Origin of the sequence: Butyrivibrio sp. M55 (assembly GCF_900116865.1) — a bacterium.
Classification (GTDB): domain Bacteria; phylum Bacillota; class Clostridia; order Lachnospirales; family Lachnospiraceae; genus Butyrivibrio.
This window is the reverse complement of sequence record NZ_FPCD01000002.1, coordinates 1-57,671: the sequence shown is the minus strand read 5'-3', so window position 1 is coordinate 57,671 and position 57,671 is coordinate 1. Positions and strand designations below refer to the sequence as shown.

The window sequence follows — 57,671 nt, the reverse complement described above, 5'->3', positions numbered from 1 at the left end:
AGGAATAGCACCACCGACAACTTCGCTATCAAACTGGTAAAGGTTATCTCCGTTGGCATCCATGGGCTCGAAACGAACTTTACAGTGTCCGTACTGACCACGTCCACCGGACTGCTTAGCATACTTAGACTCGATATCAACAGCCTTTGTAAGAGCCTCTCTGTAAGCAACCTGAGGTGCACCAACGTTAGCCTCAACTTTGTACTCACGAAGAAGTCTGTCTACGATGATATCAAGATGAAGCTCACCCATTCCGGCAATAATTGTCTGACCTGTCTCAGAGTTTGTATGAGCTCTGAATGTAGGATCTTCTTCAGCAAGCTTCTGAAGAGCCTCATCAAGCTTCTGCTGACCGGCCTTAGTCTTAGGCTCGATAGCAAGCTCGATAACGGGATCAGGGAATTCCATAGACTCAAGGATAACAGGATTCTTCTCATCGCAAAGTGTATCACCTGTTACAGTGTTCTTAAGACCAACTGCTGCAGCGATATCACCTGAGAATACCTTATCAAGGTCAGATCTCTTGTTAGCGTGCATCTGAAGAATACGTCCAAGACGTTCCTTATTATCTTTTGAGCTGTTAAGTACGTATGAACCTGAGTTTGCAGTACCACGATATACACGGAAGAATGCAAGCTTTCCTACGAAAGGATCGCTGACAATCTTGAATGCAAGAGCTGCAAACGGGCCATCGTCTGTTGACTCAATCTCAACTTCATTGCCATCCATGTCTGTACCCTTACAAGCAGGGATATCAACAGGTGAAGGCATGAATTCGATAACTGCGTCAATAAGTTTCTGAATACCTCTGTTTCTGTGTGCTGATCCGCAGCATACAGGGAAAGCCTTACATTCGCAAGTTGCCTTACGAAGTGCAGCCTTAAGAGCTTCCTTAGAAGGCTCGTTACCCTCAAGGTATTCCATCATAAGATCCTCATCAAGATCACAGATCTTCTCAACGAGTTCGCTGTGATAAAGCTCAGCATCATCCTTAAGGTCTGCAGGAATCTCACCGATTGTGATATCCTCACCCTTATCATCATTGTAGATGTATGCCTGCATCTCGAAAAGGTCGATAACACCCTGGAACTGATCCTCAGCTCCGATAGGGATTTCGATCATAATAGCATTTTTCTTAAGTCTGTTACGAATCTGCTCTACAGCTCCGTAATAGTCTGCTCCGATGATATCCATCTTGTTGATGAATGCCATACGTGGAACATTAAATCCATCAGCCTGACGCCAAACATTTTCAGACTGAGGCTCAACGCCTTCCTTAGCACTGAATACGCCTACAGCGCCATCAAGTACTCTAAGTGAACGCTCAACCTCAACGGTAAAGTCTACGTGACCGGGAGTATCAATGATATTGATACGATGCTCAAGAGCACCGGGCTTAGTCTTTCCGTTTTCCTGAAGTGTCCAGTGGCATGTTGTAGCTGCGGATGTGATAGTGATACCTCTCTCCTGCTCCTGTTCCATCCAGTCCATGGTAGCAGTACCTTCATAGGTCTCACCAATCTTATAATTTACACCGGTATAGTAAAGAATACGCTCTGTAAGTGTAGTCTTACCTGCGTCGATATGCGCCATGATACCGATGTTCCTGGTTCTCTCCAATGGGTATTGTCTATCAGCCAAAGGTTCTTCCTCCTAAAAAATCTGAAATCTCACCAGATTAGAATCTGTAATGTGAGAATGCCTTGTTTGCTTCTGCCATCTTGTGCATGTCTTCTTTTCTCTTTACAGCTGCACCAGTGTTATTGTATGCATCCATAATCTCTGAAGCGAGTCTGTCAACCATAGTCTTCTCGCCTCTTGCACGTGAAAATGTGACAAGCCAACGAAGTGCAAGCGCCTGACGTCTATCGGGTCTAACCTCGATAGGAACCTGGTAAGTAGCACCACCAATACGTCTAGCCTTAACCTCGAGTGCGGGCATGATGTTATTCATTGCTCCCTCGAAAATTTCAAGAGCGGGCTTTCCACCCTTCTCTTCTACCTGTGCAAATGCACCATATACGATCTTCTGAGCAACACCCTTTTTACCATCAAGCATTACCTGATTAACAAGCTTAGTAACAACCTTGTTATCGTATAAAGGATCTGCTAATACGTCACGTTTTACAATATGTCCTTTACGCGGCACGGTTCTTCCCTCCTTTAGAATCGCTAGTGAAGAAATATCTTCACTGCTTACTATAAATCATCGGTACTCACTAATTTAGTGTACGTGCGGTTTTCTAACTTTAGAACAATAATACTGCCCGTAATACAGGCGTGTTACTACTATATCTATACAGAATAGAATCCCAACACTTAAAAAATTAGATCAATTAATAAATTACTTGGCAGCCTTAGGTCTCTTAGCGCCATACTTAGAACGAGCCTGTTTTCTGTCGGCTACGCCTGCAGTATCAAGAGTACCTCTGATGATGTGATACCTTGTACCAGGCAGATCCTTAACTCTTCCACCACGGATGAGAACTACGCTATGCTCCTGAAGGTTGTGACCTTCTCCGGGAATGTAGCTTGTTACCTCGATACCGTTAGAAAGACGTACTCTGGCGATTTTTCTCAGAGCAGAGTTAGGCTTCTTAGGGGTTGCTGTCTTAACTGCTGTGCAAACACCACGCTTCTGAGGAGAAGCTGTTGCAGTTGCTTTCTTATGAAGAGAGTTAAAACCCTTCTGCAACGCAGGTGCTGTAGACTTCTTAACAGATGTCTGACGACCCTTTCTAACTAACTGGTTAAATGTTGGCATTCCTTTCACCTCCTGTTTTGATGTAAAACATATATGCACACAACAAAGGGGTAAAAAATCACCCCTTTGAAAGTACACGCAATTATAAAGTATAAGTATAAATCAAAATAATGTCAACTTTTTTATTATTCGTCTTCAGATACAGAAACTTCCTCGTCGAAATCATCATCATTGACAATTACTTCGTCATCTAAATCTCTCTTCTTTTTCTTAAGAATGAGCTTCTCAGCATCTGCAAAGTTTGCGTCGGTATTAAGAGGAGTATTTCTGTATCTCTTCATACCTGTACCTGCAGGGATCAACTTACCGATAATAACGTTCTCTTTAAGTCCGATAAGTGGATCAACCTTTCCTTTGATAGCAGCATCTGTAAGAACCTTGGTTGTTTCCTGGAAGGAAGCAGCTGACAAGAATGAGTTTGTTGCAAGAGCTGCCTTAGTAATACCAAGTATTACCTGCTTGCCCTCTGCAGGTCTCTTTCCTTCAGATATAAGTGCTTCATTGCTGTCCTCAAAGTCAAGCACATCTACAAGTGTTCCGGGAAGGAAATCTGTATCTCCGCTCTCGTCGATTCTTACCTTCTTGAGCATCTGACGAACGATAACCTCGATATGCTTATCGCAGATATCAACACCCTGTAAGCGGTAAACTCTCTGAACTTCTCTTAAGAGGTAATCCTGTACTGCACGGATTCCCTTGATCTTAAGAAGATCGTGAGGGTTAACTGAACCTTCTGTAAGTTCATCACCGGCTTCAATTGTTGTTCCGTCCTGAACCTTGATACGTGATCCGTAAGGGATGAGGTAAGCTTTTGACTCGCCGGTCTCATCATTTGTTACGATAACTTCACGCTTCTTCTTTGTATCTCTGATCTCAGCTCTTCCGTCAAGTTCTGAGATGATTGCAAGTCCCTTAGGCTTTCTTGCCTCGAACAACTCCTCTACACGGGGAAGACCCTGTGTGATATCGCCACCGGCAACACCACCTGTATGGAATGTTCTCATGGTAAGCTGTGTACCGGGCTCACCGATTGACTGAGCAGCTATGATACCAACTGCCTCACCGACCTGTACTGCCTCACCTGTTGCCATGTTAGCACCGTAGCACTTAGCACAGATTCCGTTGTGTGAACGGCAAGTAAGGATTGTACGAATCTTAACTGCCTCAACAGGCTGTCCCTTAGCATTAACGCCTACTGAAAGGATCTTAGCGGCACGGGAAGGAGTAATCATATGATTCTTCTTAACGATTACGTTTCCGTCCTTGTCCTTGATAGTCTCACATGAATATCTTCCTGTGATTCTGTCCTTCAAAGGCTCAATTGTTTCCTTACCATCCATGAATGCCTTAACTGTCATTCCGGGGATAACATCCTTATCGGCACAGCAGTCAATGTCACGAATAATAAGTTCCTGTGATACGTCAACCATTCGACGTGTAAGGTATCCTGAATCGGCTGTTCTAAGAGCTGTATCTGACAGACCCTTACGAGCACCGTGAGCTGACATAAAGTATTCCAAAACGTCAAGACCTTCACGGAAGTTTGACTTGATAGGAAGCTCGATGGTACGACCTGTTGTATCAGCCATAAGTCCACGCATACCTGCGAGCTGCTTGATCTGCTGGTTACTACCACGGGCACCAGAGTCAGCCATCATGTAAATGTTGTTGTACTTATCAAGACCTGCAAGAAGCACATCTGTAAGTTCCTTATCGGTCTCCATCCAAGTATCAACAACTGCACGATAACGCTCTTCGTCAGTGATGAGACCACGACGATAGTTTGCTGCGATCTTATCAACTGTAGCCTGTGCTTCATCAAGCATCTGCTGCTTCTGCGGAGGCACTGTCATATCAGCGATTGAAACGGTCATAGCTGCTCTTGTTGAGTAGTGATAACCTGTAGCCTTGATATTATCAAGAACCTCTGCTGTTGCGAATGTTCCGTGTGTATTGATCATAGCGGTAACAATCTGCTTAAGCTGCTTCTTACCAACCATGAAGTCTACTTCAAGCTTAAATGCATTCTCAGGATTGCTTCTGTCTACAAATCCAAGATCCTGAGGAATGATCTCATTGAAGAGGAATCTTCCGAGAGTTGACTCTACGATTCCGCTCTCAACTGTTCCGTCAGGCTTATTTCTCTCCATCCTGATCTTAATTCTGGTCTGCAATGTGCAGTATCCGTTCTCATAAGCAAGGATAGCTTCGTCTACGCTCTTAAAGAACTTGCCTTCACCCATAGCACCGGGTCTTTCCTGTGTAAGATAGTAGATACCAAGTACCATATCCTGTGTAGGAACGTTTACAGGGCCACCATCTGAAGGCTTAAGCAAGTTATTAGGTGAGAGCATAAGGAATCTACACTCAGCCTGTGCCTCTACTGAAAGAGGAAGGTGTACAGCCATCTGGTCACCGTCGAAGTCGGCGTTGAAAGGTGTACATACAAGGGGATGAAGCTTAATAGCCTTACCTTCTACAAGGATAGGCTCGAAAGCCTGAATACCAAGTCTGTGAAGTGTGGGAGCACGGTTAAGCATAACAGGGTGCTCTTTGATAACATCCTCAAGTACATCCCATACCTGCTCATCAAGTCTCTCAACAAGCTTCTTGGCATTCTTTATGTTCTGTGAAATTCCTCTGGAAACAAGTTCCTTCATAACGAAAGGCTTGAAAAGCTCGATAGCCATTTCCTTAGGAAGTCCACACTGGTAAATCTTAAGTTCGGGTCCTACTACGATAACAGAACGTCCTGAATAGTCAACACGCTTACCGAGGAGGTTCTGACGGAATCTTCCGGACTTACCCTTAAGCATATCTGAAAGTGACTTAAGTGCTCTGTTTCCGGGGCCTGTAACAGGTCTTCCTCTTCTTCCGTTATCGATGAGGGCATCAACAGCTTCCTGAAGCATTCTCTTCTCGTTGCGAACGATGATATCAGGTGCACCGAGATCAAGAAGTCTCTTAAGTCTGTTGTTTCTGTTAATAATTCTTCTGTAAAGATCGTTAAGATCTGATGTAGCAAAACGTCCACCGTCAAGCTGTACCATAGGACGAAGATCCGGAGGAATTACAGGAATGCAATCCATGATCATCCATGCAGGAAGGTTTCCTGACTCTCTGAAGGCTTCTACAACCTCGAGACGCTTGATGATTCTTGTTCTCTTCTGTCCGCTGGAAGTATCAAGACCTTCCTTAAGCTCCTGATACTCTTTTTCAAGATCGATATCAAGGAGAAGCTCTTTTATAGCCTCGGCACCCATTCCTGCACGGAACTTAGGGCCCCACTCCTCTCTCGCATCCTGATATTCTTTCTCTGAAAGTACCTGCTTGTACTCAAGTGTTGTCTCACCGGGATCAAGCACTATGTAAGAAGCAAAGTACAATACCTTCTCAAGTACACGGGGTGAAAGATCAAGGATAAGTCCCATTCTGCTGGGGATACCCTTGAAGTACCAGATATGTGATACAGGAGCTGCAAGCTCGATGTATCCCATTCTTTCACGACGTACACTGCTCTTTGTGATCTCTACGCCACAACGGTCGCAGACAACACCCTTATATCTAATCTTCTTGTACTTACCGCAGTGACATTCCCAGTCCTTGGTAGGTCCAAAAATTCTTTCACAGAACAGACCGTCTCTTTCAGGCTTTAATGTTCTGTAGTTAATTGTTTCAGGCTTGGTAACTTCTCCGCTCTTGGGATCGTTATCAATTCTATGTGCCCAGCTTCTGATCTTCTCAGGAGAAGCAAGACCGATCTTGATTGAGTCGAAAGTCATCGGCTGATAGGTCTGCTGCTGGGTTGTTCTTCCACTTGAAGCCTCATTTATTGCTTTATTCATTGTTGAATCAGACATTCGTAACCTCTTTTCTTTGCTTTGTTAGTTACTGCAAATCACTCGTCATCAGATGCATCGCCAAAATCATCAAAACTGTCATCTGAATCAAAGTTTCCGGAATCCTCAACTTCCGATACAAGTTCACCACTTTCATCGAAACGCTGCTGTGTATATCCGTTTGCCTCAAATGATTCCTGTCCATAGTCACGACCTGCGTTATCGCCTTCGATCTCTGTGCGATAATCAGAATCTGTATAATCAACGCTCTCTTTGATTTCAACTTCTGTGTTGTCTTCGCGAAGAACTTTGATGTCAAGTCCGAGTGACTGAAGCTCCTTCAAGAGAACCTTGAATGACTCAGGTACTCCTGGTTCAGGAATATTGTCACCCTTGATAATAGCTTCATATGTCTTAACACGTCCTACAACATCATCAGACTTAACTGTAAGAATCTCCTGCAATGTGTATGCAGCACCGTATGCTTCCAGCGCCCAAACTTCCATCTCACCGAAACGCTGTCCACCGAACTGAGCTTTACCACCCAGAGGCTGCTGTGTAACAAGTGAGTAAGGACCTGTTGAACGAGCATGGATCTTATCGTCAACCAGGTGATGGAGCTTAAGGTAATGCATGTGTCCGATTGTTGTCGGGCTGTCGAACTTCTGACCTGTTCTACCGTCACGAAGCTGAACTTTTCCGTCCGATCTGATCGGAACACCCTTCCAAAGCTCTCTGTGATCTCTGTTCTCATATAAGTAATCCATGATCTCAGGAACAACAATATCTTTGTACTTAGCTTCAAAGTCTTCCCATGAGCTGTTAACGTAATCGTTAGCCATCTCAAGAGTATTCTGAATATCTATCTCGTTAGCACCGTCGAAAATAGGTGTTGCGATGTTAAATCCAAGTGCCTTAGCAGCAAGTGAAAGGTGAATCTCGAGGACCTGTCCGATATTCATACGGGAAGGAACGCCGAGAGGGTTAAGCACGATGTCAAGAGGTCTGCCGTTAGGAAGATAAGGCATATCCTCGATAGGAAGTACGCGGGAAACGACACCCTTGTTACCGTGACGTCCGGCCATCTTATCACCTACGGAAATCTTTCTCTTTTGTGCTATATAGATACGAACTGCCTGGTTAACACCGGGTGAAAGCTCGTCTCCGTTCTCTCTTGTAAATACCTTCGCATCAACGATGATTCCGTACTCACCGTGAGGAACCTTAAGAGATGTATCTCTTACTTCTCTTGCCTTCTCACCAAAGATTGCTCTAAGGAGTCTCTCTTCAGCTGTAAGCTCTGTTTCTCCCTTAGGAGTAACCTTACCTACAAGAATATCACCTGCACGGACCTCAGCACCGATACGGATAATTCCGCGATCATCAAGATCCTTAAGTGCGTCATCACCGACACCGGGAACGTCTCTTGTGATCTCTTCAGGTCCGAGCTTGGTCTCACGAGCTTCTGCTTCATATTCTTCGATATGTACAGATGTGAATACATCGTCACGTACAAGTCTCTCTGAAAGAAGTACAGCATCCTCGTAGTTATAACCTTCCCAAGTCATGAAACCGATAAGAGGGTTCTTACCGAGTCCGAGTTCTCCCTGTGAAGTTGAAGGACCATCGGCAATAACCTGTCCTGCTTCAACATGGTCGCCCTTAAATACGATAGGTCTCTGGTTGTAGCAGTTACTCTGGTTAGATCTCTGGAACTTAATAAGATGGAATTCTTCTTTTTCTCCATCATCATATGTCATCTGAATAAGCTTACTGTCAACAAAATCAACAGTTCCGGCTTTTCTTGCGACTACGCAGACACCTGAGTCAACAGCTGCCTTGCGCTCCATTCCTGTTCCTACTGCAGGAGCTTCTGTTGTAAGAAGCGGCACCGCCTGACGCTGCATGTTTGATCCCATGAGGGCACGGTTAGCATCGTCGTTCTCAAGGAAAGGAATAAGTGCTGTAGCTACTGAGAATACCATTCTCGGAGACACGTCCATGTACTCAAATGCAGTCTTAGGATATGCTGATGTCTCCTCTCTGTAACGACCGGAAACTGTGTTGTTCTTAAAGTATCCGTTCTCGTCAAGAGGTGTATTAGCCTGAGCTACATGATAATTATCTTCTTCATCTGCTGTAAGGTACTCAACCTCGTCAGTAACTCTGGGATTTTCAGGGTCTGACTGGTCTACCTTACGGTATGGAGCCTCAACGAAACCATAATCATTAACTCTTGCATAACTTGCGAGTGAGTTGATAAGACCGATGTTAGGTCCTTCAGGTGTCTCGATAGGGCACATACGTCCATAGTGTGTATAGTGTACGTCTCGAACCTCGAATCCGGCTCTGTCTCTTGAAAGACCACCGGGTCCCAAAGCTGAAAGACGTCTCTTGTGAGTAAGCTCACCAAGAGGGTTGTTCTGGTCCATGAACTGTGAAAGCTGTGATGAACCAAAGAATTCCTTAACAGCAGCCTGTACAGGTTTAATGTTGATAAGGATCTGAGGAGAAACTTCCTCTGTATCATGAGTTGTCATTCTCTCACGAACAACTCTCTCAAGTCTTGAAAGACCGATACGATACTGATTCTGAAGAAGCTCACCTACGCAGCGGATACGTCTGTTGCCCAAGTGATCGATATCATCGTCATTACCGATACCGTATTCAAGGTTGATGTTGTAGTTAATAGAAGCAATGATGTCTTCTCTTGTGATGTGCTTGGGAACAAGCTCATGCACACGCTTCTTGATTGTCTCAGCAAGACCCTCGGGATCGTTCTTTGCTGTATACTCATCAAGAATTTCTTTAAGAACAGGATAATAAACATCCTCATTGATTCCGAGTTCAGCGGGATCGCACTCAATGAAGTGTGTAATATCAACCATCATATTTGAAAGAACCTTAACATTGCGCTCTTCCTCCTGAAGGTATACATAAGGAATAGCACAGTTCTGGATCTCTGTTGCAAGTGCGCGGTCAACCTTAGTACCTGCAGATGCGATCATCTCACCTGTAAGCTCGTCAACTACGTCCTGTGCAAGCACATGACCATTAATTCTGTTCTTGAAATGAAGTTTCTTATTAAACTTATATCTTCCTACCTTAGCAAGGTCATATCTTCTTGAATCGAAGAACATTGCATTGATAAGACTCTCTGCACTCTCTACTGAAAGAGGCTCGCCGGGACGGATTTTTCTGTACAGTTCAAGAAGGCCGCTCTGATAATCTGATGAAGCGTCCTTAGAAAAGCTTCCCTGAATCTTGGGCTCATCGCCAAAGAGTTCGAGAATTTCTTCATTTGTACCTATTCCGAGAGCTCTGATAAGAACTGTTACGGGAACCTTTCTGGTTCTGTCAACTCTTGCGTAGAATACGTCGTTGGAGTCTGTTTCATACTCAAGCCATGCACCTCTGTTAGGAATAACAGTGCATGCTATAAGTTCCTTTCCAACCTTATCGTATGTGATATCGTAGTAGATACCGGGGGAACGTACCAACTGACTGACTATAACTCGCTCGGCTCCGTTGATAACGAACGTGCCCGTCGCAGTCATAAGAGGAAGGTCGCCCATAAATATTTCATGTTCCGTAAATTCGTTCTTTTCCTTGTTGTGAAGGCGAACCTTTACCTTTAAAGGTGCAGCAAATGTTGCATCTCTCTCCTTGCACTTCTCAATCGTATTCTTATTTTTGTCAATCTCATCCTCACAAAGCTTGAAATCAACAAATTCCAGACTGAGTTTGCCACTGTAGTCCTCAATAGGAGAGATATCGTCAAAGACTTCTTTCAAGCCTTCGTCGAGAAACCACTGATAGGAATTCTTCTGAACTTCAATCAGGTTCGGCATCTCCAGGACTTCCTTCTGGCGCTGGAAGCTCATTCGGATGTTCTTACCAGAGCCGGTAGGATGTAATCTGTTTTTTTCCATTGACATTCACCCCGTTCTTTAAGTTTTTTTGATATTGATAAAGACTCTTACCTGCAAGACAGTATAAAAATGCACAGTAAGACACACTACACCATAATAGTGCATCATCCATTGTACTTCTATAGAAACTTCATGTCAAGCAAAATTTAATATTTGCTCTCAAAAATTTTAGAATTCAAAGAAATTAAGAATAAATACGCGGTTTTAACCGATACAAGCGATACAAAGAAAAGACGGACTGCATGTAGCAATCCGCCTTTGAATTTGCATAAAGATTAAATTACTTAAGAGTAACCTTAGCACCCTCAGCCTCAACCTTAGCCTTGATCTCATCAGCCTCAGCCTTAGCAACGTTCTCCTTGATTACCTTAGGAGCGCCCTCTACGAGATCCTTTGCTTCCTTAAGTCCAAGACCTGTGATCTCACGAACAACCTTGATAACCTTAACCTTGTTAGCTCCAACCTCTGTAAGCTCAACGTTGAACTCAGTCTTCTCTTCAGCACCTGCTGCGCCAGCGCCTGCTGCTGCAACTACTACTCCAGCTGCTGCAGATACACCGAACTCTTCCTCGCAAGCCTTTACAAGATCATTTAATTCAAGAACTGTTAACTCTTTGATAGCATCAATAATTTCTGCTGTAGACAACTTTGCCATTTTTATACCTCCGTATAGTATTATTCATAAATATTATATGTTTCGTTTTTTACGAAGCATTGCACAGATTACTCTGCTGCAGATGCTTCAGCTGCAGCTTCCTCAGCTGCGGGTGCTTCAGCTGTTTCAGCCGGAGCAGCTTCCTCTGTTGCAGGAGCTTCCTCGCCACCCTTCTCTGCGATCTGCTTGATAACGCGAGCGAAGTTTGTGATAGGTGACTGCATAGAGCCAAGCAACTTTGAAAGAAGAACATCCTTTGAAGGGATTTCAGCGATTTCTGTCATTGCTGCTGCGTCATAGAATTTACCTTCTATAACACCACCCTTAATCTCAAGGGCCTTAGCCTGCTTAGCGAAATCATAAAGGACACGTGCAGGTGCTGCAGGATCTGTTGTAGATACAGCCATTGCACTAGGTCCATTGAGGAGATCTCCAAGCTGCTCGAAATCTGTTCCCTTGAACGCGAAGTTCATCATTGTGTTCTTATAAACCTTGTAAGTTACGCCTTCTTCACGAAGCTTCTTACGAAGTTCTGTATCCTGCGCAACAGTAAGTCCGCGGTGATCTACAAGAACAACTGCCTGAGCGTCTTTGATCTTCTCTGAAATCTCTTCAACTACAGGCTTTTTAAGTTCAACCTTTGCCATTTTTTTACCTCCTTTTAGAATAAATCCCGAAAAAAAACTCTCGAAGACATCGAGAGTTGAAAAGTCTGAAACTTTAACTTTTCCTCGGCAGGCGCTTGATAAACATTATGTTCTATAAATAGAACACCTGCTGTCTTCGGCTTAGTTCTGCGTTTCTACACAAAACCTCATATAATTTAACACAGATAAGCCGTATTGTCAACACTTATTTGGGACTGATATTACCTTTTGCATCCATATTTATTCCGGGCGACATAGAACACATCGAATCCATGATACGTCTCTTCTCCTCTCCGCTTGCCGCAAAGACCGTACATCCCTGCTGAATTCCGGGGATAAACTGAAGATTGACGTTTCCGTCATTATGAAATGTCGCCTTCACCATGCATGTGTCCTGCGTCTTGGAAGTAAAAATGTAATTTCCCAGACTGTATACAACAGGAACACCGTTTACATAGTCGATCGGTTGAAGTATATGGGGATGAGATCCGATTATAAGATTAGCTCCAGCATCTGCAATTTCTATTGCCTGATCTCTCTGAAGATAATCTATTTCCGTTGTACTCTCCGTTCCCCAATGTATAAACACGACAACAAATGCATTCTTCTCTCTTGCTTCTCTGATCCTGTCAAGCAAAAGAGAATCATCAAGGCATCTGAAAACTCCGGGAGTCTCCTCCGTTGCGCCTTTCGTATCGGGATTAGAAAGCCTCTCAATCTGCGTCGCACAGATGATTGCTATCTTCATCCCATTCTCAGTCAGATAATATATGGGATGCGAAGCTTCATCAATATTTTTTCCCGCTCCACCATAGATAACTCCCGCGTCATGAAGCGCTGTAAAAGAGTCCAAAAGAGCCTGCTCGCCATAATCATATGCATGATTATTTGCAAGCGATACCATATCAACGCCCATCTCATTCAAAACTTTTGTTGTCTCAGGCCTTGCCCTGAATGTATAAGTTTTTCCCTGAAGCGGCTCACCGCCGTACGAATAAGGGAACTCATTATTGACGAGCATAAGATCAACATTTCTCATCTCGGAAAGAAGCTTTTTTCCAAAAATACCTCTCACAGAATCACCATGTTTCTTGAAAGCTTCTCCGACTGCGTAATTGTCGTCAAAGAGAATATCTCCCGCAAAGCCGATAGTCACAGCATCCTTGTCTTTTGTCTTTATAGAATACGAGTATGCTTCATCGCCTTCGTATACTTCTGCAGCATTTCCTGCATTTTCATCTCCGACAATTGCAGCATTTTTAGCCTGACCTGCTTCGGGTATAACATCCCACACCGAAAGAAGACTTTCGGAATCACTCGACGATCCGTCGAATAAAGCAACTATTCCGATTACAAAAATCCCACTAAATACCACAATCAGGAATGTTGCCGCAAATGCGAACGATGCATTTCTTAAAGTTTTTGTGTTTTTAGCAAAATGTTGTTTCATAACAAAGAGTATACCACAATATATTGTTGATAACAAAACATCAGCAAGTGCTCTGGTCAAATAAAAAGAACGAATCTTTCGATTCGTTCTTTAATGTATTCAGTATGTTTATCAATACTTGTTTGCTACAACCTTTACGCCAGGGCCCATTGTTGTTGCAAGAGTGATGCTCTTGAGGTACTGACCCTTTACAGATGAAGGCTTAGCCTTTGCGATTGCATCCATAAGTGCGTTGAAGTTCTGCTCAAGCTGTTCCTCTGAGAAAGAAGCCTTTCCAACAGGAACATGAATGATGTTAGCCTTATCAAGTCTGTACTCGATCTTACCGGCTTTGATATCATTAACAGCCTTAGTTACATCCATAGTAACTGTGCCTGCCTTAGGGTTAGGCATGAGACCCTTAGGTCCGAGAACCTTACCGAGACGTCCTACAACACCCATCATGTCAGGTGTAGCAACTACAACGTCGAAATCAAGCCATCCTTCGTTCTGGATCTTAGGAATAAGTTCCTCTCCACCAACGAAATCTGCTCCGGCAGCCTGAGCCTCGTCAAGCTTTGTTCCCTTAGCAAATACAAGAACCTTAACAGTCTTACCTGTTCCGTTAGGAAGAACAACAGCGCCTCTGATCTGCTGATCAGCGTGACGGCTGTCACAACCTGTCTTGATATGAACTTCTACAGTTTCATCAAATTTAGCAGTTGCTGATTTCTTAACAAGAGCTATTGCATCAGCGGCTTCATACTGCTGTGTCTTATCAATAAGCTTAGCAGCTTCTAAGTATTTCTTTCCGTGTTTCATCTCTCATCCTCCATCAGTCTTCTACTACGATTCCCATACTACGTGCTGTTCCAGCGATCATGCTCATAGCAGCCTCGATATCAACAGCATTAAGGTCAGGCATCTTTGTCTCTGCAATCTTTCTAACTTCTTCCTTAGAAATAGTTGCAACCTTAGTCTTGTTAGGAACTCCTGAACCCTTCTGGATCTTAGCAGCTTTCTTAAGAAGAACTGCTGCAGGTGGAGTCTTTGTGATGAATGTGAAACTTCTGTCTGCATATACAGTGATAACTACAGGGATGATAACGTCACCCTTGTCTGCTGTACGTGCGTTAAACTGCTTTGTGAATTCACCGATGTTTACACCGTGCTGACCAAGTGCGGGTCCAACCGGTGGTGCTGGTGTTGCTTTACCAGCCTGGATCTGTAACTTAATGTATCCTTCGACTTTCTTTGCCATTTTGGCACCTCCTGAAAATATGTGGTCGGCGCATCATCTCCTGGAAACGATGCTCCCACTCCAGTGACATGCCCCAAACAGGGCTATATATCCAAGCGCTCTCGCACTTAAATATCAAAAAATAAATGATCTGCTATACAAATCAGCTGTCAATTCTTCTTACTTCAGCGAAACTGATTTCTACAGGTGTCTCACGTCCAAAGAGATCTACGTTAATGGTAGCTGTCTGCTTACCAAAATCCATTCTCTGAACAACACCCGCTGTATCCTTCCAAACTCCGGCTACAACTGCAATCTCATCACCAACACCGAAATCAACAGAAACTGTATCTGTCTTGATTCCGAGAGGCTTAATCTCAGCATCTGTAAGAGGAACCGGCTTGCTTCCGGGACCTACGAAACCGGTAACACCACGTGTGTTACGCACTACATACCAAGTCTCATCGTTCATATCCATGTTCACGAGGACATAGCCGGGGAACATCTTTCTCTGAACGTTCTTGCGAACACCATTCTTAACTTCAACTACATCCTGAAGAGGGATCCTTACTTCAAAGATCTGATTCTCAAGATGTCTGTTAATGATGGCACTCTCAAGGTTATCCTTAACCTTCTTCTCGTATCCGGAATATGTGTGCACAACATACCAATGAGCGTTTTCGTTCGTATCAGTACTCTGTGTTTCAGCCGCTGCCTCATTGTCTGCGGAAGCGGTTGAATCTGATAATACCTCATCAGATTCAAAAGACTTTTCCATCTCTTCTGACATATTATCTCCTTATTATTTAGAAACAGACATTAAAAGATTAATGCCTTCTTCAAACGCATAGTCCAATACAGCTATCAAGATACAGCAAACAATAGAAGCAACCACAACTGCGGTTGTCTGCTTAACAACATCATCTTTTGTAAGCCAGATAATCTTGCCAATTTCCGCTTTTACACCTTCAAAAAATCCTCTGATCTTGTCAACGAATGACTTACCGGATTTCTTTGAAGTTTTGGACTTGTTCTCTACTACCTTGGTCTCTTCCATACCCGCAGTCTACCTCCTATACAAGGATGAAAATTACTTTGTCTCTTTATGTAAAGTATGAGCTTTGCAGAAAGGGCAATACTTCTTCATCTCAACACGATCAGGATGTGTCTTCTTATCCTTTGTTGTGTCATAGTTACGATTTTTGCACTCTGTGCAAGCCAATGTAATTCTTGTACGCATTATCTCACCTCCGGGCGTAATAGTCGTTTAATAAACAATACTTAAATAACTTATTTTTAAGCATAAAAAAAAGACATAAATCTTTTGTCGCCTACTCAATATATCATACAGGCATACCTTCGTCAACGAATTTTTTCATTTATAGACAAACTCTCTCTGCACATAGAAGCTGATAAGGAAAAGCATGCCGTCCACAGCGATCTTTATGCACACTTCGGGGATCATAGGCATGATACCGTGTCCGAGCGTGACAAAAAATCCGCTAAGCAGCATGATTGCTACCGCCAGCGCAAAATAAGAAATTGCGGCTTTCGATTTTTCTTTTTCTCCCGAAAAAACAATTTCATAATTAATGAAGAAATTATATGTCGCCGAGATTATTCTCGCCAATATCGTAGAAAGCATGATATAACCCATCTTCACAGGCGCATTCACAAGCACCGTGCAGAAAAATCCAAAAAGCACCATGTCCAGAAGGCATGATGAAACGGACGAAAGCAGGAACTTAAAGAAAACCGCATAGATCCTGAGCGAATCAAGCAGCGGATTAAAGTGGCTTGACTTATTTTCCTCAAGATATATTGTATCCACGGGAACTTCAATTATGCTGATATCCTTTTCTTTTGTGGCTATGAGCATATTTGTCTCAAACTCAAAGCGCTCCCCTTTTTCGGTCAAAAGATATTTCATAAAATCCACGCCGATTCCGCGAAGTCCGGTCTGCGTATCGCTTATCTTAAGTCCAAGAAGAAGGTTCATGACACGGCTTGTTGTCTTATTTCCAAACACACTTCTTGCAGGAATTCCGGGCTTTCCGAAATCTCTCACACCGAGAATGAGCGACTTGATGTTATCCGCCAGAACTTCACCGCACTTGCAGATATCTTTTACAGAATGCTGCCCGTCGGAATCCGCGGTAACAACACCGACAAGATTGTCATACTCATTGATGCAATGATTAAATGCCTCCTTGAGTGCCCTTCCCTTTCCCATATTAACGGCATTTCTCAAGGTCACAGCACCGAGCTTTCTGACCTCATCAAAAGTGTGCCCGTATTTTACGGGATCTGAGCCGTCATCAACCACGATTACAGGCTCTGTCGTTGTTTCGACAAGCTCTTTTACCAATCTGATAAGTTCTTCTCCCGGCTCATATGCCGGAATGACAATAGGAACAGCACCTTTACTCAAGAGTTACTCCCCTTCCACTGTTTATTATTTTGTATATTTTGCAACTTTCGAACTTACTTCCTTCTTTTAAAAGAGGTAAGAAAAGATCTTTTGAGATTTCATCGTCATCTTCAATGTATAAATATGAAGCATGACTTGCAAGCAGTTTATCACCGATCGATGCCGTATCATCGGATTCAGTCATAAAACCGTCATAGACAAGGGCGACAGGTGATGCCTCCTTGTTAATATATGCATTGTGGACCCAGTACGAAGAATGTCCGTCGCGCATAACCAGAATTCTCTTGCCCTGCAGTTCCTTATCAGCAGTCACGTTATCCACAAGGAGTCTTCCTTTTTCACCGATCATGTCCTCTATATAAACCCTGTTTTCCTCCGCCACATCTCTGTAGCCGTTTATATAAAAGAGAAATCCCTTGTAGTCCGCTGTCACAAAGACAAACACAAGAAATGCAAGCGCAAATATCTTTGAATTTTTAAATTCACCCGCACCATTATACAATACCCCGGCCAAAAGATACACCCCGCCAAGCATAAAAGGACAGCCGTATCTGGCAATCGAAAGCGACATCGCATAGGCATCAAGGTACTGATCTTCCGTCTGAAAGATTGATATATGCGCCAAAAAGATGATCCCGTAAGCCAAAAGTGCCGTAGCTGCGGTAAAAATCGCAAGCTTCATAATATCTTTTTTATCCGCTGCTTTTTTATAAAAGAGAAATGCCAAAAACAATCCCATCAAAACCAGCATCGCGCCCGCAGAAACATCTATCGTAAGATTGCTGTCTCCATGCATCGGAAGAAGCCAAAAGCCTTTCATAAAAAAGCCTGCTTTGTCCATCGTATTTGCAGGAGCCACGTAATCGCCGGAAGTTGCAAGACGTATTCCCGCCCCGGTCAACTTGGCAACCCTTCTGTTGATGAAACAAAATCCAAGCCATGAGCCGTAGACCATAAAACTTGCGACTCCGGAAGCAATGTACTTTTGCATATTCTTTTGCCCAAAAACAATTCCGAACACGAATGCAAATGCCGCCCACTCTGCTCCGACCGATTTTGTCAAAAGAAGAACCGATGCATACAAAAAGATCTTTATATAATAAAATTCTTCATTATTCAAATTCTCATTTCCGCATCTGCCGTTCCAAAGTGTCAGAAGAAGCGCCCCGTACACGATTCCCATCGTCACATCCGCAGGAGTTCCGTAGTAGATTATTCCGTTGAATATTCCGGGAAAAAGAATCATCGACACAAAATAAAGCACCGTAAGCGCATTCTTTTTTGCCCCCGAAAACTTATCCGCCGCTTTCTTCACAACTCCGAAAAGAGGCATCATGAATATTGTATTGGTCACGAAATATCCGAGAAACTGCAGGTTTTCTCTGTACTTTCCAAGTCCCGTGAAAAGAAACAGACACTTATACAATGAGCCCGCGGGCGGATAATCGCCAAACTCAGGCGATACATTGCCATACTTCCCCGCAAATCCGTTCAGATAAAATATCTGCTTGGCATCCTGCGACCAGAAATTAATGTCATCCCACCATGAAAAAGCAAGTCCCGACGTAAGAAAGCCCATTATTACAGCGACCACGATAAGTCCGATAACCTCGGGAGAAAAGATACTCTTCCCGAGCGCCGCAAGCCTTTTGCTCTCAGCATTCTTCTTTTTATCCATAAAAAAAGAAATAACGCTCAGCACTATATACAGAGAAGCAGCAACAAACACGCCGCGCAACGTGCCAATGATAGCAAGAACATACATGGTAAGCCCCAGAACCGCATATGCTACAGGAAGCGTACTTGCCATATTCTCCTTATATCTGTATGAAAAATTTGCAGCCATTAGAATTACTGCGGCCGCGCACAGAATGAATCCGATAAGATCGACAGTCCACATACTATGTTTCCTATTCCCAAATTAGTATTTTCAGATAAAAAAGAAAAACAAAATTATTATAGTATTAATATTCCATTAAATCATCGCTTTTCACTATTTTTTCACTAAAAAACGATTGACATTTGCACAATAATATATAAAATGTAAGTAACTAAAGGTGGCTAAGTATGCCCTCGTGCGTCTGATGTCAATGGAATGACAGAATCATTATACCGCACGTATATCAAGGAAGAAAGGAGGGGCATCGAATGGCAGGAATATCTCTAAATGGTGTTTACAACCATTTCATACAGGACTACGTGTCAAAAGATGTTACACAGGCCGACGCACATCGTAAGGATGAGCTTAGGGATGTGTATAAATCGATTGCAAAAATAAACAAAAACTCCCCTCTTTATTTACTTTCAAATGATGACGATGTGCGTATTGACGCAATAGATATTAAAGAGCGTGCAAGACAGCTTCAGAACAGTATCTTTAACCTTAGCGATCAGGAAGATAAATCTTCCCTGAATCACACTTCCGCTTTCTCGACAGATCCGGACACGGTAGCTGCTTCATACATCGGCAAGACTCCGAACGAAGATGTCGGAACGGCAGGTTTTGATATCGAAGTATCACAGCTCGCTTCGCAGCAGGTAAATACGGGACTTATGCTTTCAACGGATTCATCAAGCGTACTTCCTCCCGACAATTATTCATTTGATGTAAAAGTCGGCGAGCAGGAATTTGAATTCCAGTTCAGCATTTACGGTGCCGACAAGAATATAGATGTACTTCAGAAACTTGAAAAGCTGATAAACAAGGCCGACATAGGTCTTTCAGCCGAAATAATAGAGGGAACCAATAATCGCTCTGCGCTTCAGATTTCATCCAAACACACAGGTCTCCACCCCGGAGAACTCAGCCAGTTTGAGATATATGAAACTGACGGAGAACTTAAAAGCGGTGCTGTTGCCGCTCTCGGGCTTGATATGGTTTCCGCTCCCGCTTCCAATGCGCACTTTGCGTTAAACGGCGACGAGAAAACAGCCATTTCAAACCACTTCACAGTCGGCTCCAAGTTTGACATCCACTTAAACGGTGTCACAGAGCCCGGCGATTCGATACATGTCGGTGTCAAAAAAGATAACGAGGCGCTTGTAAACCATATAACTGCCCTCATCGACAACTACAACAGTTTTGTAAACGACGCCGCCCAGGAACACGACGCCAAGTACAAAGGCGACAAACTCAGGTCTGAAGCAATATCGATCGCACGCCAGCACATAAAAGATACCGAAGCGCTCGGAATCAAGCTTGAAGGAGACGGTGTAATATCGATAGATACAGACACACTCAAGGAAGCTGTTACAACAAGCAATAACACCGACGCACTTGAGCCCATCAAGAAATTCTCGGAATCACTTCTTTCGATGGCAAAAGAGATCTCGGTAAATCCTATGAAGTACGTTGATAGGCCTGTCGTTAATTACAAGAACCCCGACAACAAAGAAAACGTGGCTTCACCGTACATCACAAGTGAGTATTCAGGCATGATGTTCAACAATTATTGTTGAAGCCTGTTTAACATAGAGAAGCAGCTCGCCAAACGGCGGGCTGCTTCTGCTTTACGCATTATTTATGCATTCTCTACACTAAGGTTAAGCGCTTCCCTTATAACCTGATCCATATTGTAATACTTATACTGGCCAAGCCTTCCTCCAAAGAGGATATTGGGAAATTCTTTTGAAAGCTCGGTATATTTCTTAAAGAGCTCATTATTCTTATCATCATTCATCGGATAGTAAGGCTCATCGCCATGCTTCCATTCTGCAGGATACTCCCTTGTGATAACCGTTCCTTTTCCCGTTCCGTATTCAAAATGCTTGTGCTCAATTATTCTGGTAAAAGGAATCTCGCGCTCAGTGTAGTTCACAACAGCATTTCCCTGATAGTTATCAACATCCGGAAGCTCCTCTGTCTCAAATCTGAGTGATCTATACTCAAGAGTTCCAAGCTTGTATCCAAAGAATTCATCTATCATTCCGGTAAAGAGAATCTTATCAAAGCTGTCGCCTGTTACTGAAGTGTAAGGCTCATCAGGAACATTTCCGCTCATATTCACAAAATCATAGTAATCAACGGATGTCTTTACCGTTATTGTTCCGGAAAGCTTCTCAGAATCTGCGCTGAGAAGAAGGAGCTTGGAAACAAGTTCCGTATATCCGCCGATAGGAATACCCTGATATCTGTCATTGAAATAATTATTGTCGTAAATAAATCTCATGGGAAGTCGTCTTATAATAAACGCAGGAAGTTCCTTGCAGTCTCTTCCCCACTGCTTCTCGGTATAACCCTTAACGAGTTTCTCATAGATATCTCTTCCCGCAAGGCTGAGCGCCTGCTCTTCGAGATTGTCGGCAGAAAAAGTATCCGTTCCCTTTTCCTTATTTATCCTTGCAATCTCTTCCTTGGCCTGCTTGTCTATGATTTCTTTAGCTTCATCGGGAGTCTTAATTCCCCACATTTTGCTGAAAGTATTCATGTTAAAAGGAAGATTATAGAGCTCATCTCCGTAAACAGCGACAGGGCTGTTGATATAGTTATTGAACTCCGCAAATCTGTTCACATATTCCCAAACTTCTTTGTCCGATGTGTGGAAAATATGCGCTCCGTATTTGTGCACATTTATTCCAAGTTTATTCTCTGTATAGATATTTCCGCCGATATGCTCTCTTCTGTCTATCACAAGCACATCTTTGCCCTTAGTTGCCATCTCATGTGCAAAAACTGCACCAAAAAGTCCGGCCCCAACTACCAAATAATCGTATTTCATATCCCCGATTGCATGATATTCGCTTAACTCATGCTTTTCCTTTCTCTGATATTCCCCTATTATACCCTCTCACGGCATTTGTCACAAGCAAGCTTATCCATACACAAAAAAACAGGACAAAGAAGATTTTGTCTTCTCTGTCCCGTTTGTTAATTATTCTTTTAATTAAGCTCGTATCAGTCAGCCTGATATTTGTCTAACTGTGAAAAATCACCCATCATATCAAGAATCTTCTTACGTCCTGCTTTGTTAAGCTTAACATACTGCTGCATTACACGGTTCTCAACGATCTTCTTACCAAGATCTGCGCCCTGCTCAAGTGTTGAAAAATCAACAGGGTTAAGATTCAAACGATCGCACATTTTGATAACTGTTCCGTAAGCCATTCCCTCAATTCCTCTATCAAGTGCTGTAACCAATGTGCTGTATGGTATAGACATATCTATAGCAAACTGTCTTACGCTCTTATACTGCAGAAGAATTTCCTTCTTCAAAATTTCAGCTTTTGTCATGTTGCATAACCTCCTAAATCTTTTCTCTTTTGCGTCTCTTTTCTTTTGCATCCCCTAGTCTATCACATAGACGTTATTTCGTCATTCCTTTTTAAGAAAATTACCTGCTAAAATTTTCTTAAGAATAACGACACTTTTTCGGCAATTTAACGAAATTGTAGGAGGAAACATTTTTTTGCGAAAGTGTTCACACATTTATCACATTTTATTGTTAAAATATGAGACTTTTTCCCGTTCACCCCCTCCAAAATCTTCCGATATTGCCTAGGATTTCTATATATTATTATACGAAAAAACAAATAGTACGCAAGTACTATTTGTCGTAAATTTCTTAATGTTTTTCTGTTGCATGAAATATCCGGAACCCTATATTCCACGCACATCTTCAATTCTATTGTTTAAAAATGACATAACCTCGTTGTATATATCTTTCGGAATACTGTATATTTTGTGAATATTTCCGTCACACAAAATATCAATCGTACCCATTTTCTTTTTCACCGAGACAATATTTTTAAAATCAATGACCTCCTTGGCCATATCATTATTCCCTTTGAATTCAAGGCGTTCCGAGTAGATACTGAGTATGCCTTCTTTAAAGCCTTCCGTAGCCTTTACCTCATATTCCGGGTCATCAACCCCAAGAACCGAATCAAAGCCGCGTGCGCCCGTTTCAGACTCCATAACAGGCGTCGTAAGATCGGCTTCTCTGATCCTTCTCTCGGATGTTTCCTCGTCATCGTCGTCAAATTTAACGACATTGGTCTCGATAAGTCCCGACACCGTATTGTATGCCGCTTTAATCGCATATCCCGAATTAACCAGAAGCGTGATATTCTTGCTCCTTATCTTTTGCCTGAACTTAAGTGCATGGAAGCCCGCCTTAACCGCAAAACATATTGTTTCTCCCGCTTTCACCTCATACAGCTGTTTTTCGTCAAGAAAGACCATCATTACATTCCCGTCCGCGCTCCTATGTCCGACGCATGCAATCTGTATCAAATAGTCCTTTCCGTCTTCAAAAAGCTTCTTTCCGCACATCGGGCAGAAATTTATTCTAAGATTAATATTATCCGGCAAAACTCTTTTACAATTAGGGCAATTCATGCACACTCACCTCATAATATTTTTTATCATAAAAGCCTGAACATCACTCGCTGAGCAATTTATCCAGACGTTCTGAATCAAATCCCGCATCCGCATTGGACTTTATGATATCCATCATCTCGTCGTTCTCGCTATTTATCTTCTCACTGAGGAAAAGACCGTCAGCCTTAAGGTATCTCATGATCTGACCGATGCAGACATGCTTTCTCTCAGCTATTACTATGTCAAAAGACCTTTCTGCCCACGGAAGCCTCATTGTATTCACATCTCCGAACGCAACGTCATCGGCGATAAGTCCCGCAATTCCGGCCTCAAATGAGTTAGCGCACACACCGGCTATAAAAGTATCGGGACAGCTACTCTTTATGTATGATGCATTTGCTCCAAAACCACAGGTAAAATCGAGAATTCTAAGTCCCTCTTTTTGCTTGGAATAGAGATCTATAACACTATCTGCTGCCTCAAACCACGGAAGCGAATAGCCCCAGATATCAAATCCCCATTTATCTATAAATTTGTTTCTGCTCTCGGTCATGGCGTTCTCATTCTGAGCAAAACCGGTTCCGCCATTGTGATAAATAAAAGCGTTCTTGCAAACATACTGTATAAAACCTGCCCTGGCAAGTCTGATTCCAAGATCGTCGTCTTCAAAATATCCCGGAGAAAAACGCTCGTCAAAAACTTTATAATCCTCCGCAACGCACCTTACAGCCTCTCTTGACAGCATCATCGCAAACCCCGTAAGCCTGAACCTCTTGATATATGCCCTCTTTACGGGATAAGAATGTGCAGCAGCATAGTCTTCAAATATCTTGACACTTCTGTCAACTCCAAGCTTCCTGTGCCAGAGCTCACCAAGTTCCTCTCCCGCATATCCGGACAGTTCCTCAGGCGTTACTTCCTGAAGCGACGCGCTGTTTGAAAGTGCACTGACAGCACCGACATTTCTGTTGTCATAAAGCCCCATTCTCATGAAAAGCACTGCATTCTGCGTAAGGATAGCATCGTTATTAAGATAGAAAATATCATTGTTCCTGTCACAACACACACTACCTATGTTGCACCCTTTGGGAAAACCTGAGTTTTCATCATTGAGAATTAGCTTGAACCTGTAACTTACGCTCTTTGCCTTTTCTTTGAGATACTCTTTCACTCCGTCTTCCGTAGATGCGTTATCCACAACCACGATCTCATATGAACCGTCAGGCACATATTTTTCAATCGAGTCAATGCATCTTTTCAAAAGATCGAGATCATTGTGCGACAATATCATAAAGCTAAGCTTCCTGACTCTGAGTGTACGGCTCTGCTCAAGCCCCCTCATTGCCTCTTTAATGACTTCACTGTCACTTTCATCATCGCAATACATCAAAGCCGTTTCCAGAGCAAGGTACGACAGGTTGACATTGATGTCTGCATAATATAGTCCGAGCATATAAAAAAGCTCGTAGTTGCCCCCGTCATAGGCAATTCCTCGAGCTATTGCATCATATTCCGCCGTCGAATCGGCTAACGCTTCCCATAGAGAAGCCTCCAAAATACACAGCTTAGCTGCATCCTTCGGCTCTTTTTCACCAATATGTAAATACTCTTCCTGAAATTCGTATAACGCTTCCTTATAGTCTCTCGCTTCTATAAGTTCCGTCAGCTTTTCATACATTTTATTCCCCACCCCTGCTACTATTTGCGAACACCGCGGATCACCTTATACTTACATTTATGGTATCTTTTGCAAAAAATAATGTCAAGCGTGATGACGTTATAAAGTGTTTTGCCTATCGATAATATTTTATTGACTCTTCAAAGCTGACTTTAGGCTCCCAGCCCGTGTCTTTTTTTATCTTTTCACCTGAGACTTCAAGCGAAACAAAAGGATTGGCCCTGTTACCGTAGCTAATTAGGCTCTCATCCGCTCCGACACACTTTGCGGCTCTTTTTACGAAATTCATTAATCTGTCGCAGTCACCGTTTGCGATATTATAGACCTCTCCGGTCACTCCTTTTTCAAAAAGAGCTATTATCGCATCTGCGGCATCTCCCGCATCGAGATAATCCCAGTACTGTTCGCATGAACTGAGACTTACTTCCTCTCCCGCCGCAAGTTTCCTTACAACATCGGGAAGCATTCTGCCTGAGGGCTCATATTTTCCGATAAGGCTGAATATTCTTCCCCAGATAAAGTCGATTCCAAGGATCCTTGCTTTTGACTCAGTCAGATAATAAGCTGCTGCCTTGCAACTTCCGTAGGCTGTAAACGGCTCAAGTGGAAGGTCTTCCGTTATGGGTCCGCTCTTAACTCCGTACTCAGCCTGTGACCCTATGCCGATTACCCTTATCGAAACGTCCATATTTTTGCTTTTAAGGCATTTATCTTTAATATCGTGGGCAGAATCAAGCAAAAGCAGAGATGCGTCTATATTTCGCCTCTGAGTATCAAAATCGTCTCTTGCCCCTCCCCAAGACAGATGGAAAAGAGCTATCGCCTCCGCACCGCTTATATCATCGTCATCGATATAACCGCATATTTTGTCGTAGTCTTCCATATCGATGAGCACTTTTTTCAAAGACTCGCTCTCAGAAAACCTGTCATTGTGAGATGAGCCCTTTCTTCCTATCGCATAAACTTTATACCCATAATCTAACAGGTGCTCTGTCAGATTAGCTCCCGCAAATCCAAAGGCACCTGTCACTATGGCAATCTTACCATTATTTTTCATATTTATTACGCTTTCCCGCAAGCTTTCTTTATCACGTTTGCCATGAACTCAATCTTGTCATCGTTAAGCCCCGGATATACTCCGATCCAGAACGCATTGTTCATAACATAATCTGTCACGGACAGATCTCCGACAACTCTGTAATCGCCGGCATCATCCACACTCTTCTTGCAAACGAACTCATCGAAGCAAGGATGCTTTGTAACATTTCCACTAAAGAGAAGCCTTGTCTGAATGTTGTTATCCTCAAGAGCCTTGGTAATGGCATTTCTTGTAAGTTCGTTGCCGTTTCCATCCTTAGCTCCCTCTTTTACGCCCATGATAAATCCAAACCATGAAGGATTGCTGTTCTCAGCGGGCTCGGGAAGAATAAGAACGTCTTTAAGACACTCAAGCTTCTCATAAAGGCTCTTCCAGTTCTTTCTTCTGGCATCGGCAAAACCAATGAGCTTATCAAGCTGCGCGCATCCGACTGCCGCCTGCATATCTGTAGCCTTGAGGTTATATCCGAGATGGCTGTAAACATACTTATGATCGTATCCGACGGGAAGTTCACCAAACTTACCATCAAATCTGTGACCGCAGAAATTATCTTTTCCGGGAGGGCAGATACAATCGCGCCCCCAATCCCTGTAACTTCTAACAAGTCTGTGAAGAAGGGCATTGTCCGTATATACACATCCGCCTTCACCCATCGTGATGTGGTGCGGAGGATAGAAACTTGATGTTCCAATATCGCCCCATGTTCCCGTAAATGCTGTCTTTCCGTCAATCGTATACTCAGAACCGAGCGCATCGCAGTTATCCTCAACAAGCCAGAGTCCGTGCTTATCGCAGAACTCTCTTACAGCCTTGAGATCAAACGGATTGCCGAGTGTATGTGCGATCATTACTGCTTTTGTCTTAGGGCTGAGCGCCTCTTCAAGCATCGTAACATCAATATTGTACTGAGGAACGGTAACATCAACAAATACAGGTACTGCGCCGTACTGCATGATAGGTGCGACCGTTGTGGGGAATCCACAGGCAACGGTAATTACTTCGTCGCCTCTCTTTATCTGTCTGTCGCCGAGTTCCGGTGCCGTAAGTGCCATAAAAGCAATAAGATTGGCTGAAGATCCGCTGTTTACAAGGCTTGCGAATCTTACATTCAAAAGCTCCGCAAATCTCTTTTCAAATTCATCGGTGTATCTTCCTGCGGTAAGCCAGAAATCAAGTGAAGAATCCACAAGATTTATGACTTCCTTCTCATCAAAAACTCTTCCCGAATAAGGAATTCTGTCTCCCTCGGTGAAGCTGTCATTATCTTTTTTCAAAAAGCGGTTATAATAATCCGCAACAAGGTTTAAAATCTGCTCCCTTGCCTGCTGCTCGCTGTTACTCATCTTTTACTCTTTTCTCCTATACCTGTTTATAATACTCTTTTATCTGGTCTGTCATGCACTCTACGGCTTCGCCCTTAAAATAAGCGCATGTCCACTCTGCTGTCTTTGCCACTGCGTCGTCAATATTCCATTTTGGCGACCACTTAAGTCTACTCTTTATCTTGGAACAGTCAAGTTTTAAGAAACTTGCTTCGTGAGGACCGCCGTCAGGTCTTATCACTATCTTTATTCCATGTCCCTTAAACGCCTTATTACCCGCATTTTCAGAAACAAGTTTGTTCCAGGAATCCACAAAAGCTCCCGCAAGTCTGCCCGCAGTCACCGCATCGTCATCGTTTGGTCCGACATTGTAGTAGCCCGCATAGGACTTATCTTCATACTGCTTCTGTGCAAGAAGGATATACGCCGAAAGTGCCTCGAGCACATGCTGGAAAGGCCTTGTGGAATCGGGGTTTCTGAGCACTATGTCATCACCCTTCTCCGCTGCTCTCACACAATCCGGAATAAGTCTGTCGTTGGCAAAATCTCCTCCGCCTATGACATTTCCGGCTCTTGCGGTAGATACCGCTATTCCAAGCTCGTTAAAAAATGAATTTATATAAGAATGTGTTACCAGCTCAGAACACGACTTACTGTTCGAATACGGGTCGAATCCGTCGAGTTTCTCATCCTCTCTGTATCCCCATACCCACTCATTGTTCTCGTAAACCTTATCCGTGGTAACATTCAAAAAAGACTTAACGCTCGGGCAGTTCCTTACGCATTCACACACGTTTACGGTGCCCATCACGTTTGTTTCATATGTATATCGCGGATCCTTGTATGAATCCCTTACAATCGGCTGAGCCGCAAGATGAAAAACAATCTCAGGCTTTGCCTTATCAAAATACTCTTTTAATTCCTCAAAATTCCTAATATCGCCGATATGCGAGTCCATCTCATTCGCAATACCGGAAATCTCATACAGATTCTCTTTTCCCTCAGAAGGCGCAAGAGAATATCCGTATACATCGGCCCCGGCCATTATCATGATCTTGGAAAGCCAGCTTCCCTTAAATCCGGTGTGGCCCGTTATGAGCACTCTTTTCCCTTTGTAAAAATCTAACATCATTCACCTTTCTCTATCTCGGCAGCCTCTTTCTCATAATCAGCCGCCTGTTCTTCGTTGCCAAGCGCCTTGTAGCACTTTGCAAGCGCAAGCCTCGGAATTTCCTTGCTTGTCTTAATATCCAAAATGCTGGCGCACTCGTACGCCGCATTGTAGAACCAGACTATAGCTTCGTCATAGTCATCTTTTCCAAAATAATATTCCCCGAGCTCACAGCACATCTCACTGCACATCTCGGTCGCAGCATCCTTAAGAGAATACTTTAAAAGCGCCTCCGCATCTTTTTCAAGAACAGCAATATGCGCAAGCACGCAGCTCGCCTCCTTGACCTCATCAACGCTCCTGGTACTGTCTTTTACAGCTTCCGCAAAAAAATCTTTTGCCTTGATGAAATCATCATCGGTGCCCGCCATAAAAAGCTCTCTGGCGTACATTCCATGAAGCCTCTTGGAAATGCGCCTTCCGCTTTCCACAGCCTTTCTGAAAGAAGCCAGATCGCGCGATGCATGGTTCTCTTTTGGCCTGTGTATAATCTCGACCTCACTGTTGCAGATAACAGGGTCTATGGCAACCTGCTCGTGGATCGGATCCTCCCACTTAAAGCTCCTGACTCTCTTAAAGAGCTTCGGGCGAAGTTCTCTGTCATAGTTATAAACCGTTCTGAATGACAACTGATTGCAATAATACATCTGAACGATATCGATATCAAGTTCTTCAATATCCTTTTTGAGCTGAATAAATCTCTGCCTGTTGTCCTCGTCCAGCTCCTCATCCGCATCCGCGGAATATATATAGTCACATGTTGCAAGTGAAAAAGAATAATTTCTCGCCTCGCTGAAATCTCCCGTCCACTTAAAGTCGTAGACCTTGGCGCCGTACTCCTTGGCAATCTCAACAGTCCTGTCCTCAGAGCCCGTATCCACAACAATCATCTCGTCAACAATCCCCTTAAGACTCTCAAGGCATCTGCCAAGACTCTCCTCTTCATTCTTAACTATCATACAAAGACTGATTGTTATCATATTCCCCCTCCACACTTATGTAATGCCATCATGTGATTACGTATCAATTTTACATTAAAATGCTATGTCTTTCTATAATTTATTGCCCGCAAAAGTGTATTATTGTAGAATTGTATTTAATGACTTAATTTGGTGGAAAGATAAATGATTCAAAAGTTTTTTGGTAAAAAATATATCTGTATATTGAGCTTGGTTTTTGTAGTATTACCGGCCTGTTTTGGCTGTTCAAAACCTACTGAATCCGCAGAAGTAAGCGCTCAAAAAGCAATGGGAACTCCGGCTCCCGCGCCTGCTCCCTTTGACAACAAAGAATTTATCGAAGAATCTTCTCTTACAAGCGCCGGTGAAGATCCCGCCGCAGCCGCTTCCGAATATACTCCCATCAAAAATTACGATTCTAAACTCAGCGTCCCGACTTACGTTACGCAAATTAACGATATTTGGTTTATAGTTGACTGTTACCACAACAGAGTAATCTACTCCGATTCACTCGAAAAGCCCCTTGAAGAATGGGACATCATGACATCCGACGCCACAAGACCTCACACGATTGCAAGTGACGGAAATGTCTATATGATCGACGATACGGACAACAACCGCGTTCTTATTTTTGAAAAAGTCGATGATAAATTCATCCACACACAGAGTTTCTACGACATCGGAATACGCCCGCACTACACGGTCTACGACGAAGCCACCGATACTTTCTACGTGTGGAGCTCAATGACGGGAGAACTCTTCTGCTTTAGGACTGACGATTCCACAAACAGAGTTTATCTCACGGACAAAAGAAAAATCGATTCACTTGACGGCATCTATATCCGTTCATTCTCTATAATCGACGGTGATATCTACCTTGTTTCCGGCGTTTCCGAAGAAGGAGCCGAGGCAACCGTCCTTCAATGCGACCTTGCAACGTTTGAAATCAAGCAGGTCTACGCCGTTCCCGATGAACTTGCCGGAATGGTTCAGATAACCAAGATACAGGATTACTACTATATCTCTGTTTCTACGGATAAAGCAGGAAATCAGGATGTTGCGACAATCGTGCGCACAAAGTCCCTTGAAGACCTTGCTGCCGGAGAGTACGAAGACATATACTCAACGTATTTCCTGGGAGGCGGAACTCCTTACTACATCTCTTCGGTTGGCGACACATATTTTCTTACAGAGCACCGCCTTACAGACCATGCACTCTGGTCTTTCAAAGTTGAAGATAATGAAATCACAGACGTACAGCCGATTTTCTAGCCCTGTGTCAATTAATGAATCAATTTTTATAAAAATTTAATTTTTTTCTTTATCTCTGAACAATTTCCTAGTAAAATTGAAATAGGAGATATGAAAATGAGAATATTCGCAAACGTCAAAACGTCAATCAATCGATACAAAGATTATCGCACTATGACCAAAGACGATTTAGCGGACTTCTATCAGTCAAAGTGCGACTACTATCAGGAGTATGTATGGGTATGCCTGGTAGTCGGAACTATTCTTTCAGTTTTTTACATAGTTCCCGATTATCTGCTTAACGGCAGTATTATTCCCACGCTCATACCGAGGCTAACGGTATTGGGTATCCTTTTGTTGTTCCTTGTATCGCTCCATTTCTTTCACAGCAGAACAGCCATACTAACGGCAGACTACTTTCTTGTTCATTCCATTATTGTTGCCACCATATTTACAACTTATGCCCTCGGCATCAAAACCCTCGCAAGTGAGTTCTTCCTCATAATGAATCTCATCTTTCTTATTGTGGGCTTTGTGGCAAGACTAAGGGAGATAATTTTTTCATATATCGTTTTCTTGATTGAGATCCTTATCTCACACTTTATTATTCACTACGAAAATCTTCCCGTTATAATCATACTCACGATCCCGTGCGGACTTGCAGTAATCTTCTCACACGCGATCCTAACCTTCATATATCTCGACCACTACAGACTCAGCCAGAAACTTGAGCTTGCAATGATCACAGATCCGCTCACCCAGGTTTACAACAGACATCTTTTGGAAAAAATTGTCACGAAAAACGCTCTCATAAATATGGAAGAGCCCATTGCGATCGCAATGCTCGACATAGATAATTTCAAGAAACTAAACGACGATCACGGCCACTACACAGGCGACCTCACCCTCCTTTACATGGGTCAGAAACTCTCAAAAGAAACTCATTCCGACGACTACGTTATCCGCTTCGGCGGCGAAGAGTTCATCGTCATATTCAAAAAATGTGACATCAACAACGCCTGCGCCCGCATGGAGCAATTCCGCCAAGACATAGAAAAAGCCGAAGACTCCCCCGTTCCGTTCACCATTTCCGTCGGAGTCTCCAAATACACCGGCGACTTCTCCAAGACCATTCAGAACGTAAATAACGCCCTCACCAAAGCCAAGAACTCCGGCCGCAACAGTGTTGTTGTGGTGTAAGCGGTAGGTCGTGGGGAAGGGGACGTAATCGAAAGGGCAGAGGTATATATTTTAGCACCTTCTACAACGTAAAAAATCATAGTATATAAGAGTTGAATGGGCCTCTGAGCTCGTCGGTACTTATGCCACGTCTTTTGTGGCATTAGTACCGCTACGAAGCGAGGGGAGCGCAAGCGTCCCTGAAACTCTTATATACTATGATTTTGTATTTTATAGCTGTGTAAACTCTTTACTCTTCCGATGTATCCCCAACAGGCTTTCCGCCGGTTGCGAGCCACTTGAGGTATGCATTGATGAACGGATCGAGTTCTCCGTCAAGTACGCCGTCTGCGTTTGATGCCTTAAAGCCTGTACGTGTGTCATTTACCATTGTGTAAGGCTGAAGCACGTAAGAACGTATCTGGCTTCCCCAAGCATTGTCTTTTACCTCTCCACGGATTCCGTCAAGCTTAGCCTGATTCTCCTCCTGCTTCATGATAAAGAGCTTTGCTTTGAGCATCTGCATAGCCTTGTCCTTGTTCTGGAACTGTGAACGCTCATTCTGGCAGGCAACTACAACACCTGTAGGAATGTGAGTGATACGAACAGCGGATGAAGTCTTGTTAATGTGCTGTCCGCCGGCACCACTTGAACGATAAGTGTCAATCCTGAGGTCATCAGGGTTAATCTCGATATCAACATCTTCCTCGATATCAGGCATTACATCACATGATACGAAAGAAGTCTGTCTCTTAGCCTGTGCATTGAAAGGGCTGATACGAACAAGTCTGTGAACACCGTGCTCAGACTTAAGAAGTCCATACGCATTTGTTCCCGAAATCTGGAATGTAACAGATTTGATACCTGCTTCGTCTCCGTCAAGAAGATCGAGAACTTCGGTTGTGAATCCTTTTCTTTCTGCCCATCTTGTGTACATACGATAGAGCATGCTTGCCCAGTCGCAAGCCTCTGTTCCGCCTGCACCGGCGTTAAGTCTGAGAATTACATCATATTTGTCATAAGGCTGGTTAAGAAGATTGCTGATTCTGATATTCTCGAGAGTATTCTCAAAATCATCAAGCTCAGATCTGATCTCTGCTGCCATATCATCATCGTCAACACCCTCTGCGTTCTGCATATCGATGAGGTCGATTATGTCTCCGTACTGCTTGTTGAGCTGATCGATCCCTGCAACAAGATCCTGCATGTTCTTAAGATCTTTTGTCTTCTTGTTTGCCTTCTCGGCATTATCCCAAAATCCGGGCTCCTCCATCTCACGGCTGAGCTCTTCTATTATCTTTTTCTTATTATCCAGATCAAGAGACGCTGTCACTTCTTCAAGAGTGCCTCTGAGATTCTGAATTTCAACTTTCATTTGATCAAGTATTACCATTGTGTTCTCCTATGTCCTATTCGCGATACGTTTGATTTCATCGGTATTTCTTTTGCCAAAACGTATCACTTATACCCTGCCGCAACAATTCTTATATTTCTTGCCGCTTCCGCAAGGGCAGGGATCATTGGGATAAACCTTGGCTTCGACTCTCTTAACGGGAGCCTTCTGAGCTGAATCATCCTTGTTTGTTCCTGTAACCTTGGCAACCTGCTCACGCTCTACCTTCTCTTCGATATGAACATGGAAAAGAAGTCTGACTGCATCTTCCTTGATTCCCTTAGTCATATCATCAAACATCTCGTAACCTGCGAGCTTGTACTCAAGCTTAGGATCTCTCTGGCCGTATGCCTGAAGGCCGATTCCCTGACGAAGCTGATCCATATCGTCAATGTGATCCATCCACTTTCTGTCGATTACTTTCAAAAGAATTACTCGCTCAATCTCTCTTATTGTCTCGGGCTCAGGGAATTCTGCTTCCTTAGCCTCATAGAGTTTAACGGCCTCTTCCTTGAGCTGCTGGATAAGACCTGACTTTGTAAGATTATCAATACGTCCTCTGTTGATCTTCTTAAGAGGAATTGTAGGAAGGAGGATCTCATTGAGCTCGTTGAAATCCCAATTATCTGAATCATTCTCCTCGCCGACAACAGTCTCAACAGATGATTCAACGATATCCGTGATCATCTTGTAAATAGCATCCCTCATGGATTCTCCGTTGAGAACTTTCTTACGCTCAGCATAAATAATCTCTCTCTGCTCATTGTTAACCTGATCGTACTCAAGAAGGTTCTTTCTGATTCCGTAGTTGTTTGACTCAATCTTCTTCTGTGCGGTCTCAATAGCCTTAGAAAGTGATGAATGCTCGATTTCCTGACCATCGGGAATTTTGAGCGCATTAAACATAGCAATAAGTCTCTCTGAACCAAAGAGTCTCATAAGATTATCTTCAAGTGAAAGATAGAACTTAGATTCACCGGGATCTCCCTGACGTCCTGAACGTCCGCGGAGCTGGTTATCGATACGTCTACTCTCGTGTCTCTCTGTTCCGATTATCTTAAGTCCACCTGCTGCCTTTGCTTCTTCATCAAGCTTAATATCGGTACCACGGCCCGCCATGTTTGTAGCGATTGTTACAGCGCCGTGCTTACCTGCCTCAGCAACGATCTCAGCTTCCATCTCATGGAACTTCGCATTAAGTACCTGATGCTGGATTCCTCTCTTTTTAAGGAGCTTACTGAGTTCTTCCGAAGCCTCGATTGTAATTGTACCTACAAGAACAGGCTGTCCCTTCTTGTGTGCCTCTTCTACAGCATCACAGATAGCCTTGAGTTTCTCTTTCTTGGTCTTGTACATTGCATCCTGAAGATCCTTACGGATAACAGGCTCGTTTGTAGGAATCTCAATAACGTCCATTCCGTAGATATCACGGAATTCTCTTTCTTCTGTAAGAGCAGTACCTGTCATACCACATTTCTTTTCAAACTTGTTAAAGAAGTTCTGGAATGTGATAGTTGCAAGAGTCTTGGACTCTCTCTTAACTTTAACATGCTCTTTTGCTTCTATAGCCTGGTGAAGTCCGTCTGAATAACGACGTCCCGGCATAACACGACCTGTAAACTCATCAACGATAAGAACCTCATCGTTCTGAACGATGTAGTCGTGGTCTCTCTGCATTAAGTTATTTGCTCTGAGAGCAAGGATAATGTTGTGCTGAATCTCGAGGTTCTCGGGATCTGCAAGGTTCTCGATATGGAAGAACTTCTCAACCTTGGCAACACCCTGCTCGGTAAGGTTAACGATCTTGTCCTTCTCATTTACGATGAAGTCACCTGTTTCCTCTCTCTCAATGCCCATGATGGCATCCATCTTTGAGAGGTCTTCCATGTCTTCACCTCTGGTCATCTGCTTTGCAAGAATGTCGCAAGCCTCGTAGAGCTTTGTGGACTTATCAGACTGGCCTGAAATAATAAGGGGTGTTCTTGCTTCGTCGATAAGGATTGAGTCAATCTCATCGATGATCGCGTAGTTAAGTCCGCGAAGAACGCACTGTTCCTTATAGATAGCCATGTTGTCACGAAGATAGTCAAAACCGAGCTCGTTGTTTGTAACATATGTAATATCACAAGCGTAAGCTGCTCTTCTTTCCTCAGAATTCATGCTGTTAAGTACAACACCGACAGTAAGTCCGAGGAATTCATGAATCTTACCCATCCACTCAGCATCACGCTTTGCAAGATAATCATTTACTGTAACGACGTTTACGCCCTTTCCTTCAAGTGCATCCAGATATGAAGGAAGTGTGGCTACGAGTGTCTTACCTTCACCTGTTCTCATCTCTGCGATACGGCCCTGGTGCAAGATAACTCCACCAATGAGCTGTACTCTGAAGTGTTCCATTCCAAGTACACGTTTACCTGCTTCACGAACAACTGCATATGCCTCAGGCATGATGTCATCAAGTGTTGCGCCCTCGGCAAGTCTCTTTTTAAATTCTTCAGTCTTTCCTCTAAGTTCCTCATCTGACAAAGACTGCATTATAGGCCTCATAGCCTCTATAGAGTCAACCGTGCTACGGATCCTCTTAAGCTCCCTCTCACTATGTGTTCCTATTATTTTGTTAATAATACTCATCTCTTTATTTCTCCCTAAAAAAGGGTATACTGACCCCTTTTATTTAGCAAAAGTCCGTTGTACATTGTAACAGATTTGCATAAACTATTCAACTTTCTACATATAAAAAGCAGCTACAGGAGTTCTGTAGCTGCATATCAACTAATTATCACTTATCCGTGGAAATTTGAGTTACTGTACAAAATGCTTTTTACCTGACCGCCTTTTATTGTGAAGCTAAAGCTATAACCGTCGCATTTGTATGCATATATTTCTTCTTTTTTAAGCTTAGTCCTCTCATTAGGATTGCCATAAGCTGCCTCTACCTCTTCTGCCTTGCTTCCTATACCGATTCCTTTTGAAGTCTTAAATTCGCCGCCGTTAACAAGCATTGAACCGATAATTTCACTTCCTTCATCGGCAGATGTCGATATAGACAAGTTATAGTTTTCTCCGTTTTTATCGAAATCATAAGTTTTTCCGCTTGACTCTGCGCCATCTACTTCATCAGCCAATTCCGCAACAGACTTTATAGCCTCCACAACAGTCTGCGGATCATCCGTAAACGAAGCGGTCTTTCCGTTATATTCAAAAGACGGATCTGCCTGCGTTATTTCTGTCGATATTGCTCCTGCTGAACCGCTTCCGCATCCCATAAGCGCAAAAACCATTGCAGATGCCATCATAATTGCTGTAATTCTTTTCTGTCTCATTTCTCTTTCCTCACCAAAAAATATATTTATCAACAACTGTATCAATCGTCTTAATACACTTATACTCTGTTTGACGTTTCTTGTCAACCATACGGATATTTTTTTGTGAGTTTTAATAAAACTTATTTAATCCGCACAAAACTCAAGTGCAAGATTATAATCCGCCTCCCGAAGCGCTTCCTGCTCGTGAGAGCTGATAATAACGGTGCTTCCGTTCTTGCTGAAGCGTTTGAGAAGATCCAGGACAGCACGGACATTTTTGCGGTCGAGATTGGCTGTAGGTTCATCCATGATGACAAGTTCCGGACGGGTGATCAGCGTCCTGGCAATCGCGGCCCTCTTTATTTCGCCGCTTGAAAGACTTGACGGATACTCGTTTTTTAGATGCGTAAGTCCGAGAGCAGCAAGAAGTTCAGCAAAAAGACCTGCTGAATCATCATTATCATCAGGCAAATCTTTTTTATGCTTCTCCTCTCCGCTTCCGATATCACAGGCAAGTTTTAGGTTCTCGCCAAGCGTCAGATACGGGATAAGCTCACAGTTCTGAGTCATAACGCCCATAAATCCGGTTCTGAGCTTCGAAAGTTCTTCATCTCCAAGCGCCGTGATCTCTTTTTCTCCGTAATATACCTTGCCTTCCGTAGGCCTGCTGAGACCTGCAACTATATTAAGGAGCGTGCTTTTACCAACACCGCTGTCGCCGCTTATAACCGTGAATTTCCCGTGCGGCAGCGTGGTATTGATGCCACCCAGAACCGTGAACTCACGCTTATCTCTTTTATACTTTTTAATTATCGCATCTAATCTGATATCCATACTTACTTCTCCGAAATAAAACCGCAGTCCTTCACTTTTGTAAACATTATTATTTTTTCGATACTTCTCCAAAAAGATCATGCGCCTCATAAATACACATTCTCAGGACATAACTTTTTTATGCTGAAAAAAGCGCACAAAGGCCCAAGCACCGTTGTAAGCAAAAAAACCGCCATAACAACCGCAACCTCTTCACCTAAACGCGGCGCTGTAAAAGGAATCTTCGTGGTTGTTTCAATGAACTGCAACAGGACGATAAACGAAAGAAAGCCAAACGCCGTTCCTATTAACGCTCCGGGCGCCGATGTCCACAATACCTCACACATAAGAAATGTCTTTATCTTCTTTCTTCCGATGCCTATCGTACGCAGTATCTCAACTTCCTTTTTCCTGTCATTCAATGTGATGTAGTGGATCATGAACAGCAGGAATACACTGATGATCACCATAAGCGCGATTACAACAGCATAAACGACGTACGTATCCTTAAGTCCGGAAAAAAGTTTTGCCGAAACGCTCTCTGTCGTAACTATATCAACGTCTTGAAGTCTTGAAAGCCTGGCAACGACAATAGGAATCTTCTCTTTATCAGAAACCTTTATGCAAACTACAGAAACGTCTTTGGAATTAACTTCCGCAATAACGCCCTGCCCCGCTTTCTGCGCATCTTCCATGATATTGCCTATGCGGTCAATGTTTACAAAAACCGTCGCGTCCATGGATGAACCGCTCTCATCAAGCGAAGCCGCAACCGGGTACTCTTTTCCAAACATCTTAAATACGCCGCTCGTTGCATTCACCTTGCTTCCGACGATCAGCGCACCATCTTCAAGTGACTTTAAGTACTTCTTATCTATCCACGGTGTAACGACGAAATCACTGTCCATGTCGATTCCGACTATCTGGACAGGCTGGTCGCAGCATGAAGCATCAAGCGTCATCAGAAATGTCTGCGGAGAAACAGCTTCCACGCCTTCAATTCCTGAGATATCCTCAACAACAGACGCATCCATGTAAAAAAAGCTCTTTTTCGTAGTCAAAAGAATCCCTTCCACATCCTCGCCGTACCCTTTCGGTGCAACGATAATATCAGCGCCCATGCGCTCTGCCGCGTTCCTGCTGCCATGTTCCATACCAAATGCCGTCAGCGAAATAATTACCATTGCAAAAGACAACACCAGCCCGATAAGAATCAGGCCGATGCTGCGATAAAGTTTAGAGCTTATGCTTTTGAAAATAAGTTTATGCAGGATTTCCATCCTTTTTACCTCTTAATACGATGAGACTATCCACAACCGCAACTCCTGTAAGCACAATACCCGTTATAACAAGGAAAGGCCTTGTGTACACGTAGCAGTGCATGGTCTTCATATCGCACACAGGCGCTATCGCTACAGGAAGAAGCGCAATAAAGATTCCTCCTACAATCTGAACTATAGATGCAACTTTTTCCGCAATTCCGTTCTTTATAAATATCTGAGCTGCCGCCAAAACGCCGAGTACTATGCTTGCAGCTACAGCGAAACTTCTTGTCTTATGGCACTTTGCCTCCATATCCCCCATATCCCCGCAGACATGCGCAAATGTGTATATTCCGGTTATTATAAGTACAAAAATAAGCACCCTTACTATATTTACAATCACTTTCGATTTCATAATCAAGTCTCCCGTTTTTTTATTTGGGAAACGCAAGTTAAAGCGTTTCCCTCGCGAAATTCGCATTTCTTTAGCTGTTCTCCGTAAACTTCTTGCTTGCCGGATCATAAGTAAATGACTCCGGAACTCCCTCAAGGTCGGGGAAAACAGTCTTTGTAAATTCATCCGCATTGAGCGAAGGATCAAGATCTCCCGTCTTTTGAAGATCGTCAAATGAAGCTTTAAAGGTCTCTCTTCCAAGTTTTACCGAAGGTTCATAGTTAAGACTTGCAAGAATCTCGCCGTATCTTACAATATCGTCATCGCTCTCGGACGGCATATATCCGTTCTCAACCTGAAGCCTTGCAGCCTCATCGGGAAGCGCCTGTACAAAGGCAGCCGCCTTCTGGATTGCCCTTGCATACGCAGCGGCACCCTTTGGATTCTTTGCGATAAGCTCCTGTGATACGTAAGCCTGGCAGCAATATTCCTGTGAAAAGACTTCATCCTCGCCTATATCAAGTATCTTAATAAAGTCGTAGTTCTTTTCAGCGTTATATGCCACGGGATCGTGTATTCCAATCGCGTCAACCGCGCCGTTATCAAGCGCTGTCGGCAGGTCTGTCATCGCATATGTCACAAACTGAATATCCGCATCGCTTCCGTTTACCTTAAATCCAAGGCTGAACAGCTTTCTCTTAAGCTGTATCGGCGCAGAATCAGACAATGATGCAACACCGATTGTCTTGCCTTTAAGATCTTCAAGACTCTTTACATCAGAACCGTTCTTTGAATAGAACTTCGTGCAGCCTCTGTGAAGTCCCGTTACAAAAGAGATTGCAAGACCGTTTGAGATAGGCTGCATAAGCGTTCCCGTAAGTCCGTATCCCGCATTTATCTCTCCGCTTGTTATCTGCTCGGTTATAGTATCAATATTTGAAGTTACCACTTCATATTTCTGGCCGATTGCCTCGAACTCCTCATCAAAATAGCCGTTTATTATGGCTATATGGACAGGCGCCAGACATAAGCTTTCCTTATTGTTAAGTATCTTTACTGTAAGTCCGTCTCCTTCCGCATTTTTTTCAGACTTAGCGCCGCAACCAATAAGCAGCACAGTCATGGTCAGTGCCAAAACACCTGCAATTAACCTTTTCATTTCTTTTTCACTCCTTACAAATAATATTCCGGCTCTCTGTTCTCTCCGGCGTAATTTAGAATCTCCAGAATCTTCGTCCTGTACTTAATAAAGTCATTTCCTCCTCTCGCTCTTGGTCTTCCAAGTTCTATATCAAGCACCTGCTCTATTTTGGCGGGTCTTGGCGTCATTATGACGACTTTGTCGGACAGATAGACAGCTTCGTCAACATCGTGCGTCACCATGATCATTGTCATCTTCTGATCCTTCCATATCCTAAGGATCTCATCCTGCATGTTCATTCTGGTAAAGGCATCAAGCGCGCCAAGAGGCTCATCAAGCAAAAGAACTTTCGGATGTCCCACAAGTGCCCTTGCAAGCGCCGCTCTTTGGTTCATTCCACCCGACAGCTGATGCGGATAAGAATTCTCGAAGCCGTTAAGCCCTACCATATCGATGTATTCCTTTACATCTTCTTTTTTCTCTTTATATATTCCTCTGGCCTTCAAGCCAAAAGCTATGTTCTTCTCAATCGACAGCCACGGGTAAAGATTCGCCTGCTGAAAAGCAAATCCCCTCTCATGCCCCGGCCCCTTAACAGGCTCACCATCCAGAAAAACCGTTCCTTCATCTGCAAGCCCAAGTCCCGCTATTGCACGTAAAAGAGTTGTCTTTCCGCAACCTGACGGTCCTATCAGTGATATGAAAGAACCCGGCTCAATCGTAATATTCACGCCGTTTAAAGCATTCACGACACTTCCGTCAGGATTGGTAAAGCTCTTGGACACATTTTCAATTTTTATCTCTCCTACCATTTGATCACTCCCTTCTGCCATCCAAGCAGCCTGTCTTTAATCCTGAACAAAAGAGTTATTATCAGGTTACACAAAACAGCCAGCAGAATAAGTCCCGCATAGACATTGGCGTACAGCATCATGCTTTTTTGCCAGTTAAGATACCAGCCTATTCCGGATTTGCACCCAAACATCTCGGCTGTTACAAGCGTTACAAACGAACCTGTCGTCGCATAAAAAAATCCGAGGAACACATTTGGAAGTGCCGCCGGAATTCCGACCTTGAATATTTTGTACAGCTTATTTGCTCCCAGTGTATCAGCAACTTCAAAGTACGTCTGCTGAACGTTCTGTATGCCGTTGCTTGTCATGACCGTTATCGGAAACCACACCGACAGCGCTATCATAAACACCGCCGCCTGATAAGATGTGCTAAAAAGTGAGAGCACAAGCGGTGACCAGGATGTTGCAGGTATCGGACCTATTATCTTTGTCAGCGGATTTACCCAGTAGGCTACTTTTTTGTTGAATCCGATCAGGATTCCCGTTGTAAATCCAAGCGTAGCTCCGACCGCAAAGCCTATGATCAAAAGCTTTCCCGATGATACTATGCACTCAAGCATCAGCGCCCTGTCATTTACGAATACCGCAAACACTCTGTCCAGAGATGGGAAAAAGAGAACCGGCAAAAGCGCAAATTTGCTGCATATAAGATTTATGAAGTTAAGAAGCTGCGCACCTCCCGCAAGCAAAGGTCCATTCTCATCAAGGTAATCGGATATCTTTTTGTTAAAAAAAGATACCGCATAAAGCCCTATAAATATCGCTCCCACTATATATAGAAAGTATGTGAAAAACGGTCCCTTGGCATCAGGCTGCTTTGCCGCGTTCGGAACCGCAACCTGGATCAGTAATGTAAATATTACCGATATGATCGGACTGATTTTCTTTAGTTGTTTTAAAAACAATTGCTCGTCCTCCTCAAAATAAGATAAGCCGGAGGTTCCATTTTATTGAAACCTCCGGCTTTCCGGTCAGCTCGCTGCTTTTATGATGTTCAAATCTTATCATACAAAGCATGAGCTGCATAATTCATGAATGTTATAGTTTGCAATCAGTTATTCTTATCACTAAAGAAGTAGTCCAGTCCTCCGCTCGCATCGCCGTTTCCGATAATTCCAAACTCGGTACTCTGTCCGGGATTCAGGGACGAGTTCCATGATAGCGGCGTAAATACGTAGTATTCGTCATCTTCATCCACATTTACGCACCAGCTCTGAGCGACGTTGATAAATTTCTTTTTGATCTTTAATAACCAACCCGAAGTCTGCTCTTCGGATTTATTTGTGATCTTAAAGTTTATCTGATAACCGCTTCCCCAGATATCTCTTGAATATGTAAGTTCAAGTTTGCAATCGCCCTGAATATCAGGCTGTTCGGGTTCTTCCGGCTTTTCAGGCATCTCCGGAAGATCGGGTTTTTCTGGCTCTTCGGGTAATTCCGGATGCTCTTTTTCAGGATCATCACCTTCTTCTCCGTGGGAAATAGGCTCATTGCCCGGAACAGGCATCATCTTACTCATGGCCATCCACTTATCAATTCTGCAACTTCCGACTTTGCAGACAAAGAAAAGATTATGAATTCCCTCAGTATTCGGAGCCTTTGTTGAATAATATTCATATTCGCCTTCGGATTTATCAAGCTTTATAACTCCCAGAAGCTCCCCATCAGCGCTACCTTCTCTTATCTCAACAGCAGCCGGCTCATCAGCCTTTGCAAATATCACTATCGATGAAAGACCGTATTTAAAGTTTACTTTTTGAACCGAGATATATCCGTTTTCCTTGATTGATACGACCTTATTCCAGGTATCTTCGATTATCTCAGCATTTTCTCTAGAAAAGTCAAGCTCTGCTTCAATATAGCCGTACGGGCTGATCTTTTCACCCGGCACAGGAAGCGGACCGTCGGTGTTTCTGGGAGCCGCACACCAATTGTCAATGTTGCATTTTCCTTTTTTCCCAACAAAATAAATCTTCTGCATTCCTTCAATATTCGCCATTTCTCCCTCAAACGGCTTGTAGGAATCGTCCGTGTCGCGGAATTCGATCGTGCCGATAAGTTCGCCCGAAAGAGAATCTTTTCTCACCTCGATTATTCCGTCGTCTTCAGCTCTTGCCTCAATCGTAATGCTCTTTAGCCCCTTTTCGAAATTGACATCTTTCATAAGAAAGAAATCATTCTCAGAAAAACCGGCTAAAACAGTACGTCTTTTGTCTGTTACTACCCCTACTCCCGATGTACCGAAGTTAACCTCCGCCTCGTTGTCCTTGTACGGATCGATCTGCGGAACGTCGCCCCCTTCGTACATCTTGCCCGGAAGTGCCTTCCAGGTCGTGATATCTATCGGATTATTCGCCTCAAAATATATATCGTGGACTCCCGAAACGTTTGCCATCGGAATTCCGATGCATGTGCTAAAAGAATATGCTCTGATAAGGATCCTCGCTATAGGATTGCTCTTTGGATCATCTATATACACATAAATTTCTGAACCGCCCCATCTTGTCCTTGCCGTCACTTCTATGCCGGTAAGCCCCTTTGAAAAATCCACATTCTCCGCTTTAAGTATCTTCGAGCCGGCGATCGGCGAATATGATGTGTCGCCCTCGTAGAAACCGCCGCCGTTTTCCATTATCTCCGTCTGCACCAGTTCATACGGGTTTAAAAGAGTTTTTTCATCATCAGGTTCTACTGCTTTTATTGTCATGCTCTGCGTGATCAACATGACTGCTGTCGCCAAAAAACTTATTACAACTCTCACTTTCCTTTTCATATTCAATTACCCCCTGATACTCTTTTGCCACAATTTGTCCGTCAATAATGCTTTTTCCTCTGTTACTAAAGAAAAACCGGTGACCATCCAAAGACAGCCACCGGATTTCTTACCTTCTTTTAAAGAAGGTTTTTAACCGCCCCTTTCTCTCTTTTTTTCTTTTTTACTCAAATACATACTCAATCTGGCTCGGCTCTCCACTTCCGATAATTCCGAATGTAGTAGACTGGCCGTTTCCAAGCGTAGAATTCCATGACATAGGAGTAATTACATAGTAATCACCCTGCTGCTGGATATTTACGCACCAGCTCTGAGTAATGTTGATACCGTTCTTCTTGATCTTGAGCTTCCAGCTGTTAACTGTATTTCCTGAACTGTTGGTAACAACGAAGTTTGTCTGATATCCGCCGGTCCATGTATTTGTATTATGCTCAAGCTTCATGCCTGTCTCAATTACAGGAGGCTCTACAACTTCAACGTAAGGATTTACCTTCCAGGAATCAAGTGTTACAGCGCTTCCGCCACTGGGAACTACGAAGTAGATATCCTTCTTTCCTGTTATGTTCTTAGAAGCTGTGATCTTAAACTCACGTGTGCTTCCGCTTACAACTGCATATCCGATGAGATCTCCGCTTTCTGAGCCAACTCTTACTTCAAGTTTTGTTGAGCTGCTTGCACCTGCATTAACGATGAATTCTGAAATACCATCAGAGAATACAACGTTCTTTGCAACTGCATATCCGCCTGCGCCGATACTTACTGCCTGCTTGTTAGGTGTAAGTCTTGCATTTGTAAGATCTGTAGCTGTCTCACCCTCAACTGTGTTGTAAGGATTGATATCTTCATATACAGGAGGATCAACTATCGTGCCTGATGCGGGCATTGCCTGCCAAGCATCAAATGTTACAGCCCCACCCTTTGCTTCGAAGTAAACATAATGCTTACCTGTGAGATCGGATGTAAGCTTAACAAGTGTTTCTTTTGTAATATCCATACCTACATTGACGGAACCAATAGGTGTCTCTGCATCATCGATATAGATATTAAGCTTAATCTTAGGCTGTGAAGCACTTGCATATACACCAAATCCTGAAAGTCCCTTCGAGAAGTCGATATCCTGTACAAGGATATATCCGCCATCATTGATAACTATCGACTGCTTGTTAGGTGAAAGCATTGCATTTGTAAGATCCTTGGATACTTCAGCTTCAACCTTCTGATAAGGATTGATTGTGCCTTCTACAGGAGGCTCTACAACTTCTCCCTCAGCAGGTGTTACCTTCCAGGAATCAAATGTTACTGTACCGTCCATGGCAGCTATGAAGTAGATGTCATGTGTTCCTGTAACATTCTTTGCAGCGTTCACTGTTATATCTTTTGCCTCAGCGCCAACTCTGAAGTTTGCGATGAGATCTCCATCAACCTTATCAAGTCTTGCTTCAAGTCTGTTTGCTCCGCTTGCTCCTGCCTTTACTGTAAATTCCTTAATTCCCTTTGAGAAGTCTACGTTCTTAGCTACTGCATATCCGCCCTTGCTGATGCTTACTGCCTGCTTATTAGGTGTAACCATAGCACTGCTGAGTTCTGCAGATGCTTCTGCTTCTACTGTGCTGTAAGGATTTACCGTATCGCCTACAGGAGGTTCAACGATTGTTCCACCATCCGAAGGTGTTACCTTCCAAGAATCAAATGTTACTGTACCGTCCATAGCAGCTACGAAGTAGATGTCATGTGTTCCTGTAACATTCTTTGCAGCATTAACTGTTATATCTTTTGCCTCTGCGCCAACTCTGAAGTTTGCAATAAGGTCTCCATCAACCTTATCAAGTCTTGCTTCAAGTCTGTTTGCTCCGCTTGCTCCTGCCTTTACTGTAAATTCCTTAATTCCCTTTGAGAAGTCTACGTTCTTAGCTACTGCATATCCGCCCTTGCTGATGCTTACTGCCTGCTTATTAGGTGTAACCATAGCGCTGCTGAGTTCTGCAGATGCCTCTGCTTCTACTGTGTTATAAGGATCTACTGTATCGCCTACTGGAGGTTCTACGACTTCTCCTGATGCAGCCATTGCATACCAGGAATCAACCGTTACCGCATTGTTCTTTGCTACAAAGTATACATCGTGAGTTCCTGTAAGGTCAGATGTGAGCTTAGCTCCGCTATCCTTAAACTCACCCATCGATCTGATACTTATTGTTGCAATAGGGTCTCCGCTTACCTTGTCGATATATACTTCTACGGATGTCTTAGGTGATCCCGACTGAGCACTTACAAAGATTCCTGCGATTCCCTTTGAGAAGTTCACATTCTTTGCAACCATATATCCGTCAGCCTGGATAACTACCGACTGCTTGTTAGGTGAAACCATTGCACTCTTAAGCTCAGCAGATGCTTCTGCCTCTACTTTGCTGTAAGGATCTACTGTATCGCCTACAGGAGGTTCTACGATTGTGCCTGATTTAGCCATTGCATTCCAAGCATCAAATGTTACCGATCCGCCTGTTGCCTCAAAGTATACATCATGCGTTCCGGAAAGATCTGATGTAAGCTTAATACCTGTTCCGGTAGCCATATTTGTACCGATACTTGCTGTGCCTATAGGTGTCTTTGTCTCAAATCCCTTCTGATCAATGTAAACATTAAGCTTAACTCCGGGTTTTGAAGACTGTGCATAAATCTGGAATCCGTTAAGTCCCTCAGAGAAATTAACGTTCTTTACTACTATATAACCACCGTCATTGACTACTACAGAAGTCTTGCTTGGAGCAACCATTGCGCTGCTAAGCTCATCTGCTTTTTCAGCCTCAACCTTCTCGTAAGGATTTACTGTATCGCCTACAGGAGGTTCTACGATTGTTCCTGATGCTGCAACTGCTTTCCAGTAATCAAAGGTTACGGCACCATCCATTGCTGCTACGAAATAGATGTCATGTGCTCCTTTAACTTCCTGTGTAATCTTAACAGTCTGCTCTTTTGCATCTCCGCTTATCCTAGCGCTTCCGATAGGTACTCCGTTAACATCATCCAAATAGATATCAAGTTTGTTTGCGCTACTTGATCCTGCATTTACTATAATTTCTGATAATCCCTCAGAGAAATCTGCATTCTTTACTAATACAAAACCGCCCTTCTTGATACTTACGGCCTTCTTAGTAGGAGTTACCATTGCATCGTTGAGTAATGAAGATGCCTCTGCCTCCATTGTCTTGTAAGGATTTATCGGATCATCAATAAGGATGATACCTTCCGATGCTTTCCAATAATCAAAGGTTATTGATCCATCCATTGTTGCTACGAAGTAAATGTCATGTGTTCCCATAACATTCTCCGATGCCTTAACAGAAATTTCCTTTGATTCAGAACCAACCATAGCAGTACCGAGAAGTGTTCCGTCAGGCTTATCCAATCTGATCTCAAGCTTATTTGCGCTGCTTGCGCCTGCCTTAACTGTGAAATCATATACGCCCATTACGAAATTCACATCTTTTGCTACAGCGTATCCGCCTTTTCTAATACTTACAGCCTGCTTATTGGGTGTTACCATAGCGCTGCTAAGTTCTGCGGATGCTTCTGCTTCTACTTTTTCATAAGGATTAACTTTTCCTTCTACAGGTGGTTCCTCTACAGGAGGCTCCTCTGTTGAACCTGATGCTTCTATTGCTCTCCAAGCATCAAATGTTACAGAACCGCCGTCTGCCTGAATGTATACATCATGAGTTCCTTTGAGCTCTGATGTCACATTTATAGTTGTCTCCTTGGTCATATCTGTTCCAACATTGACTGAAGCCATAGGAGACTTTGCGCCATCAATATAAATATTGAGTTTTACCTTGGGAGCCGATGCTTTTGCAAGCACTGCGAATCCCGAAAGTCCCTTTGAGAAATCAACGTTCTTGGTGATCACATAACCACCGTCTTTAACAACTACCGACTGCTTATTAGGTGATACCATAGCCTCGGTAAGCTCTGTTGCTGCCTCAGCTTCAACCTTCTCATAAGGATTTACTGTATCACCTACAGGAGGTTCTTCTACAGGCGGCTCCTCTACAGGAGGTTCTTCTGTTGAGCCCTGGCCTGCCATAGCCTGCCATGCATCAATCTGAACAGATCCACCGTTTGCTTTGAAATAAATATCATGGGTACCTGTAAGGCTTGATGTGGTCTTTACAAGTGACTCACTGGCCATATCAGTACCAACGCTGATTGAACCAAGAAGTGTGTCGGTTCCGTCAACATATACATCAAGTTTTACCTTAGGCGCCGATACCTTAGCCAATACCTTGAATCCTGAAAGTCCCTTTGAGAAATCAACATTCTTGGCTACCAAATAACCGCCGTCTTTAATAACTACCGACTGCTTATTAGGTGCAACCATTGCATCAGTAAGCTCTGCTGCCTCAGCCTCAACCTTCTCATAAGGATTTACAGTTGTCGGATTTTCCGGCTGGTCGGGGTTCTCCGGCTGATCAGGATTCTCCGGCTGGTCGGGATTTTCCGGCTGCTCAGGATTCTCCGGCTGATCCGGGTTCTCAGGCTGGTCGGGATTCTCCGGCTGATCCGGATTTTCCGGCTGTTCAGGTTCTTCTGTTGTTTCACCGGCTTCAGCTGTCCAGCTGTCTACCAAGCTTGCGCCCATTGTCTGTACAAAGGCGATACTCTCAATTCCCTCCAGATTCTGTACATTAGTAGAGAATTCTCTATATTCTCCATCGGTTTTATTTATTCTTATAGTTCCTAAAACTTCTCCGTCCGCATCACCCTTCTTAACAGTGATAATGCCAGGAGAATCGGATTTAACCTTTACTCCTATCTTCGAAACTCCCTGTGAGAAGTTAACACTCTTCACAGTGAAGTAATTGCCGGATTCAAGGCTGACAACTGTCGCGCCTTCATCTTCACAAACTTCTTTTACATTACGTTCAAATTCAATCTCCGCCTGAACTGTACCGTACGGGTTAATGCTTGGTGCCGCACTTACAGGCAAGCCTGGTGATAACAATCCTGTTGCTAAGAATACACTTAAAGCTACTGACAAATTTCGTTTCATCATAATAAAACCGTTCACCTCCTAGCCTAATAAAATTGTTTTGATTTTTACGTAAACGTTTTCGCGCCCGAGCACTTCCATTTTACCAGCGCAATATTTTTGTGCACAATGTGTAAAATTACCCAAATACCGCAAACTTTAATAGTGATAATGACTTAATCTCACTGCGTTTTTAAGCTAGAATTAATAGTGTAAAAGAGAAAACGTTAACTTAATAATCTATCGATATTTCGGAAATATCCCCCTACCATAACCCGATCTTTTTTCTACCCTATTCCAAACAAGAATATATGACTTTTCGTAAAAGAAGCATCAAAAAAAGTCATATATTTAATTTTACGAAAAAACGTCATATGACTTTTGGGGACAAAAATCGACTAAAAAGTCATACATTTTTTTCAATAATTTTCGATAAAAAAACGGACATATGACTTGTTTATATAAAAAGCCCTCAAAAGGTCATGTACTCTATGTTTACGGAGTTTAAAAAGACAAAAAAACATGACTTTTTTGGACATAAATTTCGAATAAAGTCATACATCATTTTTTCATCATGATCGACAAATAAAAAATGCATGACTTTTCGAGACAAAAACTATCAAAAAAGTCATACATCTGCTGATCACTCTTATATACAGACAAGAAAACATGAAAAGCGCATTTTAAGCCATATCGAATCGATATTTCTGTAGATTGGCAAAAAAGCAAATTAAAAAGCCGACTAAACCGCATTACAGCCTCGCCGACTTTTGAATAATCACACCGGAATGATAACCTTGTACAAGAATTATTTCACTTTTGCATCTCAATGACTCAATCGTCATCAAAACATCCCGCTAGCAATTCCCCGTATAAACAATTTCAAGTTCTTCTCTTGCGACCTCGGCGAGACGATAAACCTTCTTCACATCGGTTGCGTCGCGGTCGGTCATCTTGAATCGGGGAAAAAATCTTGAAATATGAAGCGGTATATTCTTCCCGCTTGCCGCTTCGAGCCCGTGTATCCATGCGGACATCCCGCGCATTTCTTCCTCGCTGTCGTTTTCACCCGGGATTATCAGCGTCGTAAGCTCAACATGGCAATGTTTCACCGCTTCCTCAATAAACTCCATGACCTGCTTCCTGCTTCCGCCAAGGAGCTTATCATAATACTCATCCGTAAAGCCCTTAAGATCGATGTTCATAGCATCGATATACGGCGCAATCTCCGAAAGAACAGACAACTCGGCTGTTCCGTTAGATACCAGCACCGTTTTAAGGTCATATTCTTTTGCGAGCTTTGCCGTATCAAGCACAAACTCATATCCTACAAGCGGCTCGTTATAAGTAAATGCAATTCCGATATTTCCCTTCGTCCTCGTATCAAGCGCAGCCTTTACAAGCTCCTGCGGCTCTATGATTTCTGCCTCCTCAGCATATCTTCTTGCTTCCTCCGACCAGGAGATATCATTATTCTGGCAAAAAGGGCATCTTAGATTACACCCGAAACTTCCGACCGACAGAATATAACTTCCGGGGAAAAAATTGTTCAGAGGTTTCTTCTCTATCGGATCAAGCGCAAGCCCCGACACTCTGCCATAGTTATATGCAATTACCTTCCCGTCCCTGGCCGTTCTTGCGCCGCAAAAACCAATGTCACCTTCCGATAAGGAACAATGTCTGAAACACACGTGACATGTTGCCATAAAACCTCCCACTACCAACATTCTATCCGATCATATCAATAAGCATATATGCCGAATCCATATTTCCTCAGAAATGCCTCACCACTTCAAATCTCTGCAAAGTATACGGCTCATCCTCCATTATTCCGCCTTTTTGCCTTGCTATATCAACCTGCTGCTCCACAGAATCAATCCCGTCAAGATTTGGCAAAAGAAGCCCTCTCTTAACTCCATGGCTCACGATAACTCCGTACTTCTTTACATCCAGCTTATCCGGCGAATCGATATCCTCCGTCTCTCCGAGAACATCAACACTTATATCAAGAAACTTAAGCTCATCCGCCGTTATAGGATCAAATCGCGGATCGTGCGTACTTGCACTTATCGCATTCTGAATTATCTCTTTTGCAATATTGTCCTGAGTTGCGGCAATTGTGCCTATACAGCCGCGAAGCTGCCCCATCTTGTGGATTGATACAAAAGTACCCGCAGCCCTTGTAAGAAGCTCCTCTGAAAGACCGTCGGGAACCTGAATCTGCCTGTGCTCTTTTACCCATGATTCGACACTTGCCCTGGCAAGCTTTACGTATTCATCATTCGCATCGGCTTTTTCCTTGCATTCTTTTTCAAGCTTTTTTTCATAATCTTGTAAAAAATGTCTGCTCTCATCCGCTCCGCCCGGATAAAAAGTGCAAATTCCGTAGCCGACACCCGTTACATCCTGATGCGACAGAGCCGTCGCCTTTACGCTAAGCCCGTCAAAAGCTCCCGCCATAATGACAAAAGACCTGTGTCCGCACTCCGCAGCAAGCTGGCACAGACTTTCATCAAATTCAAACAGCCTGCCAAACTCTGCTTTTCCGCACACTTCCATTATCTTTTCATCATATTCGGGTCCCTCTTTTGAATAGCCGTAAGGGCCGTATTCCTGCAACTTATGCGAAAGATCGCCGCTTGCGATGATAACGACTTTTTTGCCCGAATCATCGACAGCTTTCGCGATAATTTGCCCAAACCTGTAGTGATATGTCAAAGGAAGGCCTGAAAGTCCTATACGGACTATCTTTCCGCCTGTATATTTTTTGCGAATGAACCAAAGAGGAACCATGGTTCCGTGATCGAGAGAAGACTCCCTTTCACCCATTGTTCCTGCAGGAAAGTTCTCTTTTTCTGCAAGAAGCGCAATCGCGTCTGCAAGTTCTGTGTCATACTCTTCGGAAAATCTTACTCCGGATGCACCAAAGTCAGCAAAACTTCCCGTTGCCCTGTGCCCCGGCGAAATATGAAAGTAATCCGCATACATCACGGAATGCGGACTCGTTATGATGATAGTGTCAGGCTTTATAGCCGCCACTTCTTCTGCGACCTTCTCATAAGCATTCGTTGTTTCAAGAATCTGTTTCTCCCCGCCTCTTCCTACTTCAGGAATAATAAGGGGTGGATGCGGAACCATAAAAGCTGCCGATACAGTCATTTTAGCCTCCTATCTGAGATCACTACGTTTTGACACATATATCATATTACGAGAATTCTGCATCTGTCCACCCTATCGTCAATTAATAGTCGAGATTTCCGATATTTCAGATTATTCTTTCTCATCAAGCCGCACACGCCACCACTTTAGCTTAGTAAAAAATGCATGTAATAAGCCCGCCGATTCTATAAATGTTTATGTATATTTATGCTTGATATTCTTTTTCATTCACCCTATAATACAGACAAAATTAAAAAGAATGCAGAGTAGACTGTAAAGCGTCAAGTGCCGGGTGAACAGGGAGTTGTCATTCGGACGAAGGGTAATCCGCGGTTTTATGGTCGCATCCCGCTGCTACATAGTGAAGTGTATAACACCTCTCGTGTAGACAAAAGGAAGCTGCGAGGAGGTGTATTTTTTATGAAAAAATTACGTGACACAAACACACTTACTCTGGCCGCCATGTTAACGGCTCTGGGTATCGTACTGGGATTTCTCAAAATTCCCATCAACCAGATCATCGAGATCAGATTCGGCTCACTCCCGATCGGCATCGCAGGTATGTCGCTCGGCCCCGGTATTGCCGCTATCGTCGGAGCACTTACCGATATCGGAGGATATCTTGTAAAGCCTACCGGTCCTTTCTTTCCCGGATTTACTATTAGCGGAATCGTAAGCGGCCTGATCTTCGGCTTTATTCTTTACAACAAGAAACCTACGCTTGCAAGAATTGTTGCGGCTGAAGCCGTTCACACACTTATCGTCGGCATCATCATGAATACCTACTGGCTCGACATGATGTATATCAAAAAAGGCTTCTTTGTGACACTTGTAGCAAGACTTCCCAAAGAACTTGTAATGCTCCCCATCAACATTTTGATGCTTTACATTGTTTTGGAAGCATTTGGCAGGATTAAGACTTATGCACGAGTATAATTATTCAGAGGCAATTTCTTTTTTTGAGAAATTGCCTCACTTTGAACCACCAAAAAATAATAATCCCCCCGTAAAAGACATGTTTTCTCTGGACGCCGAGCTTGCTCTCCTTAGGAAGCTGGGAAATCCCCAGCTCGGACAGCGCTATGTTCACGTCGCAGGCACAAACGGCAAAGGCTCGACTGTTGCCTATCTCACCTCGATTCTTATCGAAGCAGGCTTAAGAGTCGGCACCTTCGCCTCACCCTTTTTATACCACTACAATGAACTCTTTAAGATAAACAATACTGAAATTTCGGATGAGGATTTTGCAAGGCTCTTTTCACAGATAAAGCCTGCATATGACGAGCTTGCCACCGAGAACATATTTCCCAGCGAATATGAGATTCTTACCGTCATGTCTTTTATTTATTTCAGCGAAAAAAACTGTGACATTGTCGTCATGGAAGTCAGCATGGGAGGCCGCGTGGATACGACAAACGTAATTCCCGCGCCGCTCGTTACTCTCATTACTCCGATAAGCTACGACCACATGTCGATCCTTGGTAACACACTGACTGAGATTGCAACCGAGAAAGCCGGAATAATCAAGCACGGTACATCTGTCATCACTCCATTTCAGGAACGAGAAGTCAGCAAAGTTCTTGAAGATTTTTGTGCAAAAAAAGCTGTTTCTTTGGCATACTTCACTGAGCCCGTCCCGATTGAACGAAGCTTGCATGGACAGCGTTTTGACGTAGACGGGACAACTTACAGCACAAAGCTTCTTGGAACCTACCAGATAGGCAACGCAGCCCAAGCAATCTACGCCGCAAGGAAACTTGCTCAGAAAGGATTTAGGATTTCCGAAACCGACATATCCCGAGGAATCGCTAATACCGAATGGTTCGGACGTTTCACTGTTGTAAAAGAAAATCCGTATATCATAATAGACGGCGGCCACAACAGACAAGGCGCGGCAGTTCTTCGTTCATCCCTTGAAGAATACTTCCCAGGTAAAAAAATCACATTCCTTCTTGGAATCCTCGCCGACAAAGAAGTTGATATCATCCTCGATGAACTGATGCCGATTGCAGATAAATGCTACATCACTGCAGTCCCAAATAAAAGGACTATGGATCCTGATGAACTTGCCAAAATGGTAGAAAGCCGCGGCGTTGAGGCAACTGTTTTGGAAAAAGATTATCCACTTGAAGACCTATGTAAAGATGAGACGGAAGTTCTCTGCATCGCAGGATCGCTCTATCTCATAAAAAATATTACATTAAAATTTTGAATAATCAGATTCATCGTAAGCGTCTCATAAACGACACCTTGTAATCATACTCCAATTTTATCATAATCATTTCTATGGAGGAATGGCTATGAAAGCACATAATGACTGGAAAAAGCTACATCAGGATTATCTTGAATCCGGTGTTACAAAAGTGGAGTTTTCAAAACTGCTTGGAGTTCATCCAACTACTGTCTACAAACAGTTTGCAAAGTTTGAAAAAACTCCAACAGAAAAAAATAATGAACCTGTATATTCGGAAATTATATAAGATGCTGGGGTATATTTTATGGGCAAAAGCCCTTGTACCCAATACCATAGATGTGGTGATAGCGCTACCCACCGAAAAATTTAGCGCTTACTGTTTACCGAAAAAAGCCCCGGCGCTCCGCTTGTTTCTGCAGTGCGTCGAGCCTTGTTTTTTTCCTATAAATTATCTACATCCTACCGATTGCCATATAGTTATATTGTTTTAAACGGGGCTTGATCCTACATCTATCAATTCATAGGATTTTTTACTATTAAGCTTTTTTATAAATCTGTTCAAAAATAATACACCCCACAAATAATACCATGCAAAGCATTCCCAGAATGATATATTCAAGTTCCGCACTCATATTTATTGCAGAAAATATGAATAGCAATGCCGAACTTCCCAAATTACAGCCTAACGAAATAATAGAAAAAACTGTATTTCTAAAAGAATCATCTTCAATGCTTTGGTTAACCATAGAAGAAAACATTGGAGATGTAATTCCCCATACAAGTCTATATATACAAACAAATACAAAAATAAAGAAAATCACCGACGAACCGCCAAGCCCAAACATACATAATGCAAGTAATGCCAAGCATACGCTGATAAGAATCTTTTCAGACTTAAATATACTCTTTAGTTTCTTATAAAAAAATGACCCAGTACTTGCAAAAACTGCAGCAATAAAATATAACAATCCATTATATGTATTGGATACTGATGAACCTAATAAATATGTTTGTAATATTTGATAACCTGTTACAAGAATCATTGAGAAGCATATGTTCAGCATGCATATTATAAGTAATTTTCTATTTGAAAGAATTTCCAAAAAATACTTTTTTACAATATCATTTGCATTGTTTTTAACATCTACATTGATGCGAGGAAGCAAACATGCGATTATAAGCAAAATTATATTTGAAACAAACGTAATCCAAAATACATGTACTAATTCTCCTTCCTTCATAATTGCAAAGCACCCCAAGAAAGAAAAGCATAATGCAATCCACTGAAGCGAATATGATTTTGAAACTATATCATCAAAATCCAAATCATTTCTCGGATCTTTGCAGTACTTATATATTATGCTATCAAATGGTCCTGAGAAAAAAGTACTTCCTAATCCCAAAACAAACTCCCCCACATATAACAGTACCGTTGTGCCTTTTATAAAAAGGAACATTGCAATAGCAGTAAAAACTGCCCCAATAATCAATGACTTATTTTCTCCAATTTTGTCGCTCCAAACTCCCGTTGGAATTTCTAGCAAAAAAACAGACAATGAATATACTGCAAATAAACTTGTAATTTGCGCACCATTTAGACCATGATTCAACTGACAAAATGAAGCAAAAACAGGCGTTGTAAAATTTATCGTCATAAAAAAGGACAGGAGATATATCAACCATTTTAAGCTTTTCATATTACCCCTCCATATTTCCCAATTTTTATTGCATTTTCTAATGTTGAAACCAAAAAGCAACATACACTCGATAGTTTTTCCTCATCTAACTTAAGCGAAAGAATGGGGCAAATATCAGTATTGCATTTAGATGGTGTGCTATTACTGCAACCATCAACTCTTGAAACTAGTAATGGGCAGTAATAATATTCTCCCTCAGTACTAATTTGTATACGATCAAAAGCGCCTCTCCCCTTGCTTTGTGCTATAACATTATCTTTCGGAAGAAAGGCTGTTTCAACAGTAATCTCAACAGGATTCTTTGCCAGTTTCATCGACTTATAAATATCAAATAAAAGTCCAAACCATTCTTTAGCCTTTTTAGGTTTTTGAGAATCATATAAAAGCTTTATCTTAGTCACAGCATGACATTCTTCCAATAATTTTGTTAATAAGTATGGACTATTCTTTACTGGTAAATGATAGCATTCTACATCAATGCCCACAGAAGTCACTTTATTTATGACCTTGAAAGTCTCTTCATATTCCTCCCTTACACTTATTAACAATTTAACTTTCTTTTCACCTAAAAATGACATCATCTGATCATCTATTAATAATCCATTTGAGGCAATACTAATTCTTTTCCCAGCATTATAAAAATAATCAATTATTTCCATAATCTCTGGATGCATAAATGGTTCTCCGCCAGTCAAATAAACACTATCTATTTTTTCAAGATTAACCAGCTTTTTAATCATTGCCAACGATAAGTCCATTTTCTCTTGACTATTCTTCTGATTTATAAAATCAGACACATAGCAATACGGACAATGCAAATTACATCTTCTAGTAATATTTATGCAAATTTCATGCACAGATTTTGCTTTATTCATTATTTAACTCCTCAAAAACTCTTGGGTTCGCAGTAGCTAATGGTATATATTTGTTCTCATAGCAATAAACAACTTTTTTCTCCATACCCCAATTTAGCTCATCAATTTCATTTGATAGCAATCCAAACAAAGCCATCTTTGCCTGCTCTCTTGTTATTTTTTCCTTTATAGCGCTTCCATATCTTGAATCCTCTAGATAGAATTGCTGTTCTTCTTTTATGATTCGTAATACCGGTATATTAGCTTTACCTCTTTTCCATAAATCCATCCATGTCTGAACTTTTTTTCTAATTACATCATTTAATTGTCTATCATCTCTCGACTCACACTTATAGCTTGCAGTAAATAGCCATGCCAGCTTTGCTATATCCGCATCCTTAGGGAAAATTTCTTTATATACATCACTTGGTGTTATCCCCGTAATATCATATTCTTCTGGATGCTCATAATATGGGCTAAACCGCGCTATCTCAAGCGGACGAACAAGTAATGGCGGATTCAAATGATAAATAAGTGGAACGTAAGCGCGCAATAATCCGGTGGGTTGTAAAATAACCACCATTGTTATCGGGTACAAGGGCTTTTGCCCATAAAATATACCCCGAGTTCTTATGAACCCGGAGTACCTTGACAATTCACATATGATAAAGATTACATCGCATCAAAGATGGCATCTTGATGCTTCCTGAACAGCTCATCAAGAGCTTCTTTGCATTCTGGATTCCATGGAGATAGCTTTTCAAGCTCCTCGTCGCTCATCTGAGATGATGGACATTTGATCAACAGATACTTGAGATAGTAGTAAACATCTACTCCGCAAGCCTTGGCAGTTTCGACCATGGAATAAGTGAGTGCACTTGCATCAGCGCC

46 protein-coding genes, 1 riboswitch and 1 other annotated feature (1 of these 48 running past the window's edge) are annotated in these 57,671 nt (G+C 42.8%); of the genes, 6 read left to right on the top strand and 40 right to left on the bottom strand.

The features are described from left to right. From fusA to BM398_RS02470, 15 genes are all read right to left on the bottom strand, one after another. Nucleotides 1–1,641, bottom strand: the 5' portion of a protein-coding gene (gene fusA, locus BM398_RS02540; protein ID WP_026667375.1) for an elongation factor G. 477 nt of this gene lie to the left of the window's left edge; only the first 1,641 of its 2,118 coding nucleotides appear in the window; its start codon is at nucleotides 1,639–1,641; its stop codon lies off the left edge, out of view. A 37-nt stretch (nucleotides 1,642–1,678) separates the two neighbouring features. Then, nucleotides 1,679–2,149: a 30S ribosomal protein S7 gene (gene rpsG, locus BM398_RS02535; RefSeq protein WP_026515646.1), complete on the bottom strand. Its 471-nt coding sequence runs from the start codon at nucleotides 2,147–2,149 to the stop codon at nucleotides 1,679–1,681. Nucleotides 2,150–2,344: 195 nt separating this feature from the next. Next, nucleotides 2,345–2,764 (bottom strand): 30S ribosomal protein S12, encoded by a 420-nt coding sequence (gene rpsL, locus BM398_RS02530; RefSeq protein WP_026515647.1) that lies wholly within the window; start codon nucleotides 2,762–2,764, stop codon nucleotides 2,345–2,347. Nucleotides 2,765–2,889: 125 nt separating this feature from the next. Further along, nucleotides 2,890–6,609 carry a DNA-directed RNA polymerase subunit beta' gene (rpoC, locus tag BM398_RS02525; RefSeq protein WP_092336560.1) on the bottom strand — a complete coding sequence of 1,240 codons (3,720 nt, stop codon included), beginning with the start codon at nucleotides 6,607–6,609 and terminating at the stop codon, nucleotides 2,890–2,892. Between the two features lie 53 nt (nucleotides 6,610–6,662). Further along, nucleotides 6,663–10,535 (bottom strand): DNA-directed RNA polymerase subunit beta, encoded by a 3,873-nt coding sequence (gene rpoB / locus BM398_RS02520; RefSeq protein WP_026655665.1) that lies wholly within the window; start codon nucleotides 10,533–10,535, stop codon nucleotides 6,663–6,665. Between the two features lie 280 nt (nucleotides 10,536–10,815). Further along, entirely contained in the window at nucleotides 10,816–11,190 is a 375-nt protein-coding gene (gene rplL, locus BM398_RS02515; protein WP_092336294.1) for a 50S ribosomal protein L7/L12, read from the bottom strand. Between the two features lie 68 nt (nucleotides 11,191–11,258). Continuing rightward, nucleotides 11,259–11,837, bottom strand: coding sequence for a 50S ribosomal protein L10 (rplJ, locus tag BM398_RS02510; RefSeq protein WP_092336293.1), 579 nt, complete (start codon nucleotides 11,835–11,837; stop codon nucleotides 11,259–11,261). A 21-nt stretch (nucleotides 11,838–11,858) separates the two neighbouring features. After that, nucleotides 11,859–11,995: a sequence feature (ribosomal protein L10 leader region), on the bottom strand. A gap of 47 nt (nucleotides 11,996–12,042) precedes the next feature. Next, nucleotides 12,043–13,287, bottom strand: a complete 1,245-nt coding sequence (locus BM398_RS02505) for a CapA family protein (protein ID WP_092336292.1) — start codon at nucleotides 13,285–13,287, stop codon at nucleotides 12,043–12,045. Nucleotides 13,288–13,398: 111 nt separating this feature from the next. After that, entirely contained in the window at nucleotides 13,399–14,088 is a 690-nt protein-coding gene (gene rplA / locus BM398_RS02500) for a 50S ribosomal protein L1 (protein WP_026515652.1), read from the bottom strand. Between the two features lie 13 nt (nucleotides 14,089–14,101). Beyond that, nucleotides 14,102–14,527 carry a 50S ribosomal protein L11 gene (gene rplK, locus BM398_RS02495; RefSeq protein WP_026655669.1) on the bottom strand — a complete coding sequence of 142 codons (426 nt, stop codon included), beginning with the start codon at nucleotides 14,525–14,527 and terminating at the stop codon, nucleotides 14,102–14,104. A gap of 142 nt (nucleotides 14,528–14,669) precedes the next feature. After that, nucleotides 14,670–15,296 carry a transcription termination/antitermination protein NusG gene (gene nusG / locus BM398_RS02490; RefSeq protein WP_081670765.1) on the bottom strand — a complete coding sequence of 209 codons (627 nt, stop codon included), beginning with the start codon at nucleotides 15,294–15,296 and terminating at the stop codon, nucleotides 14,670–14,672. A 12-nt stretch (nucleotides 15,297–15,308) separates the two neighbouring features. Continuing rightward, nucleotides 15,309–15,563, bottom strand: a complete 255-nt coding sequence (gene secE, locus BM398_RS02485) for a preprotein translocase subunit SecE (protein WP_092336291.1) — start codon at nucleotides 15,561–15,563, stop codon at nucleotides 15,309–15,311. 33 nt (nucleotides 15,564–15,596) lie between these two features. Then, entirely contained in the window at nucleotides 15,597–15,746 is a 150-nt protein-coding gene (rpmG, locus tag BM398_RS02480; RefSeq protein WP_026515656.1) for a 50S ribosomal protein L33, read from the bottom strand. A 135-nt stretch (nucleotides 15,747–15,881) separates the two neighbouring features. Next, nucleotides 15,882–16,937 (bottom strand): glycosyltransferase, encoded by a 1,056-nt coding sequence (locus tag BM398_RS02475; RefSeq protein ID WP_092336290.1) that lies wholly within the window; start codon nucleotides 16,935–16,937, stop codon nucleotides 15,882–15,884. Further along, nucleotides 16,930–18,837, bottom strand: a complete 1,908-nt coding sequence (locus tag BM398_RS02470; protein ID WP_092336289.1) for a hypothetical protein — start codon at nucleotides 18,835–18,837, stop codon at nucleotides 16,930–16,932. Before BM398_RS02470 ends, BM398_RS02475 begins: the two co-directional genes overlap by 8 nt. A gap of 248 nt (nucleotides 18,838–19,085) precedes the next feature. Here BM398_RS02470 and fliD point away from each other — a divergent pair, with 248 nt between their 5' ends. Beyond that, nucleotides 19,086–20,396 (top strand): flagellar filament capping protein FliD, encoded by a 1,311-nt coding sequence (gene fliD / locus BM398_RS02465; RefSeq protein ID WP_092336288.1) that lies wholly within the window; start codon nucleotides 19,086–19,088, stop codon nucleotides 20,394–20,396. Nucleotides 20,397–20,458: 62 nt separating this feature from the next. Here fliD and glf read toward each other — a convergent pair whose 3' ends face one another. From glf to BM398_RS02425, 8 genes are all read right to left on the bottom strand, one after another. Continuing rightward, complete coding sequence (glf, locus tag BM398_RS02460) at nucleotides 20,459–21,655, bottom strand: UDP-galactopyranose mutase (protein ID WP_092336287.1); 1,197 nt, start codon at nucleotides 21,653–21,655, stop codon at nucleotides 20,459–20,461. Between the two features lie 176 nt (nucleotides 21,656–21,831). Beyond that, on the bottom strand, nucleotides 21,832–22,167 hold the full coding sequence (locus tag BM398_RS02455) for a hypothetical protein (RefSeq protein WP_026515661.1): 336 nt from the start codon (nucleotides 22,165–22,167) through the stop codon (nucleotides 21,832–21,834). Nucleotides 22,168–22,533: 366 nt separating this feature from the next. Continuing rightward, nucleotides 22,534–23,274, bottom strand: coding sequence for a zinc ribbon domain-containing protein (locus tag BM398_RS02450; protein WP_092336286.1), 741 nt, complete (start codon nucleotides 23,272–23,274; stop codon nucleotides 22,534–22,536). A 43-nt stretch (nucleotides 23,275–23,317) separates the two neighbouring features. After that, complete coding sequence (locus tag BM398_RS02445; RefSeq protein ID WP_092336285.1) at nucleotides 23,318–24,934, bottom strand: glycosyltransferase; 1,617 nt, start codon at nucleotides 24,932–24,934, stop codon at nucleotides 23,318–23,320. Nucleotides 24,935–25,049: 115 nt separating this feature from the next. After that, complete coding sequence (locus BM398_RS02440) at nucleotides 25,050–25,991, bottom strand: NAD-dependent epimerase/dehydratase family protein (RefSeq protein WP_092336284.1); 942 nt, start codon at nucleotides 25,989–25,991, stop codon at nucleotides 25,050–25,052. 5 nt (nucleotides 25,992–25,996) lie between these two features. Continuing rightward, nucleotides 25,997–27,376 (bottom strand): lipopolysaccharide biosynthesis protein RfbH, encoded by a 1,380-nt coding sequence (gene rfbH, locus BM398_RS02435; RefSeq protein ID WP_092336283.1) that lies wholly within the window; start codon nucleotides 27,374–27,376, stop codon nucleotides 25,997–25,999. A gap of 16 nt (nucleotides 27,377–27,392) precedes the next feature. Continuing rightward, nucleotides 27,393–28,484: a CDP-glucose 4,6-dehydratase gene (rfbG, locus tag BM398_RS02430; RefSeq protein ID WP_092336559.1), complete on the bottom strand. Its 1,092-nt coding sequence runs from the start codon at nucleotides 28,482–28,484 to the stop codon at nucleotides 27,393–27,395. Then, a complete protein-coding gene (locus tag BM398_RS02425; protein WP_092336282.1) occupies nucleotides 28,484–29,506 on the bottom strand; it encodes a tetratricopeptide repeat-containing glycosyltransferase family 2 protein in 1,023 nt (340 codons plus the stop codon). The genes rfbG and BM398_RS02425 overlap by 1 nt, the downstream gene beginning before the upstream one ends. Before the next feature lie 144 nt (nucleotides 29,507–29,650). Between BM398_RS02425 and BM398_RS02420 the strand changes: the two genes are divergently transcribed. Both BM398_RS02420 and BM398_RS02415 read left to right on the top strand, forming a co-directional pair. Further along, complete coding sequence (locus BM398_RS02420) at nucleotides 29,651–30,757, top strand: NHL repeat-containing protein (protein WP_092336281.1); 1,107 nt, start codon at nucleotides 29,651–29,653, stop codon at nucleotides 30,755–30,757. A gap of 96 nt (nucleotides 30,758–30,853) precedes the next feature. Then, a complete protein-coding gene (locus BM398_RS02415; protein ID WP_175531810.1) occupies nucleotides 30,854–31,936 on the top strand; it encodes a GGDEF domain-containing protein in 1,083 nt (360 codons plus the stop codon). Between the two features lie 229 nt (nucleotides 31,937–32,165). On the opposite strand, the gene prfB is transcribed toward BM398_RS02415, so the two are convergent. From prfB to amrA, 13 genes are all read right to left on the bottom strand, one after another. Beyond that, a complete protein-coding gene (prfB, locus tag BM398_RS02410) occupies nucleotides 32,166–33,308 on the bottom strand; it encodes a peptide chain release factor 2 (protein WP_026667385.1) in 1,143 nt (380 codons plus the stop codon). Between the two features lie 69 nt (nucleotides 33,309–33,377). Beyond that, nucleotides 33,378–35,942, bottom strand: coding sequence for a preprotein translocase subunit SecA (secA, locus tag BM398_RS02405; RefSeq protein ID WP_026667386.1), 2,565 nt, complete (start codon nucleotides 35,940–35,942; stop codon nucleotides 33,378–33,380). 152 nt (nucleotides 35,943–36,094) lie between these two features. Continuing rightward, the gene (locus tag BM398_RS02400; protein ID WP_092336279.1) at nucleotides 36,095–36,634 is read right to left on the bottom strand and encodes a hypothetical protein; all 540 of its coding nucleotides are present in this window, start codon (nucleotides 36,632–36,634) and stop codon (nucleotides 36,095–36,097) included. 126 nt (nucleotides 36,635–36,760) lie between these two features. Beyond that, nucleotides 36,761–37,450 (bottom strand): ABC transporter ATP-binding protein, encoded by a 690-nt coding sequence (locus tag BM398_RS02395; RefSeq protein WP_175531809.1) that lies wholly within the window; start codon nucleotides 37,448–37,450, stop codon nucleotides 36,761–36,763. Nucleotides 37,451–37,536: 86 nt separating this feature from the next. Continuing rightward, complete coding sequence (locus BM398_RS02390) at nucleotides 37,537–38,709, bottom strand: ABC transporter permease (protein ID WP_092336277.1); 1,173 nt, start codon at nucleotides 38,707–38,709, stop codon at nucleotides 37,537–37,539. Next, nucleotides 38,693–39,106: a DUF4418 family protein gene (locus BM398_RS02385; RefSeq protein WP_175531808.1), complete on the bottom strand. Its 414-nt coding sequence runs from the start codon at nucleotides 39,104–39,106 to the stop codon at nucleotides 38,693–38,695. Before BM398_RS02385 ends, BM398_RS02390 begins: the two co-directional genes overlap by 17 nt. Before the next feature lie 70 nt (nucleotides 39,107–39,176). Beyond that, nucleotides 39,177–40,244, bottom strand: coding sequence for an ABC transporter substrate-binding protein (locus tag BM398_RS02380; protein WP_092336275.1), 1,068 nt, complete (start codon nucleotides 40,242–40,244; stop codon nucleotides 39,177–39,179). Between the two features lie 14 nt (nucleotides 40,245–40,258). Continuing rightward, nucleotides 40,259–41,038, bottom strand: coding sequence for an ABC transporter ATP-binding protein (locus BM398_RS02375; protein WP_092336274.1), 780 nt, complete (start codon nucleotides 41,036–41,038; stop codon nucleotides 40,259–40,261). Beyond that, nucleotides 41,032–41,985, bottom strand: a complete 954-nt coding sequence (locus BM398_RS02370; protein WP_092336273.1) for an ABC transporter permease — start codon at nucleotides 41,983–41,985, stop codon at nucleotides 41,032–41,034. Before BM398_RS02370 ends, BM398_RS02375 begins: the two co-directional genes overlap by 7 nt. 146 nt (nucleotides 41,986–42,131) lie before the next feature. After that, a complete protein-coding gene (locus tag BM398_RS02365) occupies nucleotides 42,132–43,853 on the bottom strand; it encodes a carbohydrate-binding protein (RefSeq protein ID WP_092336272.1) in 1,722 nt (573 codons plus the stop codon). 163 nt (nucleotides 43,854–44,016) lie between these two features. Continuing rightward, entirely contained in the window at nucleotides 44,017–48,900 is a 4,884-nt protein-coding gene (locus BM398_RS02360) for a carbohydrate-binding protein (RefSeq protein WP_092336271.1), read from the bottom strand. Nucleotides 48,901–49,733: 833 nt separating this feature from the next. Then, nucleotides 49,734–50,582, bottom strand: coding sequence for an AmmeMemoRadiSam system radical SAM enzyme (gene amrS, locus BM398_RS02355; RefSeq protein ID WP_092336270.1), 849 nt, complete (start codon nucleotides 50,580–50,582; stop codon nucleotides 49,734–49,736). 67 nt (nucleotides 50,583–50,649) lie between these two features. Then, the gene (gene amrA / locus BM398_RS02350; RefSeq protein ID WP_092336269.1) at nucleotides 50,650–52,035 is read right to left on the bottom strand and encodes an AmmeMemoRadiSam system protein A; all 1,386 of its coding nucleotides are present in this window, start codon (nucleotides 52,033–52,035) and stop codon (nucleotides 50,650–50,652) included. A 260-nt stretch (nucleotides 52,036–52,295) separates the two neighbouring features. After that, a riboswitch (THF riboswitch) is annotated at nucleotides 52,296–52,391 on the top strand. Between the two features lie 64 nt (nucleotides 52,392–52,455). On the opposite strand from amrA, the gene BM398_RS02345 reads away from it, so the two are divergent. The 3 genes from BM398_RS02345 (at nucleotide 52,456) to BM398_RS02335 (ending at nucleotide 54,515) form a co-directional block, all read left to right on the top strand. Then, on the top strand, nucleotides 52,456–52,971 hold the full coding sequence (locus BM398_RS02345; RefSeq protein ID WP_034468757.1) for a folate family ECF transporter S component: 516 nt from the start codon (nucleotides 52,456–52,458) through the stop codon (nucleotides 52,969–52,971). Continuing rightward, nucleotides 52,958–54,247, top strand: coding sequence for a bifunctional folylpolyglutamate synthase/dihydrofolate synthase (locus BM398_RS02340; protein WP_092336268.1), 1,290 nt, complete (start codon nucleotides 52,958–52,960; stop codon nucleotides 54,245–54,247). The genes BM398_RS02345 and BM398_RS02340 overlap by 14 nt, the downstream gene beginning before the upstream one ends. Nucleotides 54,248–54,335: 88 nt before the next feature. Beyond that, the gene (locus BM398_RS02335) at nucleotides 54,336–54,515 is read left to right on the top strand and encodes a hypothetical protein (RefSeq protein ID WP_092336267.1); all 180 of its coding nucleotides are present in this window, start codon (nucleotides 54,336–54,338) and stop codon (nucleotides 54,513–54,515) included. Between the two features lie 250 nt (nucleotides 54,516–54,765). On the opposite strand, the gene BM398_RS02330 is transcribed toward BM398_RS02335, so the two are convergent. The 4 genes from BM398_RS02330 to BM398_RS02315 form a co-directional block, all read right to left on the bottom strand. Next, entirely contained in the window at nucleotides 54,766–55,926 is a 1,161-nt protein-coding gene (locus tag BM398_RS02330; protein ID WP_175531807.1) for an MFS transporter, read from the bottom strand. Next, nucleotides 55,923–56,801 carry a radical SAM protein gene (locus BM398_RS02325; protein ID WP_092336265.1) on the bottom strand — a complete coding sequence of 293 codons (879 nt, stop codon included), beginning with the start codon at nucleotides 56,799–56,801 and terminating at the stop codon, nucleotides 55,923–55,925. Before BM398_RS02325 ends, BM398_RS02330 begins: the two co-directional genes overlap by 4 nt. Further along, nucleotides 56,794–57,378, bottom strand: a complete 585-nt coding sequence (locus tag BM398_RS02320; RefSeq protein ID WP_139233778.1) for a hypothetical protein — start codon at nucleotides 57,376–57,378, stop codon at nucleotides 56,794–56,796. Before BM398_RS02320 ends, BM398_RS02325 begins: the two co-directional genes overlap by 8 nt. A 74-nt stretch (nucleotides 57,379–57,452) precedes the next feature. Then, nucleotides 57,453–57,671, bottom strand: a 219-nt coding sequence (locus tag BM398_RS02315; protein WP_027209126.1) for a transposase domain-containing protein, incomplete at its 5' end; no start/stop codon positions are given.

Bases quoted from the DNA above. Each gene is read 5' to 3' on its own strand.
- glf (WP_092336287.1), bottom strand. From the start codon at position 21,655: ATGAAATACGATTATTTGGTAGTTGGGGCCGGACTTTTTGGTGCAGTT.
- BM398_RS02505 (WP_092336292.1), bottom strand. From the start codon at position 13,287: ATGAAACAACATTTTGCTAAAAACACAAAAACTTTAAGAAATGCATCG.
- BM398_RS02395 (WP_175531809.1), bottom strand. From the start codon at position 37,450: ATGGATATCAGATTAGATGCGATAATTAAAAAGTATAAAAGAGATAAG.
- rplL (WP_092336294.1), bottom strand. From the start codon at position 11,190: ATGGCAAAGTTGTCTACAGCAGAAATTATTGATGCTATCAAAGAGTTA.
- BM398_RS02440 (WP_092336284.1), bottom strand. From the start codon at position 25,991: ATGAAAAATAATGGTAAGATTGCCATAGTGACAGGTGCCTTTGGATTT.
- BM398_RS02385 (WP_175531808.1), bottom strand. From the start codon at position 39,106: ATGAAATCGAAAGTGATTGTAAATATAGTAAGGGTGCTTATTTTTGTA.
- amrA (WP_092336269.1), bottom strand. From the start codon at position 52,035: ATGACTGTATCGGCAGCTTTTATGGTTCCGCATCCACCCCTTATTATT.
- rplK (WP_026655669.1), bottom strand. From the start codon at position 14,527: ATGGCAAAGAAAGTCGAAGGATACATTAAGTTACAGATCCAGGCTGGT.
- BM398_RS02450 (WP_092336286.1), bottom strand. From the start codon at position 23,274: ATGAATTGCCCTAATTGTAAAAGAGTTTTGCCGGATAATATTAATCTT.
- BM398_RS02400 (WP_092336279.1), bottom strand. From the start codon at position 36,634: ATGAGACAGAAAAGAATTACAGCAATTATGATGGCATCTGCAATGGTT.
- BM398_RS02470 (WP_092336289.1), bottom strand. From the start codon at position 18,837: ATGTGGACTGTCGATCTTATCGGATTCATTCTGTGCGCGGCCGCAGTA.
- secA (WP_026667386.1), bottom strand. From the start codon at position 35,942: ATGAGTATTATTAACAAAATAATAGGAACACATAGTGAGAGGGAGCTT.
- secE (WP_092336291.1), bottom strand. From the start codon at position 15,563: ATGGAAGAGACCAAGGTAGTAGAGAACAAGTCCAAAACTTCAAAGAAA.
- BM398_RS02360 (WP_092336271.1), bottom strand. From the start codon at position 48,900: ATGATGAAACGAAATTTGTCAGTAGCTTTAAGTGTATTCTTAGCAACA.
- BM398_RS02445 (WP_092336285.1), bottom strand. From the start codon at position 24,934: ATGTATGAAAAGCTGACGGAACTTATAGAAGCGAGAGACTATAAGGAA.
- rpoC (WP_092336560.1), bottom strand. From the start codon at position 6,609: ATGAATAAAGCAATAAATGAGGCTTCAAGTGGAAGAACAACCCAGCAG.
- BM398_RS02340 (WP_092336268.1), top strand. From the start codon at position 52,958: ATGCACGAGTATAATTATTCAGAGGCAATTTCTTTTTTTGAGAAATTG.
- BM398_RS02420 (WP_092336281.1), top strand. From the start codon at position 29,651: ATGATTCAAAAGTTTTTTGGTAAAAAATATATCTGTATATTGAGCTTG.
- BM398_RS02335 (WP_092336267.1), top strand. From the start codon at position 54,336: ATGAAAGCACATAATGACTGGAAAAAGCTACATCAGGATTATCTTGAA.
- BM398_RS02425 (WP_092336282.1), bottom strand. From the start codon at position 29,506: ATGATAACAATCAGTCTTTGTATGATAGTTAAGAATGAAGAGGAGAGT.
- BM398_RS02375 (WP_092336274.1), bottom strand. From the start codon at position 41,038: ATGGTAGGAGAGATAAAAATTGAAAATGTGTCCAAGAGCTTTACCAAT.
- rfbH (WP_092336283.1), bottom strand. From the start codon at position 27,376: ATGAGTAACAGCGAGCAGCAGGCAAGGGAGCAGATTTTAAACCTTGTT.
- BM398_RS02390 (WP_092336277.1), bottom strand. From the start codon at position 38,709: ATGGAAATCCTGCATAAACTTATTTTCAAAAGCATAAGCTCTAAACTT.
- fliD (WP_092336288.1), top strand. From the start codon at position 19,086: ATGGCAGGAATATCTCTAAATGGTGTTTACAACCATTTCATACAGGAC.
- prfB (WP_026667385.1), bottom strand. From the start codon at position 33,308: ATGGTAATACTTGATCAAATGAAAGTTGAAATTCAGAATCTCAGAGGC.
- BM398_RS02365 (WP_092336272.1), bottom strand. From the start codon at position 43,853: ATGAAAAGGAAAGTGAGAGTTGTAATAAGTTTTTTGGCGACAGCAGTC.
- rpmG (WP_026515656.1), bottom strand. From the start codon at position 15,746: ATGCGTACAAGAATTACATTGGCTTGCACAGAGTGCAAAAATCGTAAC.
- nusG (WP_081670765.1), bottom strand. From the start codon at position 15,296: ATGTCAGAAGAGATGGAAAAGTCTTTTGAATCTGATGAGGTATTATCA.
- BM398_RS02380 (WP_092336275.1), bottom strand. From the start codon at position 40,244: ATGAAAAGGTTAATTGCAGGTGTTTTGGCACTGACCATGACTGTGCTG.
- rplJ (WP_092336293.1), bottom strand. From the start codon at position 11,837: ATGGCAAAGGTTGAACTTAAAAAGCCTGTAGTTGAAGAGATTTCAGAG.
- BM398_RS02330 (WP_175531807.1), bottom strand. From the start codon at position 55,926: ATGAAAAGCTTAAAATGGTTGATATATCTCCTGTCCTTTTTTATGACG.
- amrS (WP_092336270.1), bottom strand. From the start codon at position 50,582: ATGGCAACATGTCACGTGTGTTTCAGACATTGTTCCTTATCGGAAGGT.
- BM398_RS02345 (WP_034468757.1), top strand. From the start codon at position 52,456: ATGAAAAAATTACGTGACACAAACACACTTACTCTGGCCGCCATGTTA.
- BM398_RS02415 (WP_175531810.1), top strand. From the start codon at position 30,854: ATGAGAATATTCGCAAACGTCAAAACGTCAATCAATCGATACAAAGAT.
- rplA (WP_026515652.1), bottom strand. From the start codon at position 14,088: ATGAAACACGGAAAGAAATACTTAGAAGCTGCTAAGCTTATTGATAAG.
- BM398_RS02455 (WP_026515661.1), bottom strand. From the start codon at position 22,167: ATGACAAAAGCTGAAATTTTGAAGAAGGAAATTCTTCTGCAGTATAAG.
- rfbG (WP_092336559.1), bottom strand. From the start codon at position 28,484: ATGTTAGATTTTTACAAAGGGAAAAGAGTGCTCATAACGGGCCACACC.
- rpoB (WP_026655665.1), bottom strand. From the start codon at position 10,535: ATGGAAAAAAACAGATTACATCCTACCGGCTCTGGTAAGAACATCCGA.
- rpsL (WP_026515647.1), bottom strand. From the start codon at position 2,764: ATGCCAACATTTAACCAGTTAGTTAGAAAGGGTCGTCAGACATCTGTT.
- BM398_RS02325 (WP_092336265.1), bottom strand. From the start codon at position 56,801: ATGAATAAAGCAAAATCTGTGCATGAAATTTGCATAAATATTACTAGA.